The organism is Halodesulfovibrio spirochaetisodalis (genome assembly GCF_001672295.1).
Lineage (GTDB): Bacteria > Desulfobacterota > Desulfovibrionia > Desulfovibrionales > Desulfovibrionaceae > Halodesulfovibrio > Halodesulfovibrio spirochaetisodalis.
Genome location: NZ_JXMS01000023.1, coordinates 1 through 57,194 on the forward strand (window position 1 = coordinate 1; position 57,194 = coordinate 57,194).

42 protein-coding genes and 4 pseudogenes are annotated in these 57,194 nt (G+C 43.5%); 16 read left to right on the forward strand and 30 right to left on the reverse strand.

What is annotated here, in order from left to right; translation table 11 throughout:
* Positions 1-68 precede the first annotated feature (68 nt).
* From SP90_RS16720 to SP90_RS12125, 3 genes are read left to right on the forward strand one after another with little or no spacing between them, the layout of a single operon-like run.
* Positions 69-6,128 carry a hypothetical protein gene (locus SP90_RS16720; RefSeq protein WP_231895567.1) on the forward strand — a complete coding sequence of 2,020 codons (6,060 nt, stop codon included), beginning with the start codon at positions 69-71 and terminating at the stop codon, positions 6,126-6,128.
* Positions 6,129-6,137: 9 nt separating this feature from the next.
* A complete protein-coding gene (locus SP90_RS12120) occupies positions 6,138-8,756 on the forward strand; it encodes a hypothetical protein (RefSeq protein WP_066856575.1) in 2,619 nt (872 codons plus the stop codon).
* Positions 8,757-8,764: 8 nt separating this feature from the next.
* On the forward strand, positions 8,765-9,169 hold the full coding sequence (locus SP90_RS12125; RefSeq protein WP_066856578.1) for a tail fiber assembly protein: 405 nt from the start codon (positions 8,765-8,767) through the stop codon (positions 9,167-9,169).
* Between the two features lie 38 nt (positions 9,170-9,207).
* Here the strand turns inward: SP90_RS12125 and SP90_RS12130 are convergent, their stop codons facing one another.
* Positions 9,208-10,320: a tyrosine-type recombinase/integrase gene (locus SP90_RS12130; protein ID WP_066856580.1), complete on the reverse strand. Its 1,113-nt coding sequence runs from the start codon at positions 10,318-10,320 to the stop codon at positions 9,208-9,210.
* A gap of 313 nt (positions 10,321-10,633) precedes the next feature.
* Between SP90_RS12130 and SP90_RS12135 the strand changes: the two genes are divergently transcribed.
* From SP90_RS12135 to traI, 4 genes are all read left to right on the forward strand, one after another.
* Entirely contained in the window at positions 10,634-11,533 is a 900-nt protein-coding gene (locus SP90_RS12135; protein WP_066856583.1) for a tyrosine-type recombinase/integrase, read from the forward strand.
* 315 nt (positions 11,534-11,848) lie between these two features.
* The gene (locus SP90_RS12140; RefSeq protein ID WP_066856586.1) at positions 11,849-13,318 is read left to right on the forward strand and encodes an integrase arm-type DNA-binding domain-containing protein; all 1,470 of its coding nucleotides are present in this window, start codon (positions 11,849-11,851) and stop codon (positions 13,316-13,318) included.
* On the forward strand, positions 13,318-13,701 hold the full coding sequence (locus SP90_RS12145; RefSeq protein ID WP_082936431.1) for a plasmid mobilization protein: 384 nt from the start codon (positions 13,318-13,320) through the stop codon (positions 13,699-13,701). Before SP90_RS12140 ends, SP90_RS12145 begins: the two co-directional genes overlap by 1 nt.
* The gene (gene traI / locus SP90_RS12150) at positions 13,698-15,431 is read left to right on the forward strand and encodes a TraI/MobA(P) family conjugative relaxase (protein ID WP_066856592.1); all 1,734 of its coding nucleotides are present in this window, start codon (positions 13,698-13,700) and stop codon (positions 15,429-15,431) included. Before SP90_RS12145 ends, traI begins: the two co-directional genes overlap by 4 nt.
* A gap of 130 nt (positions 15,432-15,561) precedes the next feature.
* Here traI and SP90_RS12155 read toward each other — a convergent pair whose 3' ends face one another.
* The 3 genes from SP90_RS12155 to SP90_RS12165 all read right to left on the reverse strand — a co-directional run bounded on the left by SP90_RS12155 (position 15,562) and on the right by SP90_RS12165 (position 19,498).
* On the reverse strand, positions 15,562-16,356 hold the full coding sequence (locus SP90_RS12155) for a TIR domain-containing protein (RefSeq protein ID WP_066856595.1): 795 nt from the start codon (positions 16,354-16,356) through the stop codon (positions 15,562-15,564).
* A gap of 27 nt (positions 16,357-16,383) precedes the next feature.
* A complete protein-coding gene (locus tag SP90_RS12160) occupies positions 16,384-18,123 on the reverse strand; it encodes a reverse transcriptase domain-containing protein (protein ID WP_082936426.1) in 1,740 nt (579 codons plus the stop codon).
* A 256-nt stretch (positions 18,124-18,379) separates the two neighbouring features.
* Entirely contained in the window at positions 18,380-19,498 is a 1,119-nt protein-coding gene (locus SP90_RS12165; protein ID WP_066856601.1) for a hypothetical protein, read from the reverse strand.
* Between the two features lie 90 nt (positions 19,499-19,588).
* On the opposite strand from SP90_RS12165, the gene SP90_RS12170 reads away from it, so the two are divergent.
* The gene (locus SP90_RS12170; protein WP_066856604.1) at positions 19,589-20,404 is read left to right on the forward strand and encodes a tetratricopeptide repeat protein; all 816 of its coding nucleotides are present in this window, start codon (positions 19,589-19,591) and stop codon (positions 20,402-20,404) included.
* Between the two features lie 159 nt (positions 20,405-20,563).
* Positions 20,564-21,651: pseudogene (locus SP90_RS12180) on the forward strand (IS3 family transposase).
* A 108-nt stretch (positions 21,652-21,759) separates the two neighbouring features.
* Here SP90_RS12180 and SP90_RS12185 read toward each other — a convergent pair.
* From SP90_RS12185 to SP90_RS12200, 5 genes and pseudogenes are all read right to left on the reverse strand, one after another.
* Complete coding sequence (locus tag SP90_RS12185; RefSeq protein ID WP_066856610.1) at positions 21,760-22,851, reverse strand: pentapeptide repeat-containing protein; 1,092 nt, start codon at positions 22,849-22,851, stop codon at positions 21,760-21,762.
* Between the two features lie 133 nt (positions 22,852-22,984).
* Positions 22,985-23,134, reverse strand: a pseudogene (locus SP90_RS16510) (integrase core domain-containing protein); the annotation flags it as partial.
* A gap of 69 nt (positions 23,135-23,203) precedes the next feature.
* A complete protein-coding gene (locus tag SP90_RS12190) occupies positions 23,204-24,430 on the reverse strand; it encodes an McrC family protein (RefSeq protein WP_066856613.1) in 1,227 nt (408 codons plus the stop codon).
* Positions 24,420-26,531 carry an AAA family ATPase gene (locus tag SP90_RS12195; RefSeq protein WP_066856616.1) on the reverse strand — a complete coding sequence of 704 codons (2,112 nt, stop codon included), beginning with the start codon at positions 26,529-26,531 and terminating at the stop codon, positions 24,420-24,422. The genes SP90_RS12190 and SP90_RS12195 overlap by 11 nt, the downstream gene beginning before the upstream one ends.
* A gap of 68 nt (positions 26,532-26,599) precedes the next feature.
* Positions 26,600-30,124 (reverse strand): AAA domain-containing protein, encoded by a 3,525-nt coding sequence (locus SP90_RS12200; protein WP_066856618.1) that lies wholly within the window; start codon positions 30,122-30,124, stop codon positions 26,600-26,602.
* A 645-nt stretch (positions 30,125-30,769) separates the two neighbouring features.
* Here SP90_RS12200 and SP90_RS16965 point away from each other — a divergent pair.
* The 3 genes from SP90_RS16965 (at position 30,770) to SP90_RS12210 (ending at position 32,163) form a co-directional block, all read left to right on the forward strand.
* Positions 30,770-31,015 (forward strand): ion channel, encoded by a 246-nt coding sequence (locus SP90_RS16965; RefSeq protein WP_082936428.1) that lies wholly within the window; start codon positions 30,770-30,772, stop codon positions 31,013-31,015.
* Positions 31,016-31,089: 74 nt separating this feature from the next.
* Positions 31,090-31,350 (forward strand): hypothetical protein, encoded by a 261-nt coding sequence (locus SP90_RS12205; RefSeq protein ID WP_066856621.1) that lies wholly within the window; start codon positions 31,090-31,092, stop codon positions 31,348-31,350.
* A complete protein-coding gene (locus SP90_RS12210; RefSeq protein WP_066856624.1) occupies positions 31,351-32,163 on the forward strand; it encodes an AAA family ATPase in 813 nt (270 codons plus the stop codon).
* Positions 32,164-32,222: 59 nt separating this feature from the next.
* Here SP90_RS12210 and SP90_RS12215 read toward each other — a convergent pair whose 3' ends face one another.
* Together SP90_RS12215 and SP90_RS12220 are read right to left on the reverse strand one after the other, a co-directional pair.
* Positions 32,223-32,492: a hypothetical protein gene (locus tag SP90_RS12215; protein ID WP_066856627.1), complete on the reverse strand. Its 270-nt coding sequence runs from the start codon at positions 32,490-32,492 to the stop codon at positions 32,223-32,225.
* A 92-nt stretch (positions 32,493-32,584) separates the two neighbouring features.
* The gene (locus SP90_RS12220) at positions 32,585-34,678 is read right to left on the reverse strand and encodes a DNA topoisomerase III (protein ID WP_066856630.1); all 2,094 of its coding nucleotides are present in this window, start codon (positions 34,676-34,678) and stop codon (positions 32,585-32,587) included.
* Between the two features lie 117 nt (positions 34,679-34,795).
* Between SP90_RS12220 and SP90_RS12225 the strand changes: the two genes are divergently transcribed.
* A complete protein-coding gene (locus tag SP90_RS12225; protein WP_066856633.1) occupies positions 34,796-35,293 on the forward strand; it encodes a hypothetical protein in 498 nt (165 codons plus the stop codon).
* Between the two features lie 53 nt (positions 35,294-35,346).
* Here SP90_RS12225 and SP90_RS12230 read toward each other — a convergent pair whose 3' ends face one another.
* The 8 genes and pseudogenes from SP90_RS12230 to SP90_RS12270 form a co-directional block, all read right to left on the reverse strand.
* Positions 35,347-37,458, reverse strand: a complete 2,112-nt coding sequence (locus SP90_RS12230) for a zincin-like metallopeptidase domain-containing protein (RefSeq protein ID WP_066856636.1) — start codon at positions 37,456-37,458, stop codon at positions 35,347-35,349.
* 6 nt (positions 37,459-37,464) lie between these two features.
* The gene (locus SP90_RS12235; RefSeq protein WP_066856639.1) at positions 37,465-37,677 is read right to left on the reverse strand and encodes a hypothetical protein; all 213 of its coding nucleotides are present in this window, start codon (positions 37,675-37,677) and stop codon (positions 37,465-37,467) included.
* Between the two features lie 11 nt (positions 37,678-37,688).
* Positions 37,689-38,201, reverse strand: coding sequence for a conjugative transfer signal peptidase TraF (traF, locus tag SP90_RS12240; RefSeq protein ID WP_066856642.1), 513 nt, complete (start codon positions 38,199-38,201; stop codon positions 37,689-37,691).
* Positions 38,192-39,613, reverse strand: a pseudogene (locus tag SP90_RS16520) (type IV secretory system conjugative DNA transfer family protein). Before SP90_RS16520 ends, traF begins: the two are co-directional and overlap by 10 nt.
* A gap of 273 nt (positions 39,614-39,886) precedes the next feature.
* A complete protein-coding gene (locus SP90_RS12255) occupies positions 39,887-40,789 on the reverse strand; it encodes an HlyD family secretion protein (RefSeq protein WP_066856651.1) in 903 nt (300 codons plus the stop codon).
* A 13-nt stretch (positions 40,790-40,802) separates the two neighbouring features.
* The gene (locus SP90_RS16970; protein WP_407920037.1) at positions 40,803-41,036 is read right to left on the reverse strand and encodes a DUF1656 domain-containing protein; all 234 of its coding nucleotides are present in this window, start codon (positions 41,034-41,036) and stop codon (positions 40,803-40,805) included.
* Positions 41,015-43,183: an FUSC family protein gene (locus SP90_RS12265; RefSeq protein ID WP_066856657.1), complete on the reverse strand. Its 2,169-nt coding sequence runs from the start codon at positions 43,181-43,183 to the stop codon at positions 41,015-41,017. The genes SP90_RS16970 and SP90_RS12265 overlap by 22 nt, the downstream gene beginning before the upstream one ends.
* A gap of 297 nt (positions 43,184-43,480) precedes the next feature.
* Entirely contained in the window at positions 43,481-44,869 is a 1,389-nt protein-coding gene (locus tag SP90_RS12270; RefSeq protein ID WP_157471282.1) for an outer membrane homotrimeric porin, read from the reverse strand.
* A gap of 192 nt (positions 44,870-45,061) precedes the next feature.
* Here SP90_RS12270 and SP90_RS12275 point away from each other — a divergent pair, with 192 nt between their 5' ends.
* Genes SP90_RS12275 through SP90_RS12285 form a run of 3 tightly spaced genes read left to right on the forward strand, consistent with a single transcriptional unit; the run spans position 45,062 to position 50,066 of the window.
* The gene (locus tag SP90_RS12275; protein WP_066856663.1) at positions 45,062-46,450 is read left to right on the forward strand and encodes a glutamate decarboxylase; all 1,389 of its coding nucleotides are present in this window, start codon (positions 45,062-45,064) and stop codon (positions 46,448-46,450) included.
* 57 nt (positions 46,451-46,507) lie between these two features.
* A complete protein-coding gene (aspT, locus tag SP90_RS12280) occupies positions 46,508-48,412 on the forward strand; it encodes an aspartate-alanine antiporter (protein ID WP_082936429.1) in 1,905 nt (634 codons plus the stop codon).
* A gap of 55 nt (positions 48,413-48,467) precedes the next feature.
* Complete coding sequence (locus SP90_RS12285; protein WP_066856666.1) at positions 48,468-50,066, forward strand: bifunctional aspartate transaminase/aspartate 4-decarboxylase; 1,599 nt, start codon at positions 48,468-48,470, stop codon at positions 50,064-50,066.
* A gap of 149 nt (positions 50,067-50,215) precedes the next feature.
* Here SP90_RS12285 and SP90_RS12290 read toward each other — a convergent pair.
* The 11 genes and pseudogenes from SP90_RS12290 to SP90_RS12340 all read right to left on the reverse strand — a co-directional run.
* Positions 50,216-50,463: pseudogene (locus SP90_RS12290) on the reverse strand (transposase); the annotation flags it as partial.
* 166 nt (positions 50,464-50,629) lie between these two features.
* Complete coding sequence (locus SP90_RS12295; protein ID WP_066856669.1) at positions 50,630-51,031, reverse strand: hypothetical protein; 402 nt, start codon at positions 51,029-51,031, stop codon at positions 50,630-50,632.
* Between the two features lie 359 nt (positions 51,032-51,390).
* Positions 51,391-51,717 carry a hypothetical protein gene (locus SP90_RS12300; protein ID WP_066856672.1) on the reverse strand — a complete coding sequence of 109 codons (327 nt, stop codon included), beginning with the start codon at positions 51,715-51,717 and terminating at the stop codon, positions 51,391-51,393.
* A gap of 153 nt (positions 51,718-51,870) precedes the next feature.
* A complete protein-coding gene (locus tag SP90_RS12305; RefSeq protein ID WP_066856675.1) occupies positions 51,871-52,353 on the reverse strand; it encodes an SMI1/KNR4 family protein in 483 nt (160 codons plus the stop codon).
* A gap of 112 nt (positions 52,354-52,465) precedes the next feature.
* Entirely contained in the window at positions 52,466-53,203 is a 738-nt protein-coding gene (locus SP90_RS12310; RefSeq protein WP_066856678.1) for a hypothetical protein, read from the reverse strand.
* 556 nt (positions 53,204-53,759) lie between these two features.
* A complete protein-coding gene (locus SP90_RS12315; RefSeq protein WP_157471285.1) occupies positions 53,760-54,095 on the reverse strand; it encodes a hypothetical protein in 336 nt (111 codons plus the stop codon).
* A gap of 315 nt (positions 54,096-54,410) precedes the next feature.
* Positions 54,411-55,058: a hemagglutinin repeat-containing protein gene (locus SP90_RS12320; protein ID WP_082936430.1), complete on the reverse strand. Its 648-nt coding sequence runs from the start codon at positions 55,056-55,058 to the stop codon at positions 54,411-54,413.
* Positions 55,059-55,128: 70 nt separating this feature from the next.
* A complete protein-coding gene (locus SP90_RS12325) occupies positions 55,129-55,449 on the reverse strand; it encodes a hypothetical protein (RefSeq protein ID WP_066856687.1) in 321 nt (106 codons plus the stop codon).
* Positions 55,450-55,639: 190 nt separating this feature from the next.
* On the reverse strand, positions 55,640-55,963 hold the full coding sequence (locus tag SP90_RS12330) for a hypothetical protein (protein WP_066856690.1): 324 nt from the start codon (positions 55,961-55,963) through the stop codon (positions 55,640-55,642).
* Positions 55,964-56,063: 100 nt separating this feature from the next.
* Positions 56,064-56,387, reverse strand: coding sequence for a hypothetical protein (locus tag SP90_RS12335; RefSeq protein ID WP_066856693.1), 324 nt, complete (start codon positions 56,385-56,387; stop codon positions 56,064-56,066).
* 10 nt (positions 56,388-56,397) lie between these two features.
* A complete protein-coding gene (locus tag SP90_RS12340; protein ID WP_066856695.1) occupies positions 56,398-56,802 on the reverse strand; it encodes a hypothetical protein in 405 nt (134 codons plus the stop codon).
* Positions 56,803-57,194 lie beyond the last annotated feature (392 nt).

Genomic DNA, 57,194 nt, shown 5'->3' on the forward strand with positions numbered 1-57,194 from the left:
ATGAGGAGCAGGAACAGGCGCCTGTATCTACAGGTGGAAGCCGTTTAGCTGACGCGGATGTTTCGCAGGTGGACAGTTCTCTTTTTGAAGGGTTGCCGCGCAGTGCAGCTCCGATGTTGGAGTATGCTGTTACCCGTAATCCGGACACGGTTGCAGACGCGCAGAAGATTGCCAAGCGCACAGGTATGGATGCCGATTTTGTTGAGCAAAACTATGATCAGCTTTCTGCGCAGGACAGAGCGGAACGCCAGCAACGTTTGATGGAAACTATGGATGCTGGCGGAACCATGTATTTTATGCGTGACCCTGTAAATGCAGGCATGGCCCATGACGATCTTGAGAATTTAATCAGAATAGAACAGGAATCAAATCCCTTTCGAGCGCTTGGTAAGACAGCAGGCCGCGCAGTGCCTAAAGTTTTTCAGTTCTACAACCAAAGCATGGCGTATTTATCTGGAACTTTGGACTCTGTTGAACATGGAATAGGTGATGCGCTTGGAACTGGACACACTGGAATTTTTAAACGCAGCGAACAGTTTCACCTTGCTCAGTCCAAGTACATAAACGATGAGGTCTTAAACTCAGAACTGCTTGCGTTACCGGAGCATGTCACCAAGTCGTTGTGGGATAATCCGCAGCTTCTTGTGAATCCAGAGTACCTTGTTACGCAGGTTGGCGAAGCAGCATCAAGCATGTTGCCGATGGTAGCAGCGTATACTGTTTCTGGAGGTAGCCTTGCGGTTCCTTCCGTGGTTGGCGGGTTACAGGAAGCTGCAAGTTTGTACGAAGACTTGGTGCGTGACGGTGTGGATCAGGCGGACGCTGCGACCGCTGCTACAAGTTTTGGTGTGGTTGTGGGCTTGCTGAACAAGGTAGGTCTGGAAGAGCTTACCCGCAAAATTCCTACAAAAACCATCATGCAGAACCTTGCGCGGCGTGGTGCTGCCGGTGCAGCAGAAGGTTTTACGGAGTATCTTGAAGAGCCGTTTCAGGCCGCGTTTTCTGCCCTTGCTAAAGGTAAGGACATGGACGGGGTTGTAAGTGATGTGATTGCCAGCTTGAAGAACGTTGATGTTGCTGTTGGCGCGATAATACTTGGTTCATCCGGTGGGGTTTCCAAGGTTGCAGAGCGTGTGGAGGACAAAAGGCAAGCTGGTCTGTTGGCTACACAAAATGGCGTGCAGCTTTCTGCCCTTTCAGATGCGGTTGCAAAAAGCAAGCTTGCTGAGCGTTCTCCTGAAGCTCTTGGCGAGTTCATTAACAGTGTGTTCCCTACTGAAGCCAGTGAGCAGTTTGTTGATGCCCAGCAGTTTGCGACCCTCTTTCAAGAAGGGATTGAGGAAGGGCAGGACGTAGGCACTGTTGAGGAAGTGCTAAGCCGCTTGGAAGTTACACCGGAAGCCTTTGGGAAAGCCTTGGAGCAAGGTTCTGTTATGCCTTTGTCCATCCCTAAGCTTATGCAGCATTGCACCAAAGAAGAGCGCGAACTGATTATTCCACACATGAAGGCGAACCCGCTTGCCATGTCCGAAGCAGAAAGCGTGCAGACAGACTGGCAGGCAGAAGCCAAAAGTCAGGTACAGCAGTATGAACCGGATATGGAGCTTGAGGCCGCGCTGGATACAGAACGCAGCCGGATAGTTCAGGGGCTTGTAGGGCAGGGAATACGCGAGGATGAAGCCGAGACTATGGCGGCAATTCCTCATGCCTTTGCAAAAAGCTACAGCACCTACGGCTTGGACGGTGTGGATTTTCTGCGTCGTATGCATGTTGGGGAGGTAGAAACAGCTCAGGGTAACGTTAGCACAGAACTTTCACAAGCTGCTATGCGCCGAAGTGAAGCAGTGACAGTACAGGAGTTTCTTGAAGAAAGTCGCGCAGGAGAACGAGTTTTCTATGAAGGTAAGCCGTCACCTGAAGCTGTTGCAAGGGCTTTAGAATTATCTGATCTGCGAGTTAATTTACCGTACGATTTTGTTCAGCATGTTGATAAAAAACGTCCTAATCATACTGATTCCTTAGTAGCAAAAGTAGATGAGGTTCTTGAAAATGCGACCTTTGTAGGTCGGTTGGAAGGTGGGAAGGCGAGGGCATCAAGGTATGTTGCAATTTTGGAAGAGGGTGAGAACGCAACTGCTGTAGTTTTTGATTTGTCAAAGAAAAAGGCCATGCATATTGCACGGCCTGTTACTGCATTTGCGAACAGCAAAGAGAAGGTAAGGGCACACTTCAGGGAGGCTATCCCAAAAGAAGCGGGTAGCGGAGTCCACGGGATGAATACCCTTACCAATGAAAATATATCCAATGCTGAAGGCGAAGTCAAAACCAAACTCAAGCAAGGGCAGCGCGGTTCGCTCTCTTTTCTTCCTGATAACAACTACTTAATCAAGCTGTCTTCCTCTGCGGACAGCTCTACCTTTGTGCATGAATGCGCGCACATCTTCCTTGCTGAACTCTCCCGCATGACAGGGCAGACACAGGTGTTTGGCGATACCGTCTTTGAGGGGGATTCAGCCACTATTGTTCCTGAAAGGGTATTACAGGATATGGAGCAATTGCGGTCTTGGTTTGGACTTGCTGAAGGTGAAGCTATTGAAGCTGAGCATCAGGAGCAGTTTGCCCGTGGTTTTGAAGCGTATTTACGGGAAGGCGAGGCTCCTTCGCCGGAGTTGTCACATGTTTTTCATCGGTTTCGCCAGTGGTTGTTGTCGATTTATAAGAGTGTGAAGAGCCTAAATGTAACCATAAATGATGATGTGCGTGACGTGTTTGATCGGATGCTCGCGACTGATGAACAGGTGGAAGCTGCCCGAAATCGTGCAAGCATTACCAGAGAAAGTGATGAGATGTTGCGGCAGCTTGGAGCTACAGAAGAAGATATTGCTTTGCGTGAAAGGCTGGATGTTGAGGCAGAGCGTGAAGCAATAGCCTTCATGGACAGGCAGACGCTACGGGAGCGTCAGAGACGAAGAAAACAGGCAGAACTTGATGCTAAAAAATTAGTAGAAGATGAGCCGGTGTATAAGGCTATTTTAAATCTGGCAGCGGGGCGAGGGCTGGATGAAGATTATCTGCTTGAATACCATGGCGAAGTGACCTTTGCTGCTATTCGTAAGACTCATCGCGGAATAATAAAGAAAAATGGGCAACATGGTGATTTAGCAGCTGTTGAATTCGGGTTTGATGATGCAAATCAGTTTGTTGATGCGTTGTTGGCTGCACCGCGTCGTAAGGCTCGGATAGAGGAGGTTGCAGCAGAACTTCTGGAAGCTGAAGATGCTAAGGCAAATCACGCGTTAGCGGAAAATATAGCCAGTGGTAAAGCATTCGGCGATTTTTTGGAGCTCAAAGCAAAAATTTATTCCAGAAAATTGCAGAGCCAAACCTACAGCCGCAGGGAGCATCTACAGAAGAGCGCAAAGGATTCTTTAGCTTTTACTCCCGTTGGTGAGGCAATGCGATATGACAGGCACCAGTACACTGTTCGTCGGCAGAGTGAATTACGCGAGGAGGCAGAGCGTGCAGGGAATGCCAACAAGGCTGCGTTTCATCTAAATAAAGAGCGTACAGCGCACGAGTTTGTCGGCGAAGCCATTCGACTTCGAGACCGTGTGCGCTCTGTGCAGGAGCGGTTTAAGAATTATGCCAAAAGTAATGTAATTGAAAACCATCATAGAGATCATCTCCGTGATGTCCTTATTCGTTTTGGGTTTACTGCGGGAATGGATTCCCTGAAACCTCGTAACCCTGACCACATGCTTCCATTAGTAGAGTTAATTGAAAGCCATGGAGACATGATGGGGGATATCCCGCAATTTGATGACTGGCTCATTAGGGATGGAACGCCTGTTCACTGGCGCGATTTGACGGTGGCGGAGTTACAGCAGGTGGAGAACTTGATTTCCTTTTTACAGCATAAGGGAAAACAGCTGTATAAGGAAAAAGAGCAGGCGTATCAGAACGAGCTGGCAAATACCGTTCGTAAGTGTGTTGCTGCTATGGAGGGGAGGTCGCGCAAGGTACATAATAAATTAAGTTTAAAACGTAAGTTTAACGATACAGTAGACGCTTGGACATCGCGGCTTGAAACATTCTTTTTCCATATGGACAGGGCTGATGGGTATACCAGTATTGGCAAAAATGGAACTCGTGGTGCCAATGTGGGGCTGCATGACAGGTTGGTCGACTCACAGGATGCGGAAACCAGACAGCTTGATGTGGCAAAAGAAAAATTGGTTTCTGCGGTGTCTACCCTCTACAATTTTCGGAGAAGGTTAGAAAAAAAGTACGGCACGAAAGGTTTTACCAGCGTTGAAATTGACGGTGAAGCCGTGGAATTATCCTTGCCTCATGCTATGCAGAAAGATGGGCGAAAGTGGACTCCTGATGCAATTATAGGGGCTTTGTTGCACTCGGGGAGCGCGTCGAATCTCAAGCGCTTGATTAATGGTTATAAGTATATCGATGGAGTCTATCAGAAGGGGGCTCCTAGCATTCCGATAGCAATGTTTCAGCGCATGGTGACTCATGAAGAACTTAATGCAATCCAGACAATCTGGGATGTTATTGAGTCAACATATGAAAGGGTGGATAAGGCGCATTATGCAAAAAATGGGTTTCATATTGGAAAGGTTGAAGCACAGCCGTTTTCTGTAACTGTAGATGGCAAAACAAAGACATACCGAGGCGGCTATATGCCAGCCGTTGCAGATCGAAGCTTTCCAGAGTCAGCCGGATTACAGCGGCAGACTGAGTTTTCAGAGCTACTCGCTAACCCTGAAGCTGTGCATCAGAATGCTGCACCAAAATCTAGCTTCACAAAAAACAGAACAGGAGCGAGGTATCCACTAAAGCTCTCACTCGATGTTGCCATTAATCATATCTACGATGCCATTCATTATTCAACTCATGCAGAGAATATTCAGTTTGTGGATAAGGTCACTCGTGATCCAGAGTGGAAAGATGCCCATATCGATGCTTTTGGGCAAAAGGCGTATGAGGCAGTACGGGGAATTCTAAAAAATACTGCTCGTCCTGAAGTTCGATCTAATGATGCAGAGTCCAATCTTGCGAGCAAACTGCGGGAACATGCAACACCGTATATTCTGGCATTGAATTTCAGTGTGGCAGCGAAACAGGTGTTTTCAATCTTTGGTGGTATTCACGACATGGGATTTGTGGATTTTACCAAAGGTTTAAAGAATGTTTTTGGATCCAATCCCCGTAAGCAGATGCAGTTTATTCATGATGTTTCCCCATACATGAAGTCGCGCTTTACCTCTATGGAAGAAGAATTTGCCAGATTGGGGGGAAAGATAGGAATCGAAGCGCCTCTTATCTCAGCATTCGGGAAAGACATAAGCAAGCAGGATATAGCAAATTTGGGATTCTGGCCTATCCGGGCGATGGATATGGCAACAACGTATGTGCTGTGGACTTCTGCATATGAGAAAGCAATGAAAAAGGGGCAGAGTATGGAAGAAGCTGTCCGTTATGCAGATGACATAGTGAGACGGTCACAGCCATCATCCCAGCCGATTGATAAAATCATGTTTCAGATTGAAGGTGGAGATTTTAAGCGTCTTTTTTCCATGTTTATCACGTTTACCGTTCGAACTTTTGGAGCAAGGGCTACACACCATTATCGAGCAATGCGTGAAGGGGGAATGACAAAAGCGGAATACGCAGCATATGTTTTGTACGATCATCTTCTCCCACCGATTGCTATGCATCTTGCTTTTGCATTGATGTGGGGGGATGCCCCTGACCCTGACGACGATGAAGCGCTAGCAGCGTTTATGCTGGATATGGGGTGTGGAGTCGCAGGGTATCAGCTTTCTCGGTTTCCATTCCTACCAAGTGTTTTTTCTAATTTTGATGCTTTTGGCAGTCCTGCAGCAGCTGGGCCTGATCTTATTCAGCAGCTCGTTACAGATGTGAAAAATATAGTAACAGATGATAAGGCCAACGCTCATGAAAAGCTGCTGATCTCTATGGCTCATGCGATGTCGTATTATTTGAAAATTCCTGTTTCTAAGGCGGTGCAGCGCATGAAGAAAGGTACAGAGCAATTTCTTAATGACGAAGGCACGGTTGCTAACATTCTTATTCCAGAACCAAAGAGATAGAGGGGCACTATGCTTGAAACAAACACAAACGCCGTAACGGTGTTGTACTCCGGTGGTGACATTCAGGTTCCGTTTTTGTTTTACGACGCTGCCGATCTGGTGGTTCTGTTTGACACAACACGCAAGACGCTTGGCACAGACTACACGGTATCCGGTGCGGGTAACGATGCAGGGGGCAGGGTCTCGCTGGTGAATCCTCCGGCAGAAGATACGCGCGTAACTGTCATGCGCCTTGTGGATTTTGTGCAGCTGTTGGAGATTCCTTCGAACGGCATCATACCGGAAGGGGCGCTTAACCGCGCGCTGGATAGAATTGTTATGATGATTCAGCAGCTTTCAGAGCAGGCCGCTCGAGCTGTTACCTACCCAGCGGGAACAGATAAAAGTCTGGTGCTGAACATAGTGCAGATTTTGGAGAACGTGCAAACTGCTACGGCAAACGCGCAAGGTTCTGCCAGTGCAGCTGCTGCGTCTGCTGATGAAGCCAGAGAGTTTGCGCGGCTTGCTGGTGTGGAGCATGCAGCCCTTGTTGCTGCAGGAGATGAGCAGGCGTTACGTATTTCACGCGAGGGGCTTGTTTTGCTGAATCAGGCTGCTAGTATGCTGGCAAACACAGATGTTGACCAGATTGCGCGGCCTTCAATTGTTTCTCACGAAAACGGGGCTGTAATCCACGGTGGTACGCTGCGTGCTTCTGAAGCACGTCTTGCTTACGCTCCACAGGACAGCTTGAAGCACACCTCTTTTTGGATGACCTCGGACGAGGCGGGAGAGAACGTTGTGTATCCGGTACATACGGAGGCTGGCCTTGAACATGAACTCAGGGTTCATTTAATGGAGCCAAACACAACGTACTATGCGTTCTGTAACCAGACGACGGATAAAGATGAAGTTTCTCGAGCTGCTGTTCCTGTACGGCTGGTTACGGCAGATGTGTTGCAATATATCAGAATACGGGATCTTTCCTGCTTTATGACCAACGGAGAAGTTGACCCGTACTACGCCACTCTTACGTTTTCAAACGTCACAAATGAATCGGATGAAGCCCTTACGGTGCAAAAGACACAGGTTGAAGTGTTTCGAGCAGACGAGAAAATTATTGAAAAAGAATATGTAACAAGTGACCACACAAATATTCTTCCGATTTTACCTCTTGCGACACAACTTAGATTACGGGTTCGGGTGGAAACAGCGCAACGCGGGTGGACTGAGTGGCAGACGCTCATCATAACAACCGGTAGCGCACATTTGAATACTCGCTTTGCCTTATTTGAAGTCGATGAACCGCATAGAATCTCAGAGATTCAAAAAACATATGACATAGACGATGCGCACTTTTTAGTTTGCGGTTATGGAATATTAGGGATGAATACTGAGGCCAGACGAAATGTTTCCTTCATTATACTTTTTGAAAGACAGACGCTGCATCCTGTTTGGATTAAGAGTTTTCGATCGGCTGATGTTAAACGAAAAATATACCGCGTTCCGCAGTCCGTGCATGTTGTTGGGGAAGTAATTTATTGTTCCTTTTATGGGTATGACTATCCTGATGCTACAGAAGAGGAGCCGACTGGTGGCACACAACTTAGTCGTGCAAGAGTGTTAGCCTTTCACAAATCAACAGGTGTACTTCAGTTCTCCCATAGCATAGAAGGACTTGAGGCACATGTTGGGCATGATATGTCTGTTGATATATCGGGTGTGTACTTGTGTGGATATGTTTCAGGAGGCTTTGCGATGGCTAAGTATACTCCCACAACTAGAACTTTGGTGTGGAAGCGAGAGTACTACTTACCAACAGGTAGCTGTAATATACAGAAACAGTCATCAGGTGCGCATGGGCTTGTTATAGCGGGGATAACCGCACCGCGCTATGGGCATAATTATCTTGCTAAAATTAATCAGTCATCCGGCGCTGTTCTTTCTCAGAAAACATTCAACGTTGCATCTACCGATACGTTCTATTGTAAGGGTATTCTTCACACATCTGAGGGTATTTACTTTTATGGGAATACCACTTCACACGGTGTTGTTCCGGGGAGAACTTTTGCAAATGTTGCGACAGTAATTAGCGCATCTACTAGCCTGCATATTGAATGGGCAAAGTATTACTGGGTAGAAGCATCCCATCCCGAAGATACCGTGAAGACAACATCCGAATGTGGTGATTCTCTCTTTATTAGTCTAGGTGTGAGAAAAAACTTGGAAAACGATGTGCCTGACAGGGACGGGGGATTTGGATGTATTCGAAAGAGTGATGGAGCAGTTGAGTGGCTACGACGTTTACGGACTATAGGTACTGCACCTTATTATAGACTCACAGACGACGTATACGGTAACGCCCGATCTGATTCTTACCTGCTTTCGGGAATGGTAGACCGAAAAGGTTTCCTTGCTTACCAGCAAGGTGTGACAGCATTTCCTGTTACGGAAATTCCAGAAGCACCTCTGATTGATGTAGAATCTTTGAGTATGAATGTTCATACTCATTCGGTTGAGCAGCAAAACACCTCTTCGAGTGCCTCTGAATATGTACACAGTAGAACGTTGGATGCAGAGGTAACTATTCTTGATTTGCCGTTGATTTTTGAAGACGTGAACATCAAGCTTAACATTGGCTATTTTTAGGAGACGCTATGCTTTTTTACGACACAGAAACAAGGCGCACGCTATCAGCACGACAGGCAAAATGGATAGCCACTGCTGTGCCGCTTGATAGAAATATTCCTGATATAGACAGTGGATTGCAAGAGCTGGAGCAGATGGGCGTAACGGTTGAAGGTAATCTCGCTAAAATAAAGTGGAAAATTGTGACACGGGCAGAGCCGGAGTTTTCACAAGAGCTTACCCGGCGCGCTCAAGAAAAATGCAAGCAGCTCCTGCTACAATGTGACTGGACAATTGGCAACGATTCTCCACTGACTGAAGCAAACCAGCAGGAATGGCGTACCTACCGCACCTTTTTGCGTAACATAAATCATCAGGAAGGATTCCCCAAAGTCATTGATTGGGGAACACCACCCCAGCAGGTGAAAGGGTAAGAGAATAAGAAAAGCTTCGCAGTGTGTGCGAAGCTTTTTTATTTAAATACATTTGCTACAGCATCGCGTCTCGCATCCGGGATCAGCTTTGCGTAGCGTTCAGTCATCGCGAGTGTTTTATGCCCCATAAGGTCGCGTATGGTGAGAATAGGCGTGCCTTTGAGTGCAAGCCATGAAGCAAATGTATGGCGCAATGTATGGAACGTGACCTTTTGTCTTCGGTCAGTCACGCCTTCATTGAATAGTTTATTTGCTATGCGCTTAAATGTTGTGGGCACATTCGTGTGTTGTTTCCCGTACTGGTTGATAAATACAAATTCATTGGCAGGGCGGACGTATTCCTTAAGCATTTCATATACTGCATCTGACATGAAAGCATCGCGAGAAGTGTAGTTCTTCGTTGTATCATCTTCACCAGAAGCCACAACGTGAATGAGCCTTTCGTCTAGATTCACATTTTGCCACCTGAGAGCACGGATTTCTCCAAGCCGCATACCTGTGTGAAGAGAGAGCAGAGCCATGTCATGCGCCTGTAGATTGCGTTTGCTGAGCTGTTCCAGTAGCTCCTGAGCTTCATTTCGATTAAGGAAACGTATGCGCGCAGAATCGAATTGGGGCTTTTTTACTCGTTTGACTGGGTTGTCCCCTCGCCACAAGCTGAGGTCATTCATTTTGTTGTAGATACGAGAAACAAGAGTAAGCGCATGTTTTACCATTTGCGGACTTTTGCCTTCTGCAAGCATTTCTGCTTTTAATTTCTCGAGATCAAGCGGGGATAGTTGTGACAGTTTGAGGTGAGCAAAGCGCTTTGCAATGTGGTTCCGGTACATACTTTGGTCATTGCGGTATCGCTTAGTGTTGGCAAGAATCCATTTTTCAAAATGCTCCCAAGCTGTTGCAACAGTCATTTCTGTATCAAGGATTTCGTTGCCATGTCTAACTTCTCTGACACGCTTACCGCGAATGTCACGGGCTACTTCGGCGTTGTACCCTTCAGAGAGCCAGCCTATTTTTTCAGAAACCAATTTACCGGCTTTATTGCGGTAGAGTATTTCATATGACTTGTCCGGTTTACCGCGGTAACGTCTCTTGGTAGACTCGCGATAATAGACCCCTTCAAAGCCTTTTTTGGTAATTTTGATACGCCGCATTACTGCTCCTTTTTTGTCAACAAAGTGTCAACAGCAGGCGCAATATAATGCAATTAGCCGATGCGTGGCAAGGTGGTAACTTGTTGGAAATAAAAGAAATGACAAGTAGTGAGGAGGGGTGAAAAAGAGTCGAAAAACTCTCCTAAGCGGCAGGCCACAGGTTCGACTCCTGTCAGGCGCACCATAATTACGATTCCATCTTACAAGCTCTTGCATTACAAGGGCTTTTTTTTATGGTTAGTAACTGTACGAATAGACATAGTTTTTGCTTCCGAAAGTTTCAAGATAAATCTTTAAACTTGGGGGTAATTACATGGGACATGCCGTAGAAACCGTTGAATCTGCTTGGAATCTGTACAAAGAACTCAAACTCCCTACCATCCGCAAGCCAAGGACAGATATCCAAGTGTGGGAGATGCATATTGCTCCCTATCTTGCTGAAAAACCGCTAGGTTCTGTAAAAAGTATCGATATTCTTCGCTTGCGAAGTACGATTGAAGCTAAAAATCTTAGTCCTCAGTCAGTACATCATGTCTTAGGATTACTTCGAAGGATCCTCCGAAAAGCAATTCAATGGGAACTGTATCCCGGACCATTGCCAGTTTTTGAAATGCCTCGTGTTAAGAACGATCGAACTCGTTTTTTGACCCTTGATGAGTCTGAAAAGTTACTTTTAGAACTTAAACGAAGGTCAGAACTTTGGCATGACATCAGTCTATTCGCGCTATCTACCGGATTACGATCCGGTGAAATTTTCAATTTATTTCCTGAGCATATCAATCTTTCAGCAAAGACTGTTGCAGTTGTCGATACTAAATCTGATAATAGGGTAGTACCGTTAAATAATGCAGCTCTTGAAGTTGCTAAGGCGTACATTGCCCGTAATTCGGGTTCTTACCTCTTTACTACTATATACGGAAATAAAATTCAGTTTGCAGGAAAGCTCTACAGGAGAGCAGTAGATGCCTGCGGATTAAACAACGGCATTCAAGATCGTCGGCAGCGCGTTGTTTTTCATACGTTACGTCATACTTTTGCTTCGTGGCTGGTTCAAGGTGGAACTCCCTTAGCAGTTGTAAGTAGGCTGTTAGGGCATAGCGACATAAAAATGACTATGCGGTATTCACACCTTGCACCGCTACAAGGGCGTGAAGCAGTAACGTACTTAGAAAGCTATATGCAAAACTCATCAAGGTCAATAGAGAAAAAATAAAATATTATGTATAGTTATGTAGTAAAAATAGGTCAAAGATAGTCAAATGTAGTCAACTTTGATCAACTGTAATCAAATTAAATAAAATGTAGTCAAATTAAGCGACAACTATCTAAAGTTTGTCGCTTTTTCTTTTTTCCTGTGCTTATCTTTGTTCGGAGTCCGAAGGCAGGACATGTGAAGTAGTCCCACTTTTCAAGTGGAACTACTTCACAGCCTGCCACCATAAAGGTGGGAAAGAACTTATTCGCCTACCGGCTCAACGTAAAAAAGACAAAATGGACATCGTATAGATAACCAAAGGAGCACGCTGCGATGAAACTAAATGTAATGAAGATCAACCATGCGAAGCCAGCTGAGAAAACATACGCACTGCCCGATGGAAACGGGCTGCAACTGGAAGTTACTCCGGGAGGGAAGAAGCTTTGGCGCTACCGTTACCAGCTGAACGGCCGGCGTAATAGAATGTCGTTCGGCTCGTATCCGGAAGTAGGTTTGAAAGACGCGCGTAATCGACGGATTGCGGTTGAAGAGGTAATTGCTAAAGGATTTGACCCCGTGGAGTTCAAACAGAAAGAAGAAAGCCGCGAGGCAGCGCTGCCGGCAGAGGTTTCAGAGGTTAATGTTGAGGCATATGAACCGTTGGTTTATCAAGGTAGTCCAGTTGTTCCCACGCAGCTACTTGCACAGCTCTATGGATGTAACGTTAAAAACATAAAGCAGAATTACAAAAGGAACGAGAAGCGGTTCGTTGAAGGGAAGCACTATTACAAGGTTGAAGGCGAAGAATTGAGAAGGGTGAAGCACTTGGCCTCTCAAAGAGGCCAAGTGAAGATTTCAACGCAGACACCAACAGTTCTTCTCTGGACAGAACGCGGAGCGGCCCGTCATGCAAAGATGCTCGAAACTGATGCTGCATGGGACGTATTCGAAAAACTGGAGGATGCCTATTTCAACCGCGAGACAGACAAGGATGTTGTTCCTGCACTCCGCAAAAGGTTTTTGCGCCGCTACATTGACTTGGATGTAATAACATCGTTGACGGTTGCCAGGGAACTGGAGCTTGATCATTCTTCTGTCGTTGCAAATGTGTTCGCACTCGACTTGCCGCAGGAGATTATGAATCAGAACTTTCCGATAGGAGAAGAAGTCATACAGGGGCGTGAGCGTGTCTCGGTAGTTGCAATGACGCATGCAGGGTTCCAGTTGGTCATGCAGCATTACTCCGGAAAGCGTGTGAAGGAGTTTATGCTGAATGTCGCGGAAGAATTTGCTCTTTGCAGTCCTGTAAATACCGGCGCTGCGGCTGTTGAGACTGTGGCACCCAGATGCATTAAGCCGCGCATAGATGCACAGAAAATGCTTGCTTTGAAAGGCGCATTACGAATTTATGCCGCAATGGAAAACCGGACATACGTGCATGCAGCGGCAGAGCTTTGTTCATACTTTAAGATAGGAAAGCTCGAAGACCTCGGGATTGAATCCTACGACATTGCTCTTGAATATGTCTGGATGGGAATAGAGCGTCCGTATTGTCCTGCGCCTGAAGCAGAGGAGCGCTGTTCCGATCAGAAACTTCTGTTGCTCCGTGGTGCGCTGGATTTGTGGGCGTATCATGCAGACAGCCGTTCATATTCCGAAGTAATGATCGAATTTGAAAGAACGACCGGTGTTGCTATTCCGGAATCTGTACCTGAGAAGGATGTGCAGAAGGTGCTCCTCATTATCTGGGGAAAGATCAGCGCAGCGTTGGCCTTGAAAGAGGCTGCACAACGGGTTGCATGATGAATCAGAAATCTCCAGAAAAGAAACGTAAGGTCTGCATGAAGTCTTACATGACAGAAGTAGAACGTGACCGCATTGCTGCCTTGGCCGAGCAATGCGGTCTTTCTGCATCAGAGTTTATGCGGCGTGTTGTACTAGGTCAGGAAGTTAACTCCAAGGTGGACAAAGAAGCATTTTTGAATTTGCTGAAAGTTAATGCAGACCTTGGCCGTCTTGGTGGACTTTTTAAGCTGGCGTTGACTGATAGTGTGAATAAGGTTGTAAGCTATAGGGAGGTTCGTCGCATTTTGCACCAAATTGAGGACAGGCAGGAAGAGCTGCGCCGGCTTATAAGCATTGCGGAGCGGGTAATACTGAAACGGGACTCAGGAGGTGTGGGATGATTTCAACAAAGCAACCTTCTCCCAAGCCTCAAAATGATAACTATGCGCGGCTGGCAAACTACATTGCAGATGCCTCGCATGAGGGCCAGAAGTGCCTTATGGCGTGGAGCGCTGGCTGTATGGCTGGTGACGATTTTCAGTTGGGCATCTCTGAAGTTCTGGCAACTCAGGCTTGCAACACACGTACAAAGAAAGAAAAGACTTATCACCTGATTGTTTCATTTCGTCCAGAGGATGAGGCCAAACTTTCTGGGGAGGACTTTAAAGAGATTGAACAGCGCTTCGCAAAGGTACTTGGTTTTGAAGAGCATCAGCGGCACTGCGGAGTGCATAACAATACTGCGAATCCACATATGCACGTTGCCTACAATATGATTCATCCGGAAAAAAAGATCCGTCATGCACCATATTATGATTACTGGAAGCGTGATGAACTGTGTCGGAAGCTTGAAAAAGAATATGGTGTATCCATAGACCCCGGCAGAAAGCAACGCAAAGAGCTTCATTGTTACCTGACGGATAGGAAGGTTAAGATTTTGCCGGCAGTGAAGGCAGCTCAGTCATGGGAGCATGTTCATGCGACGATGGCTTTGTACGGCCTGCAGGTGAGTTGTAAAGATGATGTTCAGTTTACGCCTTTTGAAGGAGCGGGGAGAGACTGCAGGGTTGCTGGTGCAGAGATTAACTCTTTGCTTAGTAAAATAGCCTTGGAAGAGCGTCTGGGCGCATTTGAGCCGAAGCAAAAGTTTTATCAAACGATGGAAGTCTTCGAGCCGAGTCCTTTGGATAAGTCCAAGAAGAACGATAAAGCGGAAACGATGGAGGCTTACACTGGCCAGGAAAGCTTTGATGGCTACTTGAAGCGGCATAAGGGAATTATTGACGCTGTGCGCGATTCTGCACGTTCATGGAAAGACTTCCAAAACATTTTGCAAGACGAGCTGAACGTCACAATCAAAGAGCGTGGCCGAGGCGCTGTCTTCGCTGACCTAACCGTAAGAGGAAAGAACCAGCCTCATGCAAAGTTGAGTAGCCTTGGCCGAGAATACTCACGATCAAAGCTAGAAGCTGAATTTGGCAAGCTTATCCCGCTCGAGCAAGGTAGAAAAGTAACTCCAAAACGTGAGTACAGCAGCAAGCCACTGCATCGTGATCCAGAACGTGTAAGGCTCCTGCAGGAATACAAAGCCAGTATCGCAAAACGCAAAGCCATGTTTGAGCAACAGAAGTCTGAGCGTGAGGTTGAGATGCAGAAACTGCGGCTGCAGTGGCAGGTAAGAATTAAAAAGTACCGTGTTGACGGGGTATTAACATGGAAAGAAAAGCGCTACCTTATTAGCGTAGCTAAGGCCGAACAATTACGCCATGAAGAGCAGTTGAAGAAGAAGTATGCAGAGAAGCGATCAAAGATCAAAGAGGAAATCCCATACGGTAACTGGAACGAGTTTCTTCGACAGAAGGCTGAGAGCGGCAACAATGTGGCCTTGGCCGTATTGCAGTCTTCTAAGAATAAAGATCAGGCTGTATTTAAAGAACGCCCTGTTGAGAAGCTGCTGGAAGGTATGACGTACTCTGTCGATAACAAAGGTAACATCACCTACAAGCTTACAGAGGGCGGTGTTGTGCTGGATAATGGCAAAGATATTGTTGCAAGCAAGGATGATGAGGCGCAGAAATTTGCCCAAAAGTTGAGAGGAAGACGGTTTGGTCGAATGGTTCGTAATCAGTAGGTCGTCGGTTCAATTCCGATTGTTGGCTCCAGTAAATTAAGGCATTTAGAAGATATTTCTTCTAAATGCCTTTCGTTTTTTCTAGCCTATTTCTAGCATAAAGAGTTTTTGCTAGCTTTTATGGGATGGCCTAGAACGGTGACGCCATTCGAGTTTGGTGTTTTAAACAAATATCAACGCCAAAACCAGTTAGGTTAAAACAGTTGTAGGTGTTTCCGTGGTAATCGTCTTCTATGTAGCGTTCAATAAGGCCCATTCGTTCAAGCTTTATGAGGGTCAGATTTGCTTCTGTAGGTAGGATAGTTAGCTCGTTAAGCTTACTGGTTAACGTGTAGTAAGAACTTCCTGTAGGAGATTCGTTGTAGCTTTCAAGAAGTAAGCGGAGCAGAGAAAAGTCACTTGAAGAGAGGTCAGATGAGACATTATTTAAGTCGACCTTTTGGGGGAGTGGTTGGTTAAGTGTTGTTAAAGGACCTTTGCTTTCTAATTCGGTTCGGATTTGATTACAGGCATAGCTAAGTGCTGAGGTAAGATTTCCGTCATTCCGATTTGCTTGATAAGTTGCGTTGGTGAGACCTGCGAGATCACTAGGCAGGTGAAGTTCAACTCCCCGGGGGGAAACGGTAAAGCAACGTTCTTTACCAATGCTTCCAATAAAAAGACCCAACTCAAATATGACATTATCCCTTACGGTGTGATGCTCTGCAGAACGAATGTTAGTAATGTCCTCAGGGGTAAATATGAATACTGCAAAGTCTACATGTTTAGCTGTAGTTGTAAGGTCGTCAAGAGCGTTGCTACTTAGTTTAAATATCCCAGAATCCCAAAGTGTAACTTCAGCGTCATATTCGAGGTTATGGCCAGTAGCGCGTGCAATAGGTAGACTCTCAACGGAAGAGCCAATAAATAGTCTAGGTTTTTTCATGGGAGCTCCAATTGGTATGAGACAGCTTTATGCTTTATAAGCAGCAAGGGCTTTTTCTATGGCATCAAAAATTGGCTTAAATTCATCAAAAGTAAATACTAATTCCGTGTCCGGTCTTGCCAGTACTTGTGACGAAAAGTCTTTTTTAGAGCAGGCTATATTTTTCTTTTTTCCATTTATTGTCTTGATTACATCAGCGTCTAAAATATGCTTTTTATGAACCCAGCGTTTATCAAAAGGTTTTTTTTCAGAACAATAAGTAATTGATGAATTATCTTTTAATACACCTTGTTCCGTGAACTCATTGCTGAGATAGAGTCTACGTCCTGCGCTGTTTGCTCTTTTTAACTCTTCTTCTGGATATAAGTGCTCAATGCATAAGTTTGGAGTGTGACTTAGTAGTAACGTATAAACGTTGCTTCCTTGATGATGGTATAAGTTAGAATTGTCTTTTCTCCCTCTTGCATATTTCACAGCCTGTTGTTCGTCAGTATCAAATAGAAAAAAGAGTTTGGAGTTTGTATTGTGAAGAAGTTTATAACGTTCAACCATCATTTTTAGATTACTAAAGCCGCCTTCCCAAACTGCTGGTGGAGGAGAAATAACTAGATTCAACCCGTTATATAGACCTTGGTTCCGAAAGTAGCGAAATGCTGCATATAGATGTTTCCAGTCGGTTTGCCCCTCACCAAAAAGATAATTTGAATCTGCATTGAGTGTAGGTACAGCGTCTAATAAGCCGGTTGGAATAGACCCTGTGCTTAAAATTAGGTGTTTTCGTTTGAGCTTCCGATATACAGGGTCATTTTCACCTCTTACCATTTTTAGGAATGCAAGTTTTCCACACACAATTTCTTCAAGAGTCGCTTCTTCGCGGGGAGGATTGCTGCTTTTGTCACGATATCTTTGCTCCGCTTCAACATAGCCGTTGATATCCCAGTCATGAAGTAATGCTCGAAGGTTTCGAATTTTTTTGCGTTGAATATTTGGGCGGCGATTAACTGTAAGTCCAGTTACCTCCATACGGGTACTGGGATGCGTATAGCGTGTTTTGCTCGGGTTCACTTCAAAACCGTTGTCATTGACAATTTTCTGAACTTCTTCAGAAAGAGTGATGTCGTATTTTGAAAGGGTTCCTATTTCAGGAGGAAGTTCTTTTTTCCATGTGGAGATACTAATGTCGTCAGCATACCTTGTGTAGGTACAGCCTGTGTTGACAGCCAGTTCTGTTAATTGTGTATCTAGCTTCCAACAGATCATGTTAGAGATTAGAGGCGATGTAATGCCGCCTTGAGGTAGTTTGTCTTCATAGCAAATGATATTAGCAAGAGATTGAGCTACATCAGGGTGTATGTTGAAGGGGGTAGCCATAAGTAAGCCCTGCACACGACCAAAGTGTATAGAGTCGAAAAAGTCTTTTAGATCAAATGTAACAAGATGTCTTTTTCTTGAATGCTTGTCGGCTCCAAAAACAATAGAGCGATTTTTAATGAAAGCAGAGGCGGATTTTTTAGGACGGTAAAGTGGAAGAAGTAGATGGTAAACTTTTTCTTGCAGGGTTGTTATTGGCTTACGTGGGGCGCAAATAATTCGCACCCCTTTACTTTTTTTAGGGATTCCGAATTTTTTATAAGGTCGTGAGGGGAGCTTATATAAGATGTAGCATAAGCTACTTGTGCGAAATCCTAGTAGCCTGGCAAGATCCTTGTTGGATGATGCTTGCAATAACTCTTTAGTCGGAGTTGGGAGTGTTGTTTTATTTTTCATAATAAATACTTACGCAAAAGGACCTGTCATGTGCGAACACGCAGGTTACCCCAAGGGTTACAGAGAACATAGAGAAACTGTTAGCAGCAAGGTGGAAACCTTGCCTGCACCGCTGCAGGAACAACAGCGAAAATCGTCCTTTTGCGCAAGTGGTTAGCTTTTAATGAAGATCTGTTGATTGTGTCAATAGGTGGGGCCGTTTTTGAATATAGATTCTGCCTGAAAAAGCCTCTGAGGTCCGAGGCTTTTTCACTCCTTATGACGATTTAAGCTTGTGTATATGATGTAGAATGTTTGCACTTGAGCGTCCATCTGTACCATCTTCTGGAACAAATCCATTAATTATACCATAAAAGTCGTCACCTAATGATCTGCAGCGCATGCTTGTTTTTAATTGCTGGGCCTTGTGCTTCGTAAAAAGAATATCGCGTGCGTGACGATAAACACTTTCGTAATTTGAATGCTTGATAAGGTTCTGTGCATTTTTTTTGATTTGAGAGACAAATTGCGCGCGTTGATGAGGGTCGTGTATTTGGATGACATAGCCAGCTTCTTGCGTTTTAAACCTTTCAAGTAGCTTGTCGGTTAACCAGTCACCTTCAACTTTGTGCGAGTATTTCGTTTTAAAGGCATTACCAGTAAACTCTAGCAACTCGTTTAAAACCGATTCAATGTCTATAATCGATTCTTCTAAGGAAAATATATTGATTCCAGAATATGCACCGTCCCAGAATACATCACCAATCATGCTTTCGCCTTGTTGGTAGCGCATTTCAAGGTTGTACGAGAGATCTATTGTATTCGTGATATGAGTCTCGGAGTCTTTTTTATCACCAAGTATGTTTTTGATGTCGTTTCCTAACTTATCAAATTGAGACAGGAGCTTTTTAATTGTTTCAGTGTCTGGAGTGACTTTCTCCAGAGTATATGAGGTCGTTACTTGTTCAGAATTGTTATTGGGGAATAACAGGCTATAAAGTCTGCTTCTGTTTGCGAAGTAGAACTTTTTCTTTGAAGAACGCTCGATGTCATCGAGGAGTTCAGAGAAGAGTTTTTTGTGGTTAATATAGCTTTCTAATTGAGAGAGTTTTAATTGCTCACGCATCAACTGTGATTGCTGTTCAATGAAGTCTCTATTCTCTTTTTGCATCTCTCGGTTAAATGATACCAGATAGATCAGTGTTGCAAGGGATAGAGCCGCAGCTGCTAAAGTGAAGATGCCAGCATATAATGAACCATATTCACCCCATGGAAATGAGGGCGATACGAAGGGCTGTGGGTTAGCGTAGTGATAAATTGTGATGAGCCCCGCAGGAATGCCCAGTGCAAGGATGCAAAAGGTTACTGCAATTGGCAGCCATTTGTTACTTTTCATTATTACCCCCAAGGTTTACATAACGTCTGTAAATCTTGGGTTTTGTTTTAGCAATAGGTGTTTTTACGGTGAAAAGTAGGAGGAGCTGCAATGAGTAATGAAGCTGTTGATATGAACGAAGAGGAACATGGCTTTTCATACGAAGAGGAGCTGTTAAGAAAGGCAGAAGATGGGGATGTTAACTCTCAATATGAATTAGCGCGCCTGTTGCTTTTTGATGAGGAACACCCTGAAAGATATGAAGAAGGTTTTAAGTGGGCAAAATTAGCTGCAAAGAAAAGTAGTAGAGCTAGTATGCTGGTTGCAAAATGCTATTACGATGGCGTTGGGTGTAACCAAGATAAGAGACGGGCGGTAAAGACTGCTGAAAAGGCTTTGTTGTTTCAAGAAATGAATAATGACCTTGCTAGAGGGCTTGGGGATTTTGTTGGTGGATGTGTTAAATTTCTCGGCAATGCTCTGACTGGTGTGTTTAGCCAGTCATGTGAAGACGCAAGAGTCTTTCTCGCAAACTGTTATACCCTTGGTGAAGGGGTGCCGAGAAATTATGCAAAGGCCGTAACTCTTCTAGAAGAAGCAATAGCAGAGGGGTCGCGTCAAGCTCAGTTGGTGTTAGCAGAACACTACGCTGAAGGAAAAATTGTTAATCAAGACGTTAAGAAAGCTATTGAGTTGAGTTTGCCTTTTGTACGTGGGGGCAGCCAGGTGATAGAGTTTGTATTTAACTGTTATGAACAGCTAGGAGATCCAGATTCGTTAATTGAGGCGTACATGTGGTGTGCAATTTTAAAGGCAAAAGAAGTTCCTAGCTACTCGGATAAACTTGATGAACTTGAATTGGCGTTAGATTTGGAACAGGTGTACTTGGCACAGGACAAAGCAAAAGCTCAGTGGAGCCTGTTATAAAATGGATATTGACAAAGCTCTACGGAAGTTTTGAAGAGCTTTGTTTATTACTACGTTAATCTTATTCTAATAAAGTAAGAAGTCCTGTGGTAATCCCCCCTCAAAATAATAGTCCTCAAAAGTAGAATAATCCGCTAGGGCAACCAAAGGAGATTCTACATGAAAAAGTCACGCTTCACCGACAGCCAGATTATGAACATTTTGAAGCAGGCTGCTAACGGCACCCCTATTCCTGATCTTTGCAGAGAGCATGGTATGAGTAATGCGACATTTTACTAGTGGCGCGCCAAGTATGGTGGCATGGATGCTTCTATGATGGCTCGATTAAAAGAGCTTGAACGGGAAAATGCTCGTTTAAAGAAAATGTATGCAGAGTCGCAAATGATGGCTGATGTGTTGCGTGAGGTGCTTGAAAAAAAGTAAAACGGCCATCCTGCCGTCGAGAGATGGCCAGAGAATTTGTAGCTAGTCATAAACTGAATATCAGACAAGCTTGTACGGCCTTTGGGATTAGCCAATCTTGTTATAGATATCAGCCCAAGTTGTCAGAAGAAAATGACCTAATTGCCAAGTGGCTCATAAGGCTTACCTGTATGAAAAAGAACTGGGGATTCGGGCTTTGCTTTCTATACATGCGTAACGTGCAGGGCTTCGCATGGAATCATAAGCGAGTTTACCGTATTTACAAGGAATTGGAACTTAACTTGCGAATCAAGCCCAAAAGAAGATTGAAAAGGGCCACACCAGATCCGTTAGTTGTTCCAGATGCTCCAAATCAAAGTTGGTCGATGGACTTCATGTATGATCAGCTCGCTGATGGAAGAAGCTTCCGGCTACTGAATGTGATTGATGATTTCAATCGTGAAGGGCTTGGAATAGAAATAGATTTTTCACTGCCTGCGGAACGTGTTATTCGCTCATTAAATCAAGTAATAGAATGGCGTGGTAAGCCTCAGTCTATTCGTTGTGACAACGGACCAGAGTACATAAGTGGCAAGCTGCAATGCTGGGCAGAACAGAATTGTATTCGTTTAGAATATATTCAACCGGGAAAACCACAGCAGAACGCTTACATTGAACGGTATAATCGAACTGTTCGTTATGATTGGTTGAACCAACACTTGTTCCGTTCAATCGAGCAAGTACAAGATTTCGCTACCGCATGGTTGTGGTCTTACAACAACGAACGTCCCAATATGGGAATCGGCGGGATTACCCCGATTCAGAAACTACAACTTGCTGCCTAGTAATCTACTTTTTACGGCTATTAAAAATGGGAAGCTTACGATTACCTCTCCTTTATTTAGAAAAGTAACAGTCTTAAAGATATATTGGGTATGGAGTACTAAAGATCTTTATCTTCGTACCTTATTGCGCAACGCCATCCCGAAGAAGGCTAGCTGAGCCCATATGATCCCTTTCCAGACCTGTTGGAATACTTTGATGGGAAGAGATAGGTTGGTAAGGTTGGCCACATTCCCCCAGTACGGAATAAATCCAAGTGAAATGTCAGCTGTTGTGGTGGCAGCAGGCGGAGTTATCATCAGTCCGAATAAAAGCGGAAAAGCTATTGTGACGGCTGCTAAGATGGAAAAGGCTCTGCCGGGTGATTCTCCATAATGGCTTATGAACCGGTAGCAATGTAGCGTTGCGAGAAGGAAATAGTCTTTTTCTGCTTTGACTCTTTTGAGTGTGAAATATTTTTCGCAACAGTGCCAAAGAGACATTCCTCCCATATCGGAAAGGGCAAGGGACTTGGCTTTCCAATCACGGGCGATCTGTTCAGTAACAATTCCATCTTGCTTTATTGTTTCAAGCTTGGGCCAGTGGCAGTTGTTTAAAGTAAGCTTGGCTATTTCGGCAGTTCCCAACTGAATCTTTGAAAGGGGCATGCTTTGTAGTGTAAGCATATTATTTTCAAGAGTTAGGTTTGTAAGGTCTAATGAGGTTTGAATGTTACATTCTTCGAAGTTTATTTGCTTGTGGAAGCTAGATCCCTTAAAGCTACCTGATTGAAAGTTGACATTGGAGAAGCTGGCATTGTTGCTAAAACTGACCGAGTCAAAAGAGACGCTTTTGCAAAAAGTAATACAATAAAAGAAACTAGATTTAATTTTGGCATCTTGGAACGTAACATCATTTTCGAAAATACAATTTGAAAATGAGATATCGAGGAAAATATCGTCAGAAAAAAGTGTTTGTTCTGAAAAAACACAACTATTAAAGTGTACAGGAGGTACAAAGTTTGAAAACTCATCAAAGTTTTCAAGCATAAATTCTTCATTAATAAGTTTTTCACTTAAGTAGAGAGCTTCAGCAATATTTATATCTGTGTTGCTTTTTTCATCCCAATTTTCACGATAGTAATGATTCCGTAATTTTTCAGAGATTTCGTCAGGGGTTATAATGGTAAGTGCATCTCTATTTATTCGTGGGGTTCTCATCATAATTAGCTGCTTTAATTTGTCTAATTGCGTTAAGTTGCGTACATGGAAGTAACATTTTTTCCACATATTTCTTTTTGACCCAACTACGCCTATTGCATGAACGTTGCTAATGTTAGAATATAAAGAATTTTCATCGTAACCTTCCGTTAAAAGACTCAATAAACGGATTGTCAGTAGGTTTTCTCGGTCTTGAGAAGTCCAGTGTTATATTACTTTCATAGACCCACTTGTCGAGTACCTTGGAAATGAATTCGCCACCATTATCTACCTGAATATGATGCGGCTTACGTTATGACCGCGCTTATAAAAATATCAGGTATAGATTCACTCATTATTCTTAACCTACTGTTTTTTATTCCCAAATGAAATAATTAACCGAAAGCTCTGCAAGGCAAAAAGGAACCAACGAAATTGTTCCACCACACCCTTCAATTTTCGAATTAAATGACCACACTGTGGGGTGCTGAGAGATTGACGGATACAAGATAATTCCTTGTTTTGATTTCGTAGCCTGCATGTATGAAAATATTTGATATTCATCGTGTTTTGATAGCTTACTGGATTCCAGAAACTTCCATTTTGCGTCAGCGACAATTTTTTCTGTTGTTTCAAACTGATAATCAGGTCTCGGAGACTTTAGCCCAGAAAACCATGAAATGCTTTTTTGGGCTTTGAAGTTTGTGAGTTGTTCTGATTGCTGCAATGTTTTTTCAACGGTTTTTTCAAAAACTGTTGCCATATCGAAGAGGATCGCGACAGAGTTTTGTGCTCCGCATTGTAAGGTCGGTGGAACTAGCAATATAAAGCGGGCGAAATACAGCGCAGCCTCATAACGCTTCATCAGTCGGCCTGTTCTGCATTGGTCGAAATGGCGTTTTTCTACGTTTGGAATTGTTGAAACTCCATCAAAGAGCACAAGCAATTGTTTAGCTAATCGTTTATTCGTTAGCGAAGCTGCAATGCGGGTTATTTTCCAGAGTGCCGAACAGAGCAGCGCATTCTCGATACAGTTCGGGCAATAGTCGTCATATGTGCAACACAGTTTATGTGCTGCAGCAGCGTTCGCTCTAACTTGTTGTGTAAAGTTAATTCTACCTTTTTTGTTGCGACGGTTCTCTTCATGTTTAATGTAGTCGTTTTGAAGACCATGCACTGATAGTCTTTGCACTTCGATAAGAAATGCGTGGATAAAAACCTCAAGCAGTGTGTGACCGCCTGTAGCAAGTAACGCCGACTTTGCTGTCCGGTATGTCAGCAGACCAGAGCGCTCAAGCATTCGACAGAGCAGTGTTCGAGCGTCATCTTTCTTCTCATCATGATCACGGTATATTTTAGGCAAAATCTCGATGACACTGCCATCGGATGTCCGAATTACGCCCACATATCGCCAACAAACGGTCTTCTTACTTCCAAATGATGAAAAAACGTACTTATCTTTATCATCAATGTGTTCCGTATTACCTTTCACGAAAATCGTTTGCGTTTCTAGCCCCTGCAGCTCTTGAATTGCTTGATGAGAAAGCACGCCGTTATCAAACGGCGTACTTTCAAACAGAGTAAGTGGGTTACTAGCTGGCACGTTCTTGCAGCTCTTCTGTTTTAGTCTTCGCCTCTGGGTATTCCTTCTTGAGGGCTTCAATAAATTTATCGCTCCCTAGTTGGTCAATTCTGTATGTCGTCTTAATTGGAAATGAACTAGGCACGGCTAAGGTAAAATCCCTAACGATCTCCTTACCAAGAATCATTTGAATTTGAGCGTAGTCATCAAAGAAGTATTCCTGAAGCTGTGGAAGAACCTTATTCATAATGACGTGTTGAAGTTCTTCAGTTGTTGAAATGACTTTTGCATTTTGCATGAAATAGCCATGCCCAATTGTGTGCTCACGGTCGAGAAGTGCTTCCATTCTTTGGTTCATGGATGTCAGGAGTTCAGTCAGATCAATACCGCTGATGATCGTGTTTTCTAAGAGTGTCGGCTGTGGCATCATTTCAATAAAATGGAATCGACGACGTAGCGCTGTGTCCAAGTGAGTTAAAGAGCGATCAGCTGTGTTCATGGTTCCAATAATGAATAAGTTTTCTGGAACGCTAAATGTAGCGCCTGAAGCAAGTTGTATCGGGTATTCGCGCTTGTCCTCTTCAATAAGTGTGATCAGTTCACCGAAGATTTTAGAGACATTACCGCGATTAATTTCATCAATTTTTAATACATAATTTTTTGTAACTGCCTGCTCATTCTCTTGTTTTTTACTGAAAAGCCGTTCCAGTTCTTCTTCATTTAACCTTCCATTGAGACTGTAAATAGTACGCTGGGATACACTTTTCGTAAGCAGTGTTGTTGCTTTAATGGGATTGTCGTTGTTGTGCCAAATCCATTTGATAGAACGAGCGTGACGGTAGCGGTGATGGAATGAATGTTCCGGTATAAATTTGTATTCGCCTGTTAATTGACCTATTGCTCTGATCCCGCCTTTATTACCTTTTGTGACAAATATTAAGTCACCAACTTTCATATCAAATATGAATTGTCTCATCATAGAGACGACTGAACTTTTGTAGTTTTGTTCATAGAGGTAATCTGTAAATGATGAGGCTGTTGCGATGTGTTCAGAGATGTCTTTATTGACAAAGCCGAGGAGTACCTCATTGCTTTTGATACAATGTTTAAAAATAGTGGTTCCTTCCTCTGTGGCGGTGTTGCCGAGAGACATCTTCCACACATTTGCAGTGGAGGTGTCCAATTCGTCCTTTATCTCTGCTTGATCGCGAATGTTATCTAGTTCTGCTTGATGGACGATCTCTCTAAATACTCCGTTCCGCATTACATACTGGATATTGGTGCTTTCTGCATTTTCTTCATCCTCAGTTAATACAGGTTGAATGCCCTCAACGAAATCTTCATATCCATAAGAAGGGTGGAAAGTCACAGAACGTACTTGAGAGTCCGGAAGGTCCGCAACGAATTCCAATCCTTCAACAGTTCCATTAATCAATGCATGGGTTTTACCGGTACCTGGAGGGCCATAGAGAATGATGTTTTTTGATTGTGGTAGTAAGTAGCCCGTTTCAGAAATTTCTTCTTTATGCTTTGCAGCATATTCCAGAATTTTATCGCCAAGTTCAAAAAGATTGGAGATGGAAGGCTCTGTTAACGATTCAAAAAGCTTTTTGTTTAGTTTGAACATTTCGCTACTTTTTTCGCCAGTGTACAGTTGAAGAGCAGCAGGAGTAAAAATGTTGCTGATGCAGAGGGAGTCCTGATTCTGGTATAAAAAAGCAATTTTCCATTTCACCATCGAGCTGAGCTGACTCTTTTGGATAGCTTCTAGATTGCCTTTTTGCGCATGTTTTATAATTTCTAGGATGAGTCTTTTTACATTCAAGAAGGCGTCTTCTGCGCTTATACCAAAGCGTTTTTGCCATGCGTCAGTTTCTGAATACATTAAGTGAGTTCGTTTCGATATTTCTGCATCTTTAGAGCGAGAGTACACACCAAATTTAAAAGCTGTTGAGCCAGAGATGTTACCGAGCTTTTGTGTTTTGAATTCTAGCCAATAGCAGAAAGTATCGTGTGAGCCTTTACTGGAATACTCGTGGTATTCCATCTTTTCTACATTTTCTTGAGTCCAACGGGTGAGGAAGTCGTTCCAGAGTTTTTGTTTATCTGTATGAGTAGTCATGGGCGAGTCCTTTGCTTGAATTTGGATGATGAGAAAGCATAAGAATGGAGCTAGAGAAAGAGAACTAATTATCGCTGTGCCTTGAGCATGGATAGACTCGCCTCAATCTTCTGAATGAACTCTCGAATTTCTTTTCCCCGGTACAAAATGGAGTGTTCAAGGTTTGCATACTGCCCCCTATTGGCCGAAAGCCAGTTGAAAGAGCCTTCCACAACAGTGTGGTTATCCACCTTGATGGTTTTGTTATGCAGTCTGGAAGTGAATACGATGGTAGCGCCACTTGCTTTTAATGCCTCAGTTATCTGTGCGACAGCTTGCTGATTGTAGTTGTTCACCTGCTGAATGCATTTGATGTCGGTATAAATTTTAACTGGAACGCCACGAGATTTTGTATTGGCTATTGCTTCGCAGATCATATCTGCCTGAAGAGCATTGTGCGTGATATATGGCGACACGATGGTCAGTTCTTCGCGAGCTTGCTCGAAGCATTGCTTTAAAACTCGCCGGTGATCATCAAGTGAGCTGAGGTGTTCAATAGCTGCTGACAGATTACGTTCAATTAACTTGAAATCTTTCAGTGCATTTTGTCCGGATTCGAAGCAGAGGTGCTTGGCAAGTATGCCTGAAGGCTTAGATGACTCCGGGTTGAATAGTTCCATGTTCCCGAAAACAATAAACGAGTCTTTGGCGCGTGAAACTGCAACATTGAGCATGTTAAGCTTCCGATCAACAAATGAAAGGGCATTATCGTCCAATCCGTAAACAGGAGAGAGGAGGATAATCTTCTTTTCTGCGCCTTGCATTTTGTGAACAGTGCCTACGACGATAGCTCGTGCGTCAGCCTCTGGCAGTTTGCTCTTGAGCTGTTGCTTTATCTCAGATGACTGAAGCTTAAATGGAGTTACGATGGCAATAATCTCTGCGAGATTTGAAGCACCGTAATGAGTGAGAATCTTCTGCCGGTTATCTGCAAGCCACTGTGCGATGTTTGCTGCTTCATATGTATTGTAGCGACTCCCATTTCGCTTTTCACTGAAAGATGGAATGTTCGCGTAACCTAATTGAGGATACAAAAAAGAGTCAGCAGGGCGCTCTTGAGTAAGTACTTCTAAATTCGGGTATGTTAATTCTTTGCAGTAATTGATGACAGTTTTCGGACAGCGACGGTGCTCTAGAAGGTGCATGCCTCTTTCTTTGGCTGGAGTGTCATTAATAGTTAACTGAAACGGGGTTGCCCGTTGTGCGAGTAACATTGCATTACTTTTAGATATGGTGAGATGGTCGAGTGTTTCCTCATTAGCAATTAGTCCAAAGCGTTCAATGTTACCAAGGTCAGCATCTTCAGAAAGAGAAACAACAGGTTCAATTTGATGCACATCACCAACTACCAAAGCTTTTTTGGCCAACGCGAAAACTATGGCTGCTTTGTCGATAGAAGCCTGGCCGGCTTCATCGAAAATGAGAAGATCAATGCCTCTAAAAATTGGCTTTCCACTCTGCGACATAAGCTTCGGTGTCATAAACAAGGTAGAAACGATGCAAGGTGTGAGCATTGAAATACGGCGCAGCTGTTCTGTTGCACTCAGTTTAGGAGCTTGCGTGCTTTCAAAGTCAGTAATTGTTTGCTCTAGCCAAAGTGCTTCGTAATAATGAATAGCAAGTAAGAAGATTGTATACCGGTTGTTTGTGTCAGCATGGGAGAGAAGGGTGTATAAGTCATCCTTTGCAAACTCTTGTGACAAAACAATTTTATCAAAACAGGCATGTGTTTTTTTGATGATATTGCTCAACTCGGTTAAGCGCTGTTTATTTTGGATATGCTGCGCCGTTATTTTCTGCAGCTTGTTGTTGGCAGCATCTAAAGTCTGTTGAGCAGCCTTTTTAGCGTTCGAAAGACTTGTGAGTTTAGCCATCAACCGATCGCAGATGCTTGCAATGTCCTTGGGAGTAGAGGTGATGTCTAAGTCATGTCGGAGCATGAACTCAGTGGCGTATGCTTTACGTTTACTTTTGAGAAACGGTAAGAATTTCGCTAAGCCGAACCAGAACGGTTCATTCTTGCTTGCCGCTAAGGCATGTTGGACAACTTGTTTATGTTCAGAATGCCTTTTTTCATGCTCTCTATATTCTGTAAGCGAATCCTTCTGAATTGCTTCACACGCAGTTACATTCGATTCAAAATTTGCAAGAGCAGTGGCTAGTTCTTCACTTTCTTGTACCGCAACATACCCAGCCATCCAATTGGATACATCAGTGCCTACAGCATCCTTTAGAGAGATGATTTGGTCTCGCAAATCGCTTTGGATAGCTCTTAGGTTTTCGAGACGAGAGCTGGAGTTACACTGATTACCTGTGAATTCTTCATAGCTCTTAAGAATCGCGTGATAAGCCTCTGATGTATATTTCTCTGATTCCAATTTAGAAAAGAAACCTTCAAGAGCACTATATGAGCCATTCCATTCATGACAGGCCGTAAGGTAGTCACTGGTCTGGCCGGCTTTTGATGAAGAGAGGTAATACGTACCTAGGCTATCTATTTTACCAGGAAGCCAACGACGTTCGAGGATGTTGGAGCTTTCAGGTTTAAGAACAGTCGCGAAATCTCGAATAACGTTTGTTACTGCCTGATTATTAGATGATGTCGCAACGATGATAGGAGGAATTGTTTCGCCACATGGACTATCGATAATGGCATTGACCCATTCTGAAGCAATGGCACTTTGGAGTAGAGTAGTTTTTCCTGTTCCAGGAGGGCCATTGACCGCAAGAATTTCATCTTCATCACAAGCAAAGTAATGATGCATGGTTTGACGTTGGGAAGCGCCTAGCCCAAAGCTATTACTCATTTGAGCAGTATGAAAAGAAGACGCATTTGCTGCTTCATCTTCTATCTGAAGTGTCTCTCTAACTTCCTCTGTGCCTGAAACAAGTTTTCCATACAGAGCTGGTGTATTCTTTTCGATAAGCCTGTCGTAAGCTTTTCGTATTTGCAATGTGATGAAGTTGTTGCTTTCATATCGGAATGCAACCGGCTTATGGGAAGCAATGTACTGCACTCCATTAAGCGTGATTAAACCTTCATCGTCGACAGGACATAGTTTTTGAATAGCTTCTATCAGATAATTAAAATAGGCAGCCCAACCAAGAGCATGGAATTCTTGCCGGTCTTCGGCAAGGATGGCGCGAGCATCATCTAAATTACCTAGAGTAAATGCCTCTTTGTTTACAAGAGGACGTAAGTTTTCACGATTGAACCATGGGTACTGATCTTTAATGGCGGAAAGTCGTTGTGACTCTTTGTTGAATGAGCAGGGTGCCATGAGAGGAATAATTTTTTCCGGAGAAATCGCAGTTCCCTTTTGGGTAGCGAGCCTCTGGAAGCACATAGGCGCAATGACAATTTGAAAATTTTTAAGGTGCTTATATTCTTTCGGAGCTAAGCGCAGTATCTCTTTTGAAGTAACCTTGCCCTGCTGTAGTTCTTCTCCATTTAACAGGACTGCGCGGCTGTCTTGATATGAACCAAAGGAAATAAGCTCTTCGTCAAGGGACGTGCGAAAGTAACGGGTAATCTGCTCGAGTGTCGGCTGCATGAGAAAAGTACCTTTCGATAATTAGATTGTGACGTGAGTGGCGAAAATATCGGAAAATCTAATTTATGAAAAGCTACAATATTGTGAGTCGTTATTTGCTGAATTGCGATGAACGGGGAGAGGAGTGCACTTAATCCTAAAGATAAAAAAGTGTAATTGCTGAGCGATATAGTTATTTTGAAATTTATTACAAAAGATTATCGAGGTTATTAGGCAAATCGCAAGGAGCTTAGTATGGGTAAGATCTTCTTAACATGTTGAAAGTTTTTGCAATAACGATGTTTTGCTCAGGGGTGTGTAGACGATAATAAAAGTACTATTAGTTTTAAATGTGGGTAGTTTTTTTGGTTTAACTCATTATTATTACTTATTTTACAAACGGTTTGGCATAACCCAATACAGTTTCCTGTAAAAGCATTCTGGCAGGTGCTTGGGTCTCAACTGGAGGAACAGCGCTATTGGAATTTATGGCCAATTTTATTTTGTTATGTCCGGCTATATTGATGCAATGAGATTACATTGACATTTTTGCGGGATGCATTTGATAATCTACCAGATAGATTCGGAAACATTAAGACACCAAGAAATGAGATAGGGTTAACGGCTCGTGTTGATTTTGCATTACTTAGTTTTTCTTAGTTAATAATGAATTTTGCAGTGTTGTATTCAATACTTTCGACAGATGCTTGGCACGAGTCTAAATCTGTTCTTGGAGTTCTAGATTCTTTTTATTATAGTCTGGTGAAAATAACGGCTCTTGGATATGGTGAGATTATTCCTATCTCTTCATTTCCCAAGATTCGTTTAATGGATGAAGTAATTGCAGGTATTGTTCTGATTGTATTCAGTTTAGCTGTGTATATGACGTATGCTGGCTGTCTGATTTCATAGAGAGAATCTGCGCAGGAAAGTACGAGGCAAAAAAGTTCTCTGAAGAATAAGTTAATCCAAGGAATGGGTAAGCTATGCAGAACGTAAATGACCTGCCAATGCAGGAACAGCAAAAGTATTTCGATAAGTTCGAACGCTGGATTGAAACCGAATTCAACGGTGACGAATCTACTGCGGATGAGCAGTTGAAAGCGGGTTACGCTATTTTCTATGAAAATGATGTGAATCCTGATGAATTGATTCGCGAGTATCCAGATGGACGACGAGAAGTAGTACAGACTGTCGTTTCTGAAGATAATTCCAGTTTTGAAATAGTGGTCGTGCGTGAGTTGTAAATGATGACGCCTCAGCTATGGATTGTAGCCGGACCGAACGGTAGTGGGAAAACAACACTGACCATGCGGCATTTAAAACGCTTTCCAACTAATATCCCAGTGGTTAATCCTGACGAGATTGCAAAAGAGATTAATCCTGATCAGATTGACTCTCCGAAAATTGCCCTGCGAGCAGGAAAACAAGCTCTCCGACAGCAACGTGAATTACTTGCAAGCCGGCAGAGCTTTCTTATTGAAACGACCTTTTCCGGTAATCATGAGCTGAGATTAATAGGTAAAGCTCAGGAGCAGGGATACAAAGTTAATCTCATATACATTGCTTTGCGAGACGCAACTCGTAATATTAGTCGTGTGGCATCCCGTGTAGCAGCTGGTGGCCACAATATACCTACAGTCGATATTATTCGGCGCTATGGCCGCAGTCTGCAGAATGCTCCTAAAGGCATATTTAATGCAAATCGTACCTTTGTCGTGGATAACAGTCGAAAACGGCATCAGCTTCTTTTCACACGCAAGCATGGACTGATCCAGTTTGTGACACCAGAGGTACTACAACCAGAGTGGAGTAGTAATGTTCTGCTTGGCTATGAGCAAGAGCAGTTGAAAGATTTGCAGCAGTATGTAGCAGAGCCTCTGAAGGCCGAGCTACTGACGGAGTTATGCTGTACTATGTTGAGAGAGAATCTGCCCTTTAACACCAGACAAAAGCAGCTTCGGCAATATGCTGGAATGCTTGAGGTGACACCTTCCAGTAGGGCTATGCCAACCGTGGACAGCGTCATGCGACGGGTAGGAAAGAGTATAGAACGATAAAAGGCTTCATGCGGATTGCATGAAGCCTTTTTGTACTTTATGGTTATTTGAGGTTTTAGTTATGAGTCTGTTTCGCCATAGAATTCGGCAATGCATTTAGCGCAAACCAATTCGCCTCTATTTTCTATTTCTGCAGCTAGGCTGCGAACATCGTCTTCATCAAGACATTCTTCACCGTGAGGGTAAAGGTCATCAATGACTGCATCGCATTCCGCAATCATATCCACTCTTCGTGCCCTATTTAATTCATCTGATTTAGTTACGCTGGCGATGTGATATTGCCCATCATTGTTTTTCATTTTTGAGGCTGAAACGAAAATATAGTTCATGAATCCCTCCCGATTGAAGTTAGTTCAGAACTATAATAATAAAATTAAAGCATTTTCTATATGTTGGCTTCAACCTATTTCTCAAGTTTTGATTACCCAAACGCCACACCAGGCTTCCCATCTACATCACTTCTCAGCGGATGTTCTTTATCCGCGCAGAGCCAGAAGAATTTTCCTTTGTGTTTCTTGGATTCGAAACGGCGCATCATTTTGCCGCAGCCTTCTTCGGGGCAGGGAGCTTCAGGCAATGGTGTTCGTGGTTTATTTGTTCCAGGCTTTCCTTTGACGTCAGGGAGGAAGACTGGCTTGTTGTGCTCGAAGCAGGCCCAGAAGAATTTTCCTTTTTCTTTTTTGGATGGAAGTCGGCGCAGTCCTTTGCCGCATTCAGGGCAAGGATGTCCTTGAAGGCCGTTGCCGGCTGATTTTGTGATAGGGGTGATGATTATAGGCAGCAAGTGCGTTTGATCAGCCATGAAGGTTTTAAACTGTTCAGAGCCATCAGCGATTGCACTCAAACGAGATTCCCAGAGTGCTGTTGTGATCGGGTCCTTCAATTGTTCCGGAGTAAGGGCGATGATGCTCTGGCCAAGTTCAGTCGATATAAGATTCTTCTTATCAGCTTTGATGTAGCCGCGTTGCTTTAACGTTTCGATGATGTCGGCGCGAGTGGCTTCGGTGCCGATGCCTTCGTTTTCCTTCAGAGTCTTCTTTGCTTCAGCGTCATCAATGAAACGGTGAATGTTGGCCATAGCCGCGATAAGAGTACCCTCTGTAAATTTTGCAGGGGGTTTTGTTTGTTTTAAATCTACTTTTGACTCCACGCAGGCGACAGTATCGTCTTTTTCGACTGCCGGCAGTGGTTGCTCTTCAGGTTGTTTGTCGAACTTTGTCCAGCCAGCTTCTAATGTTGTCTGGCCAGTGGTTGTCCAAGTGTAGCCGGCGATTTCTGAAACAATCTTTTTTGCTTCGTAGGTTCGCGGTAAATGGAACTGAAGCGCGTAGGTCGTGCTGATTAGTTCGAAGAGTTTTGCTTCGCCTGCAGGAAGATCCGCCGGCACTTGTCCGGTTGGGATAATACCGTGGTGAGCTGTTACCTTTTTTGTGTTCCAGGCTTTTGATTTCAGTTCCGGATTTGCTGCTTCAAATACTGGGGTCGAGGAGAGCGCCTGCAGGATACGTTTTGCATCGTCGAATTGTTCTTCCGGAAGGTAGCGGCAATCTGAGCGCGGATAGGTTGTCAGCTTTTTTTCGTAGAGCTTCTGCGCAATGTCTAGAACCTCTTTGGCCGACATACCGAACTTTGCTGAAGCGGCCTTCTGCAGAGAGGACAAGCAATGCGGCAGCGGTGGATGCACGGTCTTTTTCTGTGAAGTAAATTCAACGATTGTTCCTTGCTGTCCTTTTGCTTCTGCAGCGATTGTTTCAGCTTTGGCGGTATCTACGAGACGGCCTTCTTCGTCGAATCCTGCCATGTCTTCTGAAGGCTGCAGCTGCGCCTTAAAGGAACCTTCTTTATGATCCAGTGTAGCTTGCACGACCGCGTATTTTTGTAGCTTAAAATTGGCGATTGTTTGATCGCGTGTAACAATTAAGTTTAGCGTTGGCGTTTGCACGCGACCAAGAGACAGCACGCCTTGCATACCTTTTGAGCGGCCGAGAAGTGTCATTGCGCGGGTTGCGTTGATACCGGTCAGCCAGTCGGCTCTGGAACGAGCGAGCGCTGCCCGTGAGAGCGTCGCGTAATCGCGGTTGTCCTTCAGTGAACTTAGCGCTGTTGCCACAGACTTTTCATCAAGGGATGCAAGCCAAATTCTTTGTGTGTTTCCAGTGTAATTGAAGTGTTCCAGTATCTCATCAACGAGAAGCTGGCCTTCGCGATCCGGATCACCGGCGTTGACGACAATGTCAGCTTTTTTCAGCAGTTTTTTAATGACGTTGAGCTGTTTAGCAACGCCTTTACGCGGTTTCAGCATCCATTGTTCCGGAATAATGGGAAGCGTTTTTGCGTCCCACTTTTTCCATTCCGGATTGTAGTCGTCAGGGTTGGCCAGCTCAAGCAGATGCCCGAAGCACCAAGTGACGGTGTCGTTGCCGCAAGTAATGTAGCCTTCATGTTTTTTACCGTTACCGAGTCCTTCGGCGATAGCGCGGCCAAGAGACGGTTTTTCAGCTATGAATAATCGCATGGTGTAACTCCATTCTTAGTAGTTTGAATTTATTGAAAAGGTGCTGTTGACAGGGCAGGCTAGATTCCTTAGCGAAACCCTTGAGATAAGAAAAAATTTAAACGTGAGGGTGTGTTGGTGGATATTGAAACCGTTAGGCATGATGCACGGAAGCTGATCGCAGAAATTTTATATGAGTCAAAAACTGACGAGAGTGACATGTTGTTACTTTCAAAGTTGGAGGACTTGATGCCTGTTCCAGAGGCTGTTGAGCAAAAATATCGACCTGAAGATTTTTACCGTAGTGGAGAGGTTGATATTGATTTGTTTGTGGATGTTTGCCTTGAGCAAAAGCTTAATGCTGTAGCGATGCTACACTTCATGAAGAAGTACTGTGATAAAGAAACTAGGAAGACTAAGTTAAAAGCACTGCTCAAAGAATATCTTGAAAATATGGAGTCCTATAGTGAAGAGGAAGAGGATGAATTGTTGGCTCAGATGCAGCACTTAACGCCAAATTCTGATATTATTAGCTACATTTTTTGGTCTGAAAGCGATTTTGAACACGAGCCAACCGTGGATGAAATTGTTGAACGCTGCTTTATGGATAACTCAATGGTACTTGAGTCGTCATAGTTTAATCATATTATTAGGAGGAGCCGTAAGCTCCCCCGTTATAAATGGTGTTGCTACTGAGGCACTAGTTCCCGACTTTGCTTTTTACTGAGCGCTTTGCGAATGCCGACATTCAGTTCAACTTTGAGAGCGTTTAATCCTCTCTCTTTGTGAATGTCGTTGTAATCCGTCAGTCCCTTTGCTTTTTCGGCATCGGTGAGCTTGGGTTCAATAACAGCGCCGTCAACAGCGAGTGCTGCAGCGTGGGCTTTTGTGATACCAGGATTGTTTTTCTGGGTGTGGTCATCGTCAGCAATGAAGACGAGTGGCGCGTCCGGAAATGCCTTTTTTAGCTCTTTAGCCACTGGCTCAAGGTTGCTAGCATCGAAGGCGACAGCAACGGGCTTGTGCGTTGCATCATGGATGCTTGCGGCAGTCGCATAGCCCTCTGCAATAAGAACCGGCTGTGTTGTGGATGGGGAAGAGTAGCGTGAAATAAGGTGGAATGCGCCTTGTTTCTTTGCTCCAGATTCAAAGAGCTTTCCTTCCGGCGTGATAGTCTGCATGGTTTGAATACGGCCGGTGGAATCGCGTCCCGGGATCAGCAGGTTACCGTGCATATCAACCTTGGTTCCGTGGCTCTTCACACCTTTTTTCTGCAGGTATTGTTGATCGTCCGGTGCCCAGCCTTTGGCGTTCTTCCATTTGGCGTATGCGCGTTTTGCGGCGCGATCCTGCTCCTCTTTGCGTTCCAGATCACGAGCTTCCTGCCGTGCTGCAGCGTTGGCTTTCATTTCGGCCATCGCTTCCGCAGAGAGTTTGTGTCCTGTTGCCTTCCAGTTGGTACGCAATCCTGTTTTATGGTTCTCAATGAACCCTGCAGGGCGACCGTCTAAGTAGCCTGTGTACGCGCCGTCCTTGGCATTGTGTCGCCCACCTTCGACTGCTACGCGGTGTAACTTACCGTCCATGATGGGCAAGCCTTCTACGAGTAAACCTGCCTCACGTAAGGCTTGAGCAAACTCCTGTTCTGGAGCCATCTGTGGTTTTTCTTCCTGATGCTTTCCATCCGGAAGCCATTGGCCGAGTGACGTCAGATCAGCACCTTCCGGAGCGTACCAGCTTTTCTTTTTTCCATCCCATTTTGCACCGAGGTTTTTCGCTGCATTCTTCTGGGAGTATGGAACTGCAAGGTACGTTTTTTCGTTGGCCGGCTGCGCTGGAGTTTTCTCGTGCTCACGCTCTTCTTTGGATTGTGCTTTTGTGATGTTCTCTTCTTTTTGCTCTTCCATCTTAATACCTTTTTCAAAGCCGAGCATGTGGCCTTTGATGCGCTCTGCAGTCTGGCAGGCACGCATAATCTCGTATGGATCTTTCTCAAGTGCCTGAATCCAGCTGTCTACATAGGCGAGATGCTGGCCGCGGTCGTATTCGAGACCGAGTTCCATGGCGGTCATCCAACTTGCAATTTCTGCGTTCAATTCTTCGCGTGCATACTCCTGCGTTCCCTTCGGGCCGAAGGTTCGTTCGTTGCCGTTCCAGCGCTTTTCATGACCGGTCCAATGTCCGAGTTCATGCAGCGCGGTCGCGTAGTATTTGCTCTGATCTTCGAACTTGTCTTTTGGAGGGAGTTTGATTTGATCCCAAGTGTAGGAGAAGAATGCGCGGTCTCGCTGATCGTGGACAATAGAGGCGCCGGAGCCTTCGAGAATCGCTTCACTACGTTCGTGTGGATTCCAGCTAACATCCCGTCCCTTCCATTCCGGTATTCCTTCAATCTGCGTAGCGTGGAATACACTGGCATAGCGCAGAATAGGGCGTTCAAGGAGGTATTCTTCTTTTTGCGGTTTTCCGTCTTCGCCTAATACAGGTTTTCCGTCGTCATCAATGACGGTTTCCTCTTTTGTGAATTGCCAGAAGACGACAGGGCGGGCTTTTGAACCCTTTTTGATGCGCCAGCCTTCAGCGCAGGCTTGTTTGAAGGTCATAAAGCGGTGATCTTCCATGCCTTCGCGGGCAAGGGACACAAAATTAACGCCGCTGTAGACGGTGCCAGAGATTGGGTTGAAGAGTGGGTGGAACTCGCCTGCTTTCCACGGCTTTTGCCAGGGTGCGGTGCCTCTTTTCAAGTCTTCGATAATCTGCTCTGCAAACTCTTGATGAAACGGCTTTCTGTTGGTTGTCATACACAGTTACCTTGCTTCCTTGAGTGTTTTTTCCAGAAGCTCACGATCAAGCGGCTTGTCGAGATCTTTGAAACGCAGGGCAACTTCTTCAAAAGCGCCCATGTGGTCGGCTACGTCCGGGTCAACCGGAATGCCTTCACTGAACTCAGCAAGTTCTGCAGCGTCTGCGTCTACTTGCAGGGCAGCTGTTTCAAAATAGTGTTCTGTAGTGACTTTCATTTGAACTCCAGTCAGTTAAAAGTGAATATAGGAGTGACTTTGTGGAGTGCAGCGGCATCCACAAGGCCAAAGTATCTGCTGTCAAAACTGTCTTGGTGGTGGGTTGATAATAACAACGCCTTGCCTTTTGGAATGACTGCGCTGTGCAGTTTGTGCGGCAGGCTGCGGCCTTTGCTGTCATGAGTGCGTGCTGTGAGTCGGTAGTAGGTCGTGTTCACTTGAATAGTATTAGAATGCACAGTGACGACATCGCCAGCAGTTCCAACCAGCTCCTTAACAAGAGGCTTCTGACCGGAAGGGCAGAGCAGGCTTGTGCCGAGATACGTGCGCGAAAGAGAAAGCTCTAAGTATTCGTTCTCTGGAGAGAGGCAGAAGCTTGCAAGATCTCCTCGTGTAGGTGTTTCATTTTCTAGCTTGTAGAGTCCGATGGGTTCGGAGTGCGTGAGGTTGAGCCGGTAGTCTAAATGAAAGGCGGTAGTGAGAAGGAGTGCGATGCCACAAACAATAAACAAAGTTACGCGCATGATTCCTCCTCAAAGTCAGGTTCTTCAATTTCAAGCTCATCGAAATCCAGTTCTTCACCGTCAAATGTAGGCTCGTCGTCAAAGACTGGCTCGTCTTCTAGATTGTACTCCGGAACATCCGTGGCCGGAGCTTTCGTGGTGGATACTTCTGCTGCAGGCTCAACTGCATAGACCGCAGGGGATTTTGTTTCTTCGACGTCCTTTTTCTCAGGGACAAGACGGTCAGAAGCACGAGGCGCTGGAACCTTCGATCGTTCTGAAAAGACAGGATCGAGGAAATAGAGAATCTGCTTTCCGTATATCGGCGGGAAACCGGCAGGAAAAACGAGCATGTCACCGGCTTCGATAATCTGCTTGTTAGCGTCTTTTTTTGCACCGGGAAGTCTCATGCATTCGTCTGCAGTAAGTAGAGCGCGGCCGGTTTCAGCTACGCTTACACTTGCACGACTCAGGTGTCCTGAGCGGCTTCCAGAGAGAGAGGTTTTCTTTGTGACGACCGTTGTTTTACCGGTCATATCTGACAGAACCTTGGCCGTTTCCACTTTATTGGGTGCGTAGGCGATGCGGACATGGCAGTTACTCATGATGCTTTCGTCCTTGGTCTACGCTGCATGGAGCTGGGTTAAGTCCTGTACGATGAAATATGCTTTCAGGCCGAAGCCTGCCATAAATGCGAGAGAGCGCTCGAAGATCTCTAGTTTGCCAAGGGACGTGAACTCATCCATCATGAGTAGAAGGTGATATTTGTAGTTTTCAACGGAACGACCGTCCGCAAATTCCATATCTTCTGTCAGCCGACGCAAGATGATGTTGAGGATAAGGCGGATCAGCGGTCGCAGACGGTCAATGTCTGAAGGACGAATCACCAGATATAGCGACACAGGCGCTTCGTAATTCATGAGATCATCAATGCGGAAATCGCATTCGGATGTATTGGCCGCAACAATTAGATCACGATAGAGCGCAAGGTTCGCTACAGCCGTGAAAACAACACCGGACAGCTCGTTATCTGCCTTGTTGAGCATTTCGCGGGCTGAAGAGGCTATGAAACGCTGAACACTGAGAGACTCTTCTTTGCTTGCGCCGAGAAACTCCTGCAGCACAATTGCCTGTTCAGAGTTGAGCATTTCCTGAAAGAGGATTGCGTTTTCTTTTTCCGGATCAGCAAGCATGAGGCCGAGGTCGCTCAACGTAGCAGTTCGATTTTCTTTGCGCCTGACCTCAATCAGGCAATGCAGAATAGCGCCGCCCAGTAAGGCAAACGCAGCCTTATTCCAGTAGTCTTTTAACCCCTTGCCGTCCGGATCAACGATCATACTGGCAATGTTCTGTGTGTCTGCAATGGCGTGCACTGTATGGAGTCTGATTTCTGCAGGCGGGTTGAACCGCGCGCCGCTTGCTGTTGCTTCCATTTTAACTGGCGCAGCTTGGCAAGTTCCTGTTTTTTCCGCTCCAGAGCGGGGTTGTGGGTGGAGGTAGGGACGATAACAATCGGTTCTGCCAGAATTTCCTGTGCTCTTTGCTTGTCAGGATCTTCCGGAGGAGGTTTCGGTACTGCAAGGCCGGCTGTGTTCTCAGGCTTTACCACCGGAAGTTTGTTGGCTGGAGGTGGAGGAGCCTACGCTGGCATTTCTGAACGTACTTTGAAGTAAAGATGTGTTTATCAGCAGTGATTCAACAATTCACTATTTGAATTTGTGAGGCTTCATAGGTGGTGGGGTGTCGGTATTTACACGAACTGTAGCAGTTGTCCCGACACGTAATTCGATGTTTGGAGGGACATTTTTAAGGTATATTCTTACCGGAATGCGTTGTGCCAGTCTAATCCATTCAAAGGTTGCGCTAACCTCGGGAAGTAAATTGGTACTCAAGCTTGTATTATCCTGTGCTATCCCCCAGCCTAGGCTTTGGACTACGCCGCGTAACGGGGTATTCGGATATGTCATCAGGATTACTTCTGCCACATCCCCCACCTTGATGTTTCCGATGTCAGTTTCCTTAAAATATCCGAAAACCCAAAAGGTATTATCTTCAACAATTGAAAGCAACGCCTCGCCTTCTGTAGAGGTTGTCCCATCATAGAGGTAATAGTTTGTGATGAAACCTGAAACAGGTGCATAAACTTTAGAAAAAAACAGATCTAGTTCAGCTTCTTCTAGGCTTGCTTCAGCTTCTTCAACTTGTGCAACTGCAGCTTGCCATTCGTATTTGTACTGTAACAGAGCTTGTCGGGAGAGTGCGTCGTTATCAATTTCAACAAGATTTTGAGCACGCTTATACAAATCTAATGCTTCTGCAGCATTTGCCTTGTTTGTAAATAGTTGTGCTTTTGCTTTGCTCACGGCCGCGATGAAGACACTATCTTCTATGGTATACAGTAGATCACCTGCGTGTACGTATTGGTTATCTCTGACATGCACAGAAGTTACAGGGCCAGTTACGCGGGAGGCGACTGTAACTACGTTTGCCTGTACCTGTCCGTCACGGGTCCATGGGTGAATGAACGAGTCTCTATAGTGCTCGTAGAATAGCCAGGTGGCAATTAAGACCACTATACTGGTAAAAAAGACTTGGAAAAAAATCTTCATGCGCCCACCTTTTCTACGCGAAGATGACAAACCTACTGATAAGCACCCAGTATATTACCATTAGCGCGACAAAAATTAATGGGGGATGCCAAAAAAAGCGTGCAAGCCGAAAATAGTTCAACAAAAAGGCAGTAATAAGCGCTAAGAGAAAGGCAAGAGCAAGCCCCACAAGAGAAGGAGGGAAATATATTCCTATAAATGCAATTTCTTTTGGCAAAGGTCCTCCTAAAAACGTGCATTCTTCCACTCTTTCCCATCTATTTTATTCGAAGAAATTATTGTTTTAATGATCAGCTCTGAAAATCGGCTGATAGCTTTCGGCAATAAAAATAGATACTCACTCTCAGTTAAGCTGACGTTAATGTCTTCCTTATCTATTTGGGTTTTAAGCTTTTTCACTTCTTCCGCAATGTCTTTAACTCGTAAACGTAGTTCGTTTTCGAAATCATGGAGTGCGGAGGCTGAGTACGACACCGTAACTGTAATTAAAAACGTCTGGATAAGCTCAAACCAATGTGCAATAAGCGGTGCCAGTTTTTTAAATGACTCAGGATAATTCTTCTGCCCCAAGAAGAGTATACTCTGTATAATTTCCAGAAATGTTGCTGTGATGTGGGAAAGGTAAATAAACTCCTGAACAACTCCTTTTTCGTCTTTAATCCTGCCTCGGCAAAGTTGCTCCAGATTTTCTTGCAAGCTGGCTGGAATCATATTGAGCTTTATAATTTCCCTTTTGATTGATTTGTCGAGGTTGTTACTATCCGCCACCATAACATTTTTCTGTAAAAATTTTAGTATAGAAGCGAGCTGGTTGAAAAAAAATGTACGTCTTTTAATGAAGTGATATTTGGGATTAGGGGATTGTATTATGTATTCTACTAGTGATGAGATGCCAAAAGCTAATATCAGTGTAAGCGCAATGCTTAACATACTTTGGAAGTCATATTGCTGTACGTTTGCATAATGCGGGAAAGCAAACCATCCAACTAAAGACATCATTTTTGCGATACCAAAGGCTGGCTTATAAAATACAAATGATACAAGAAATACATAGCATCCAATGACAAAACCTAACTCAGTGTATGATGTTAGGTGCGGAACAATAGGAACAAAGACAACAAGAGCAAGGAGAGCGCCAAGACACGTGAATAGAAAGTCGCGTAGAGGCGTATGTGAGCTTGGCATCATTTTTAAAAGAGCAAAGACTGCTCCCAGTGTTAAGAAGGTACCGCTATATGACCCTGTGGGATATATATAATACCAGATGATAAGTACTAGCGAATAATTCAGCATACACTGCAGAGCAACAATAAACGGCTTGCGTCCAATGAAGAAAGGCGCACGAATTATTTGTAGTTCAGGCCGGTCACTGCGTGGGTTATCTGAAAACAGAAAGCGGTAATACTCTTGGATGGTATGGATGTTTTTTGCAAAGAGGTTAAATATTCGCTGAGTAGTGATTACCTGCGCTTGTCGGGAGGGAGGTAGCTTTTCAAAAAAGGTTTGGTCACGGATGAGACGTTTAGGAAGTTTAACGAACCGTGCGTACTCCTCAATCTTGGTGAATGATTCTGTCAGTTCGGTTAACTCTCGTTGTAATCTGGGGAGCGCTGTATTTACATAGTGTTTATGGATAGGAGAACTTAACCACCCCCAGCTTAGTTGAAGGGCGGAAATTCTATCTAGATAAAATACTAGTGTCAGCCAGTACTTCTTATTCATCCATGCCTGATATGTGTCCATCGATGCATAGTTAATGAATTGCTGAGCACTTTTTACTGTTTTATATATTTTTATTTGTGTCTGGAATATCTTATCTTCATCTAACTTGCTTTTTTCTTTTTGCACTTCTCCTAACAATTCTCCGTTTAAGGTCATTAGCGAGTTGACTTGCGATTGCAGAACTGGAAGAGATTTTTTGCGCCAAAGCAGTATTGTCACAATTCCATACACAAAAACACCTATACAGGTTTCTTCTGTTCTTGCTAGTGCGATTGTGAAAACTTTTGAGTAGTCTGGGACTGAACTTGTAATGGCGAGTAATGAAACTAACACAACAGAAAAGAAAAAAAATCCATTTGTCGGGAAGATATTATATAGAAATGCTGATGTTCCAATCATAAGTACAAGAACAATACCGAGCAATATAGGTTGTTGAGGGAGCATGGAAAATACAATTACAGCAAGAATCCCTCCAAGAAGAGTTCCTGGGATGGAGAGAAGCACTCTTTTGATGAACTGGCCTTCTGTTGAATAGTTGGTGACAATAATGGCCATTGGTGCCCAGTAAGGCTTTTGAAGGTCTAAATACAAGGCGATGCCGAAGGCTATTACAATAGCAATAGCTGGCTTGAGTGAGTCGATAATGCGTTGAAGCAGCTGCTCAGATAACATAGTACCTCGTGCTTACGAGAGTTTTTTCCTGTGATGTTGAGGGGTTCAGGGTAGTACAGGGACGATAGCACTGGTGTATGTTATTTGATTTTATTTTGACGTAAATTGAATGGTTACGAAGGGTAATTCTTCTTTTTTGTTTATATGTTCAATACAAACCCGATTCAGGGTGAAGGGTGATCGTATTGGGGTATTTTTTCTTAAAGCATGAGATCAAAAAAGCACAGGATAGTATCCTGTGCTTTTTTATATTGAACAAGTCTCAAACAGAAGAGCTGTGCATTTTATACTAACTAGTTAGAATGAATATTGTGTAATTAGCAGAACTCGCCATGCATCTTTTGTGTTGGATTCAGTCCAGACATCATCATCCAGATCCAGATGGATGTATGCCAATGACGGAATAAGCTCTAATTGCTCATAGAGGTCAATGTGCATCTCATAGTTTATCTCAAGGGCAAAGTCTTTATCTGTAAGGTACTTTGCGTAACTGTCTCGCTCGTCTTCTAAATGCCCGTTTTTGACAATTGATGAATCGTTAGTTCCCCACATTCCGAGCACACGGAGTTCTTGGGTCATGAAATCCCAAAATTTTACGTCCTCAAGGAAGATCCCAACAGCGACTTTACCTGTAGGGTCAGCAATAAGCTGTGAACTTTCATTCGCATAGGTGTCATCAAAGCCAAATGTAGTTAACGTCCATTCTGCGTTAACAAAAGGCATTCTTCCAGCCCCATCTTTGTACGCATCCGCATCGTCGCCCGATGCCCACCACGCTACAATGCTAGGGGTTAGTTTATCCATAGTGTAGCTGACCTTGGCGGCAGTAAACCCACCAGATCTGTCGGCGGCTTCATTAGCATTCAACTGGCCGTATATTCCATCAAAGTAAATGTTCAGGTTTTCACCGATTGTTGTTTTTGCTGAAAGACCAAGCCAGTAAACTTCAGATGCTGCTGTTCGTTCAACCCCGAGAAAACTGTTATCCAGTCCTAATGATGGACCGATGTCATACGTATAATTGTCGCCTCCGAATTTTACATTCTGTCCCAGAGCTGCGTATGAAATAAACGGAGTAAATGTAACAAGGTCAGTTGTGATAAAAGGTGCAGCGAGAAACATATCCATCTTGTTTTTTTGAGTGACGGTTTCACCGTCAGCCGTATCAACATCAAAAGGTCTGATCCACGCAAAGGTGGTGTGGTATACCTTTGTGAAGTGTGAGGTTGTTACAACGCCAGCAACATCATCATCAAAAATGACTGACCCTGCAATGAAGCCAGGGAAAGTTAGGCCTTGTATCCCCACACGGGTAGACAAAGGCAGGTTGGGACTCTTGTAGTGAATAAACAAACGCTTTGTTTCTACGCCTACTCCGTCTGAACCCAGATCTCCCCCCGCATTTCGTCCAGCTTTCATTCCTCCTGGGTCTTGTCCCCAGATATGGTTAATCTCGAAATAGCTCTGCCCATAAAGAGTTTCGTCTGCAATGAAATTTATTTGTGCTCTGAAGCGTTGCTTTACCTGAAAAGGGTCAGTTCCATCATTATTGTAGAAAGAGTTGTGCTGCCTAAATTGGGGGACATTCCAAAGGTCGCCCCGCGCTGTGAACTCTAGTCCATATGCTTTGGGTGACGTTAATAAGATCAGGATGAAGGTGAAAAGTACTAAATAGACTTGTTTCATGGCATACTCCTCTCCGTATATCTAAGAAATTGAATAGAGTATGCCATGCAGGTTATACTTTATATATGAGAAAGTTATTATAGTGAGTGCGGATTTTAAGAAGACGAAAAAGAATTATACTTATCAATACGTGCAGTTATAGTACCCTGTAAGATGCTTGAAGGTACATTTAACGCATAAAAGGATAAGAATATGCCCCTGCACACAAAAGATAGAGCAAGCTATAATGATGATATTTATGCCACCGATGAACTGTCTTCCACAGCTCCAGTATATAAAATTCCTAAAAAGGAAGCAGAGCCTCACAGCGCGTTTCAACTGGTAAATGATGAGTTGATGCTCGATGGTAATGCCCGTCAAAACTTGGCAACATTTTGTCAGACTTGGGTAGATAAAGAAATTCATACTCTTATGAATAACTGCATTGATAAGAATATGATCGATAAAGATGAATATCCACAGACTGCAGAAATTGAAAAACGTTGTGTTCATATGCTTGCTGATTTGTGGAACTCACCTAAGGCAGCACATACTCTGGGGTGTTCAACAACAGGTTCCAGTGAAGCAGCAATGTTGGGTGGAATGGCTTTGAAATGGCGCTGGCGTGAGAAAATGAAAAAACTCGGTAAGCCAACAGATAAGCCAAACTTAATTTGTGGCCCCGTACAGGTGTGCTGGCATAAGTTTGCAAAATACTGGGATATTGAATTACGCGAAATCCCTATGGAACATGACCGCCTGCTTATGTCACCAGAAGAGGTTATTAAACGTTGTGATGAAAATACTATCGGGGTTGTGCCGACTCTTGGTGTGACGTTCACATGCCAGTATGAGCCTGTTCTGGAAGTTGCAAAGGCATTGGATAAACTCCAGCAGGAGACTGGTCTTGATATACCTATGCACGTTGACGCAGCCAGCGGCGGGTTTGTTGCACCGTTTTGTGAACCCGAACTGGTATGGGACTTCAGAATTCCTCGAGTGAAATCTATCAACACGTCAGGGCATAAGTTTGGTTTAGCTCCTCTTGGAGTTGGATGGGTCTTGTGGCGGGAAAAGGAAGACCTACCAGACGATCTTATTTTTAGAGTGAACTATCTTGGCGGTGATATGCCTACGTTTGCGTTGAACTTTTCACGCCCCGGCGGACAGATCGTAGCACAGTATTACAATTTCCTGCGTCTTGGATACGAAGGGTACCGCAAGATTCACGATGCATGCTATGGCTCGGCTCAGTATCTTTCTGATGAAGTGAATAAAATTGGACTGTTCGATATTATTTACGATGGACGGGGCGGCATACCTGCAATGAGCTTTAAATTAAAAGATAATGCTGATGCTGGCTTTAATCTCTTTGATCTGAGTGATGCGATCCGTTCTCGCGGATGGCAGATTGCTGCGTACTCCATGCCGGATAACCGGAGTGATCTTGTTATCATGCGTATTTTAGTCCGTCACGGAGTCAGCAAAGATATGGTCGACCTGCTTGTGACAGACATAAAACGATGTGTGGATAAATTTGCGAAAAAACCAGTGGTCAACTTCTCTGATGAAGACGACTCTTCAGGTTTTAACCATGCATAATTTAATGGTGAGTCGGCAATATTGATACGCAACATATCTGTAGTCAAAGAGGACGCTATGCAAAAAAAATCCAGACCGAAACGTAGACGCACTCTCACTCCACGAATTGTGAAATATATTGCAGCAGCAGTGATAGTACTTGTTGCTATTGTTGGATCACTTCTTCCTGTTCACCAATACATTTCCTGCGATTCAACATCATTTGTGAAGATTGCTTCGGCAGCAGAAACAGTGGCTGATAAGTCTTCCTCTGTTGCTACTGCGGAACATGATGTGAAAGATTCAACGTTATGGATCGTAAAAGTGCTTCGTAAAAATACTGCACTTACGATTTTTATCACGCTGGCACTTGGATATTATATCGGTGCGATAAAACTGGGCAGTTTTTCATTGGGTTCTGTAACAGGAACACTCTTGATAGGCGTATTAATAGGGCAGTTAGGAATTGATGTTTCTCCGCAAGTAAAATCTATTTTCTTCACAATGTTTTTATTTGCGGTTGGCTACAGTGTAGGCCCACAGTTTGTTCGGGGGGTTGCCAGAGATGGCGCCCCTCAAGCTATTTTTGCGGTTGTTATTTGTGCCTTGTGTTTGCTGACAACGTATGTCGTGGTAAAGTTTGCCGGACTGGACGTAGGGTATGCAGCCGGGGTCTGGGCTGGAGCACAGACAATTTCTGCTTCAATTGGGCTTGCAACAGACGCCATTAACAACTCGGCAATTTCTAATCCTCAGGAAATGTTGAATCATATCCCTATTGCGTATGCGATTACCTATCTGTTCGGTACAATTGGTACAGGTATGATTTTGTCATATCTCGGGCCAAGCTTGATTCGCACTGATTTGCAAAAGGCTTGTAAAGACTATGAAGCAAAACTTTCTAAAGGTGCTCCTGAGGAGGGCATGAAGCTGGCGTGGCACCAACTGGAAGTTCGTGCGTTTGAGGTTCTTGATTCCGGAGACTTTGTCGGTAAAAACATTGAACAGGTAGAATCGTTCCATAAAAAAGAGCGTATCTTTATTGAAAAGGTAAAAAGAGGTGATGAGGTTATAGAGCCGACTCCAGATATGGTCATCAATGCAGGAGACGTAATTGCTATTTCAGCACCGACAGAGGTGTTGATTGCACTTGAGCCGCATACCAAAGAGGTTGCAGATAAAGAGTTACTGAGTATTCCAATGGAAACACTCAATCTGGTAATTACGAACAAAGCGGCGAATGGAAAAACATTGCTTGATCTTTCAAAAGAGAAATTTGCCCGCGGGGTTTTTCTTGAAAAAATTACTCGGGGTGCGACCAGTGTTGATGTGCCTATTCTAGCTCAGACAACTCTGCATAGGGGCGATATATTAAAATTAACCGGCAGTAAAACGCACACCGAGCGAATAGAAAAAGAGCTTGGCTACGCAGATCGAACTTCTACGGAAACTGATATGGTCTGGGTAGGTATTTTTATACTGCTCTTCGGACTTATCGGGGCGATATCCGTCGATGTAGGAGGCGTACCGATTACGCTTTCAGTCTCAGGCGGTGTGTTGATCGGCGGGTTGATTCTCGGATGGCTCCGGTCTGTTCATCCAACGTTTGGTAGACTTCCTGCCCCGACTCAGTGGTTCATGAACTCCGTAGGTTTGAATGTTTTCATTGCAATTGTGGGCATCTCCGCAGGTCCCGGTTTTGTGAGCGGAATCGAGCAGGAAGGCTTGGGGCTGTTAACCTGTGGTCTTATTGCCACAGCAGTTCCAATGTTATTGGCTCCACTCATAGGGAAGTACATTTTTAAATTTGATCCTGCAATCAACCTTGGCTGTTGTGGTGGAGCCAGAACCAGCACAGCTTCAGTTGCTATGGTGGGTGATGCTGCGAAAAGTAATATTCCAATGCTTGGCTATACAGTTCCGTATGCGGTGAGCAATACGCTATTAACATTAATCGGTATGATTATTGTGCTCATTTATTGATCGAGTTTGTTTTTACTGAACATGACCGTTCAATATGAGTATCAGGAGTAAGGCAATGGATCGCAGGAAAGAAAAAGAGTTAGAAAAACTGAGCCCGTTCGAAGTAAAAAATACACTAATTTCATATGCAGAAGATTCGCATGACCATGCGTTCATTAATGCAGGAAGAGGAAATCCAAACTGGGTTGCGACTCTTCCTCGTGCAGCTTTCTTTGAACTTGGCAGTTTTGCATTACTCGAATCTAAGCGAACTCTCACTCATCTTCCCGGTTTTGGTGGGCTAGGTGAGAAAAAAGGCGTAGCAACGCGTTTCAAAGCGTTTTGCACCGAACATGCTGCGTCAGAAGGTGTGCAGTTTTTAGAACAGGCACTTGAGTTTCTAACTCAGAAAAAGCAATTTGATGCTGAAACGCTCTTGCATGAATGGGTTGAGGGAATACTTGGTGACAACTATCCTGTTCCTGACAGGATGCTTGAATGCAGTGAGAAAATTGTTCACGAGTACTTAATGCAGGAAATGTGTGCAGGTGATTTCCCATTGCCGGAAGGATCATTCGATTTATTTGCAGTCGAAGGTGGCACTGCGGCTATGTTTTATGTGTTCAATTCGCTTAAAAGCAATCGAATGTTGAATAAGGGAGACACAATCGCCATCGGCAGTCCTATTTTTACTCCGTACATTGAAATGCCTGAACTGGAAGATTATGCCCTCAAGAAAATAGAGGTCATGGAAGATGAGAAGATGGCATGGAGTATTCCGGATAGCGAACTGAAGAAATTACGTGATCCGAAAGTGAAAGCGTTTTTTCTGGTCAATCCCAGCAACCCTACGTCAATGAAACTGGATGATAGTACATTGCGTACAATTGCGTCCATCGCACAGGATAGACATGATCTGATAATTTTAACAGATGATGTTTACGGTACGTTTGCTGATAATTTCACGTCGCTGGCAATGCTTGCTCCCCATAATACCATTCTGGTGTATTCATTTTCAAAATATTTTGGAGCAACTGGATGGCGGCTTGGTGTGATAGGGATACATAAAGAGAACATGTTTGATCAGCACATTGCTTCAGTTAGCGATGAATTGAAAGATACATTTAGAATCCGGTACGGAGGAATTAGTCTTGATCCGGATTCGCTGAAGTTTATTGACCGTATTGTTGCGGATAGTCGGGCTGTTGCACTAAACCATACGGCAGGGCTGTCCACTCCTCAGCAGATTCAAATGACCCTGTTTGCTCTTCTCAGCTTAATGAAGGGTGGTGATGAGTATAAGCAGCGGGCAAAACATATTGTTCGTAAGAGATACCATGCACTCCTTAAACATAGTGAAGGTCGTGAGATTGTTAGTGAGCATGATGCAAACGGTGCTTTTTACTATGTTGAGATTGATATTCAAAAAATAGCGATGGAAACCCATGGTAAAGACTTTTTCGATTGGTTGAAAAAGAAGTACGAGCCAATTGATCTGCTCATAAAGCTTGCGAGAGACAACGGTGTGGTTGTCATGCCGGGAGCTGGTTTTGATGCACCGGACTGGTCTTTACGGATTTCATTGGCAAACCAGTCTGATAAGCAATGCGAAATTATTATGGATGCAATAGAAGCACATATTAATTCGTATTATGAGGTATTTTTTACTAAGTAGCGTTTGTAGTCGCAAAAAATAGTACGGGGCTGCACAATTTATTGTGCAGCCCCGTTTCATTATTGATGCAAGCTGTGGCATCTGGCTTTGTCTGTTTTTTCAGCAGCAAGTGGTCATTGGATGAATTGACAGAAAAAGATGTTGAACTTGAGAGTCTTCAGAGCACGCTTTTCAAGCGCCATGTCGGCGTACATTCGTTTGAACTGTGGTAGCTCATGCTACATATCTTTCATCCGCTTCAGATCCGAAGCCTGCATGCCGCATTCTTTGATTTCCAATTGTAATAGGTAGCATCTGAAATTCCATGACTGCGATAAATGTCTTTGACTTTGCTGCCAGCTTCACCTTCTTTCAAAATCGCAATAAGCTGCGTTTCAGTAAATCGTGATTTCTTCATAGATATCTCCTGACTGCGTTATGCAAGAAAACTCTATTTTTGACTTGTGTCTTTTTATGGGAAGCTTACGTGTTGACGTTGCTAAGAAGGGCGCTTGAAGGATTTGGATAAGAAAAAACTCCCATCATGATATGTGGGAGGTTGGAAACGACTGGGCTTGTTACTGCTAAAAATCAATGAAGGGAAAAACTTTTCGAAAAAGTCTTTCAACTTCTGGATGTGACTTTAAAGCTTTTTTAGCTTTTCTCTCTAGTCCGGAGGTGTGTTCATATGGGATTATACCACGTTTGTATGCAATTCCGGTTAAGGCATCTAACTGTTTTTCAGTAAGTCCCACATCCCAGTCTCCGTGATATCTTTCTCTAAAAGTCTTTATTAAAGAGAACCTATCTTCACCACACCCAATTAGGTCTGAATAAGCAATGAGAAGTTCAGTGTCTTCACACTGTACAATTAACCTCTCTAAATTAGTTTGCAACTCTTCTTCATTAATAGTCTCAAAGAGGAGACATGAATGTTGAAAACCAATTACCTCATATTCATTTGCCTTAAGTTCTTTATTTTCCATTCCTTCACCGCCTGTTGGGATCTGATCGGACAATGATTGTACCGGAGCCGATAGTAACTCGGTTAATCTGACGTTTATCGTGGGAAGAGTATCCGCCGGAGGCCGTGCTTGTGTCAATAATGTTGTTATTGCAATCAGTAGTGGCTTTGCAGAATGGTTGGATAGGGTAGCGATACTACGCTGTTTTAGAGGGACTGCGTAGCGCTCTGTCGTAAGATTTTATCTCCGGCAGAGGGCGATAAACAACAGCAAAGACTCCCTATTAAGGAAACCTTTGCTGTTAGTGTTCGTAAATGAACTCAAATGTCAGATTTAGTAATTTATTTAAAAGGTAGGCTACCTGTCAATTTTCTTCATGTTTACCATGTCTTGTAATATCGAGCCCACTCAGCTCCATTGATAACTAAATACTCATTACCCAGTTCTTCTTGCAAACGCTGCTTTAATATTCGTCCACGGGCTCCATGTTCTTGCTCTGCCGCTTTTGACGGGAAACATGAGTCTGGTGGATAGGGCGCTAGTGTATCTTGAAACTCTTCATCCCAATCATCAATATCACGCCTTAACTCATCTGAGACTTTTAATTCATTAATTTCAATATATTTAAAGCAACCATCCTCTCTGTTGACAATTGATAAAGGTGGATCCATATATTGGGCAGATAGCTGTAATATTATTTTTGTCATAAGATCCAATAGCTTGGATGTGCAGTTACAATAAAGCCATTGCTACCTACACCGATTGTTACTTTTTATTTTTCTATGACTTTTCAATATGTTTGAAATTTACCGGAAGAGTGGTCAACTTTCTGTCTTAGATCACATAGAAACCACTATGCGCTAAAGATCATCTTCGATAATATATTGTATTGATTTAAGAAAATGTTCACCAAAGCTGTTGGCTAAAATGTAGGGTTTCTTTTGTTGCCGCTCAATGTCTTCACTAAAGTCCCAAAGAATAACAGGGCACTCTTCTTTTTCCATCTGAGACAGCAATAAACATGTCACACCATCTTCTATTTTTTGAATGACGAACAAATCATTTGGCAGTCCAAATTGTCTATGAACTTCTTGTGTAACCCAATAAGCATTTAAAAAATATTTTTCATCTAACTGGCCTTCGAGTAAGCCACAATACTCAACCGCATCTATGCCGCCAAATCCATATTTTAATAAGAAAGTACGATAGGATGCAGGAAGCGGAAAATTAATAGCATCTTCGCACCGTTTAATAAGTTTTTCTGAAACAGGACGTGGAATATCAAACTCTAATCCTTTTTCAGTGGCTAATTCCAGAGCGATGTTAAATGCATCTATCGTCATTAAAATCCTCTTATTTTCCTATTTGGGTTTTCCGTGTTCATTGCAAGCTTACCTTAAAAAAACAACGACACCTTGAAGTAGGGCGACGTTGTTTTGTGCGCTGCTCTAGAAACTACGTGCGATCTGCTTCATCCAAATCATTTTCATATGCTTCAAATATAGCTTCATACTCTTGATATAGCCTCAAAGTAGTGCTGGTAATTAATTCAACTGCAGAGAGATCGATATCTTTAAGATACACAACTTTTTCTTTTGAAAGGCAAGCGTCAGGTAGTAAAAATCTCAAAGCAGTACACATGCCTTGATTAACAACGCTTTCCCAACCTTCTGGGTCAAGACGTTCTTCAATTTCTTCTCCAAGTTTCAATAGATGTTGGCTTTCCCAATGTCGTCCTTCACCAGTACCGTCACTGACATCAATTTCCTGCGGCCAGAACTGGCTGACTTTTTTATACATTTCTGTGAATTTTAAAGTGTAACCTAAAGGTTTGGTAGGGAGTGTTTTTAAATCATTGTGGTACGATTCATATACCGACTGAAATTCATCAGCTGTTTTTAGGTTATGTTTGGTTGCTGCTTCAACCATGTATAGATCAATATCGTTGAGTTTCAGTACCTTTTCGCCTGTTGGACAAACATCAAGTAATAAATCGCCCAAAGCGATATAGATAGAAAAATTGACTACGCCTTCCCATTCCCAGCCTTCTGCATCAAGGCGTTCTTGAATGCTTTCATATTGTGACCACAGTTTGCGACTATTCCAAGAATCTCCCTCACCAGTACAGTCACTGACATCAATGTTCTGTGGCCAATATTGGCTGACTTTTTGGTACATTTCTGTAAATTTCATATTATCTCCTAAGGTATCACAAGTACCTTGCCAGTTATTGAAAGAGTATATTTTCGTCCATTACGTGGATGGTGTTTTTTCTTTGCGCCAACTTTCCATTCGCCATCTTTACCTCTGTGCTTGGAGGTACTTTTTTTATAGATGTAGCCGTCAAATTCAAAATAGCCTCTATGTTTTACAAAAGCCTCTTTATCTTCTGTAGGAACTGGTAATCTGTCTCCAACTTTTACGGTGCTAATACTTGTTGTTGTAACTTCTTTTCGAAGGGGATTTTTTTCTTTGTTAATGGATGCCTTACATATTTTTGTCCATCACTACTTTCAAGTATATGCCATCCGTTAAACTCACCACTTTGATCTGGAGTGGTGTAGACGGTTGGTGTACTTGAACCATTGTTTGGAGTTGTTAACGGAGAGTAGTCACCTGGGACTAACTTAATAGCTTGGATACAGTTATGGGTAGGGTAGGCTATTATCCAAGCTCATATTGAATAGCTTTGAAAGAGCAGGGTTAAATAACAGCAAAGGCTCCCAACTTAATATGGGAGCCTTTGCTGTTAAAGTGGCGTTGGTGGTATGATTTTTATGTTATATTTTTTTATAATATGTTCAACATCTTGAAGCCTGACAAACCCTTGGTCTTCACTAAAGTCATCCCAGGCTACTTCAATCCCTTCTTTAATATAGCCGAGGGTCTCAAGATAATCTATTAAGTCTTCGCCTTTTTCATCGTCAAATATGTCCTCTAGCGATAACCATGTTGCGTCACATTCCTCACATGCGTGTATTACTTGTCCCGTTTTTTTTAGTAAAATCTTCATAATTCTTCCATCTTGAAAGCCTGGGCAATAAATTTGACTAGATTTACCAACTACAATGTTTTTTATCTTCACTTCTTTCTACCTTACTGGATATGCGGATTTTATTTCTGTCGTACCTGTCTTAACTACGATGCGTACTTTAGTATCGCCTTTAGTGCCGATAGTTCGCCCCACTGGGATATTATAAGCAGTGTTTCCATATCTGGTAACCCCTTTCATTTTTGACGGCTAGATGCCCATGCTTCATCAAGTAAAGGAAGGAGCTGTTCTTTAGGTATGCTAAAGACGCTGTGTATATCTTTAGCAGGGTCTGGCTTGGTATGAGATAGAACGTGTTTAATTCTGTTTGGGTGTTTTTTCCAGTGTAGATATTGACTTTCTTGTCACCTATGATGGACGTCTGTTGTTTAACCTATTTGGATTTTGCCTTGCTTTTTCCACCTCCAAGGCTCCCGCCTGCGTTATTTTTCTCGTTTGAGGAAAAGCCACCAATGGCATTAAGCCGTAGCCGATGGTTACAGACCCTCCAATACTGAGTTGTGTACTTTTGGAACTTGTTCTTTCTTGAGTACTTGCGACTGTCAGATTCTCGCCGACATTCATGTCAACAGTTGAACCATGCAGGTTAGCGCCTTGAATGGTAGTGTTTTTTCCAGAAACAACAGAAAGAGTTTCTCCGGCACTGACTTGCGTATTAACCGGAGTGGATACTTTACCTTCGCCTTTTTGAAGAGCAAACGATGCGGAGACGGTTACGCCGAAGGCAGGAGTTCCAGCACCGACACTGGCACCAATGCCTGCACGTGCATCAGTAGTGGTGGTGCTGAAGGCGGATGTAAAAGTGTTGGCAGAAGAGGAGACAGTGACATCTTTTGTTGCATGTACAACTGCTCCAGTAATGGCGACATCTTTTTGGGCATCAATGGTGATGTTTTTACCGGACTGGATTGTTGAAGCCACAGCTGTTTCAGATGTTTTTTCCTGCGTTGTTTTGAAGTGAGTTGAGTAAGTGAGATGCGGTGGTGCTCTTATAATAAAAAAACGCTCTCATATTCCTGAGAGCGCCTTTCGTAATTTTTTGTTTGTGGTCATGTTCTTTGTGCGACTAGAGCAAAACGACCTTTATTTTATATTTTTCAATAGTATCTTTTACTTCATCGAACTGAACAAACTTCCCATTTTCTAATATACTATCCCAATCGTCAAAGCCTTCAGTTGTAATGTGTCCTTCATCTTCAAGGTAGCCAGTGAAGAAGTCACTTTTCTTCAAAATTATTTCTTCAAGGCTAAACCAAAGGGATTCACATTCTTCACACACATAAACTTCTTTTTGAATTTTCTTTAGAATAACTTTTTGTATCCGTCCCTGTTCACAGTCTGAACAATATATATATCCTTTTTTGTCTACTTTAATGTATTTTATCATATAATGTTTCTACCTTTTGGGAAAAGAAGTGACTACTTGATCTGTGTTTTTGCCCTCAGTGACGATACGGATCGTTCTTTCACCGTTAGTTCTAGTGACTCTATCATTGGAAAGCCAGCTTGGCGGGGAAACTTACGATGTTTCTGAGAATGCCTTTTGTGACTTTTTACTAACGGTAATGTTGGTTGCGCTATTCTAGAACAACGACTTTTATTTTATGTTTTTCAACAAAGTCTTTTATCTCATCAAAGTTAACGTAGTCTCCATCTTCTAATATACTATCCCAATCATCAAAGCCTTCAGTTGTAATGTACCCTTTTCTTTTAAGGTAACCAGTAAAGAAATCACTTTGCTCTAAAATAATGCCCTTAAGGCTAAACCAAAGCGATTCACATTCATCACACACAAAAATATCTTTTTTAATTTTCTTTAGGAAAAATTTCTTAATCCATCCCTGTTCACAATCAGAACAATATATTTGCCCGCTTTTTTCTATCTCAATGTATTTAACCATATAATATTTTACCTTTTAGGAAAGCCTGCTTGGCGGGGAAACTTGCGATGTTTCTGAGAATGCCTTTTGTGACTTTTTGCTAACAGTAATGTTGGTTGCGCTATTCTAGAACAACGACTTTTATTTTATGTTTATCAACAATTTCTTTTATCTCATCAAATGTAACAAAATCTCTATATTCTAGAATGCTATTCCAATCATCAAATCCATCTTTTGTAATTTGTCCTTTATCCTTAAGAAAACCTGTAAAAAAGTCGCCACGTTCTAAAAAAATACCTTCAAGGGTAAACCATAGAGATTCGCATTCTTCACATACATAAATCTCTTGCTGAATTTTTTTCAGAAAAACTTTTTGAATTCGACCATCATGAAAATCAGGACAATAAATCTGCTTGTATTCATCTGTTTCAATATATTTAATCATTGTAGTTTCCCTATTTCAGAGGAAAGGATGTGATAACGTTACCAGATCCTTTTCCTTCAATAACTACTCGTATGGTTTTTTCATCTTTCGTTCCAACCACTCTATCCATTTGAATATCATAAGCAAAACTATTTTTAGGTTGTTTAATTACGACAGCTAAGCTTTCTCTTCGCCATGCTTCATCAATGAGTGTTAGCACCTTACTTTCAGGGACATTGAAAACACTATGAGTTCTTTTCTCAACATTCGGTATTAAGTGTTGCATTACATGGTGAATTCTATCTCCGTGTGTATCATCAGGCTCGTAGGTCAACCCAGCAGGGGGCGCCCAAGTTTTCGTTTGTCGATCATAGGTTACTGGCAGCTCTTGACCATATGGACGATCATTTGAGCCCTTCGTAAATTGTGCCAACATTGGCGTTGTAACATCAATTTCACCACTTTGATCAGGAGTGGTGTAGAGGGTTGGTGTACTTGAACCATTGTGTGGAATTATTAATGGAGAGTAGCCGCCGGAAAGGTGGGACTAACTTAATAGCGTGGATACAGTTATGGGTAGGGTAGGCTATTATCCAAGCTCTTATTGAATAGCTTTGAAAGGACAGGGTACAATAACAGCAAAGGCTCCCAACTTAATATGGGAGCCTTTGCTGTTAAAGTGGCGTTGGTGGTATGATTTTTATGTTATATTTTTTTATAATATGTTCAACATCTTGAAGCGTGACGAACCCTTGATTTTTTCTAAAATCATCCCAGGCTACTTCAATCCCTTCTTTTATATAGCCGAGGGTCTCAAGATAATCTATT

Excerpts from the sequence above, each read along its gene's own strand:
- SP90_RS12120 (WP_066856575.1), top strand. The coding sequence starts at position 6,138 with ATGCTTGAAACAAACACAAACGCCGTAACGGTGTTGTACTCCGGTGGT.
- SP90_RS12125 (WP_066856578.1), top strand. The coding sequence starts at position 8,765 with ATGCTTTTTTACGACACAGAAACAAGGCGCACGCTATCAGCACGACAG.
- SP90_RS12130 (WP_066856580.1), bottom strand. The coding sequence starts at position 10,320 with ATGCGGCGTATCAAAATTACCAAAAAAGGCTTTGAAGGGGTCTATTAT.
- SP90_RS12135 (WP_066856583.1), top strand. The coding sequence starts at position 10,634 with ATGGGACATGCCGTAGAAACCGTTGAATCTGCTTGGAATCTGTACAAA.
- SP90_RS12140 (WP_066856586.1), top strand. The coding sequence starts at position 11,849 with ATGAAACTAAATGTAATGAAGATCAACCATGCGAAGCCAGCTGAGAAA.
- SP90_RS12145 (WP_082936431.1), top strand. The coding sequence starts at position 13,318 with ATGAATCAGAAATCTCCAGAAAAGAAACGTAAGGTCTGCATGAAGTCT.
- traI (WP_066856592.1), top strand. The coding sequence starts at position 13,698 with ATGATTTCAACAAAGCAACCTTCTCCCAAGCCTCAAAATGATAACTAT.
- SP90_RS12155 (WP_066856595.1), bottom strand. The coding sequence starts at position 16,356 with ATGAAAAAACCTAGACTATTTATTGGCTCTTCCGTTGAGAGTCTACCT.
- SP90_RS12160 (WP_082936426.1), bottom strand. The coding sequence starts at position 18,123 with ATGAAAAATAAAACAACACTCCCAACTCCGACTAAAGAGTTATTGCAA.
- SP90_RS12165 (WP_066856601.1), bottom strand. The coding sequence starts at position 19,498 with ATGAAAAGTAACAAATGGCTGCCAATTGCAGTAACCTTTTGCATCCTT.
- SP90_RS12170 (WP_066856604.1), top strand. The coding sequence starts at position 19,589 with ATGAGTAATGAAGCTGTTGATATGAACGAAGAGGAACATGGCTTTTCA.
- SP90_RS12185 (WP_066856610.1), bottom strand. The coding sequence starts at position 22,851 with ATGATGAGAACCCCACGAATAAATAGAGATGCACTTACCATTATAACC.
- SP90_RS12195 (WP_066856616.1), bottom strand. The coding sequence starts at position 26,531 with ATGACTACTCATACAGATAAACAAAAACTCTGGAACGACTTCCTCACC.
- SP90_RS12200 (WP_066856618.1), bottom strand. The coding sequence starts at position 30,124 with ATGCAGCCGACACTCGAGCAGATTACCCGTTACTTTCGCACGTCCCTT.
- SP90_RS16965 (WP_082936428.1), top strand. The coding sequence starts at position 30,770 with ATGAATTTTGCAGTGTTGTATTCAATACTTTCGACAGATGCTTGGCAC.
- SP90_RS12205 (WP_066856621.1), top strand. The coding sequence starts at position 31,090 with ATGCAGAACGTAAATGACCTGCCAATGCAGGAACAGCAAAAGTATTTC.
- SP90_RS12210 (WP_066856624.1), top strand. The coding sequence starts at position 31,351 with ATGATGACGCCTCAGCTATGGATTGTAGCCGGACCGAACGGTAGTGGG.
- SP90_RS12215 (WP_066856627.1), bottom strand. The coding sequence starts at position 32,492 with ATGAACTATATTTTCGTTTCAGCCTCAAAAATGAAAAACAATGATGGG.
- SP90_RS12220 (WP_066856630.1), bottom strand. The coding sequence starts at position 34,678 with ATGCGATTATTCATAGCTGAAAAACCGTCTCTTGGCCGCGCTATCGCC.
- SP90_RS12230 (WP_066856636.1), bottom strand. The coding sequence starts at position 37,458 with ATGACAACCAACAGAAAGCCGTTTCATCAAGAGTTTGCAGAGCAGATT.
- SP90_RS12235 (WP_066856639.1), bottom strand. The coding sequence starts at position 37,677 with ATGAAAGTCACTACAGAACACTATTTTGAAACAGCTGCCCTGCAAGTA.
- traF (WP_066856642.1), bottom strand. The coding sequence starts at position 38,201 with ATGCGCGTAACTTTGTTTATTGTTTGTGGCATCGCACTCCTTCTCACT.
- SP90_RS12255 (WP_066856651.1), bottom strand. The coding sequence starts at position 40,789 with ATGAAGATTTTTTTCCAAGTCTTTTTTACCAGTATAGTGGTCTTAATT.
- SP90_RS12265 (WP_066856657.1), bottom strand. The coding sequence starts at position 43,183 with ATGTTATCTGAGCAGCTGCTTCAACGCATTATCGACTCACTCAAGCCA.
- SP90_RS12270 (WP_157471282.1), bottom strand. The coding sequence starts at position 44,869 with ATGAAACAAGTCTATTTAGTACTTTTCACCTTCATCCTGATCTTATTA.
- SP90_RS12275 (WP_066856663.1), top strand. The coding sequence starts at position 45,062 with ATGCCCCTGCACACAAAAGATAGAGCAAGCTATAATGATGATATTTAT.
- aspT (WP_082936429.1), top strand. The coding sequence starts at position 46,508 with ATGCAAAAAAAATCCAGACCGAAACGTAGACGCACTCTCACTCCACGA.
- SP90_RS12285 (WP_066856666.1), top strand. The coding sequence starts at position 48,468 with ATGGATCGCAGGAAAGAAAAAGAGTTAGAAAAACTGAGCCCGTTCGAA.
- SP90_RS12295 (WP_066856669.1), bottom strand. The coding sequence starts at position 51,031 with ATGGAAAATAAAGAACTTAAGGCAAATGAATATGAGGTAATTGGTTTT.
- SP90_RS12300 (WP_066856672.1), bottom strand. The coding sequence starts at position 51,717 with ATGACAAAAATAATATTACAGCTATCTGCCCAATATATGGATCCACCT.
- SP90_RS12305 (WP_066856675.1), bottom strand. The coding sequence starts at position 52,353 with ATGACGATAGATGCATTTAACATCGCTCTGGAATTAGCCACTGAAAAA.
- SP90_RS12310 (WP_066856678.1), bottom strand. The coding sequence starts at position 53,203 with ATGAAATTTACAGAAATGTACCAAAAAGTCAGCCAATATTGGCCACAG.
- SP90_RS12325 (WP_066856687.1), bottom strand. The coding sequence starts at position 55,449 with ATGATAAAATACATTAAAGTAGACAAAAAAGGATATATATATTGTTCA.
- SP90_RS12330 (WP_066856690.1), bottom strand. The coding sequence starts at position 55,963 with ATGGTTAAATACATTGAGATAGAAAAAAGCGGGCAAATATATTGTTCT.
- SP90_RS12335 (WP_066856693.1), bottom strand. The coding sequence starts at position 56,387 with ATGATTAAATATATTGAAACAGATGAATACAAGCAGATTTATTGTCCT.
- SP90_RS12340 (WP_066856695.1), bottom strand. The coding sequence starts at position 56,802 with ATGTTGGCACAATTTACGAAGGGCTCAAATGATCGTCCATATGGTCAA.